At 66.9% G+C, this 57,671-nt stretch carries 37 protein-coding genes (1 of these 37 running past the window's edge); 23 read left to right on the forward strand and 14 right to left on the reverse strand.

What is annotated here, in order from left to right; translation table 11 throughout:
* Both VGQ44_15480 and VGQ44_15485 read left to right on the forward strand, forming a co-directional pair.
* The coding region (locus VGQ44_15480; protein HEV8448231.1) for a hypothetical protein at nt 1-792 on the forward strand (792 nt) is incomplete at its 5' end.
* A 229-nt stretch (nt 793-1,021) separates the two neighbouring features.
* Nucleotides 1,022-1,867 carry a L,D-transpeptidase gene (locus tag VGQ44_15485; GenBank protein ID HEV8448232.1) on the forward strand — a complete coding sequence of 282 codons (846 nt, stop codon included), beginning with the start codon at nt 1,022-1,024 and terminating at the stop codon, nt 1,865-1,867.
* A gap of 166 nt (nt 1,868-2,033) precedes the next feature.
* Here VGQ44_15485 and VGQ44_15490 read toward each other — a convergent pair whose 3' ends face one another.
* Both VGQ44_15490 and pal read right to left on the reverse strand, forming a co-directional pair.
* The gene (locus tag VGQ44_15490; GenBank protein ID HEV8448233.1) at nt 2,034-2,567 is read right to left on the reverse strand and encodes a CHRD domain-containing protein; all 534 of its coding nucleotides are present in this window, start codon (nt 2,565-2,567) and stop codon (nt 2,034-2,036) included.
* A 230-nt stretch (nt 2,568-2,797) separates the two neighbouring features.
* Nucleotides 2,798-3,889, reverse strand: a complete 1,092-nt coding sequence (pal, locus tag VGQ44_15495) for a peptidoglycan-associated lipoprotein Pal (protein HEV8448234.1) — start codon at nt 3,887-3,889, stop codon at nt 2,798-2,800.
* A gap of 291 nt (nt 3,890-4,180) precedes the next feature.
* On the opposite strand from pal, the gene VGQ44_15500 reads away from it, so the two are divergent.
* The 5 genes from VGQ44_15500 (at nt 4,181) to VGQ44_15520 (ending at nt 12,092) form a co-directional block, all read left to right on the forward strand.
* Nucleotides 4,181-5,932 (forward strand): amidohydrolase family protein, encoded by a 1,752-nt coding sequence (locus tag VGQ44_15500; GenBank protein ID HEV8448235.1) that lies wholly within the window; start codon nt 4,181-4,183, stop codon nt 5,930-5,932.
* Between the two features lie 68 nt (nt 5,933-6,000).
* Complete coding sequence (locus VGQ44_15505; GenBank protein ID HEV8448236.1) at nt 6,001-7,356, forward strand: amidohydrolase family protein; 1,356 nt, start codon at nt 6,001-6,003, stop codon at nt 7,354-7,356.
* 25 nt (nt 7,357-7,381) lie between these two features.
* Nucleotides 7,382-8,737, forward strand: a complete 1,356-nt coding sequence (locus tag VGQ44_15510) for an amidohydrolase family protein (GenBank protein HEV8448237.1) — start codon at nt 7,382-7,384, stop codon at nt 8,735-8,737.
* Nucleotides 8,738-9,066: 329 nt separating this feature from the next.
* Nucleotides 9,067-9,438 carry a PadR family transcriptional regulator gene (locus VGQ44_15515; GenBank protein HEV8448238.1) on the forward strand — a complete coding sequence of 124 codons (372 nt, stop codon included), beginning with the start codon at nt 9,067-9,069 and terminating at the stop codon, nt 9,436-9,438.
* Complete coding sequence (locus VGQ44_15520) at nt 9,435-12,092, forward strand: ABC transporter permease (protein ID HEV8448239.1); 2,658 nt, start codon at nt 9,435-9,437, stop codon at nt 12,090-12,092. Before VGQ44_15515 ends, VGQ44_15520 begins: the two co-directional genes overlap by 4 nt.
* A gap of 132 nt (nt 12,093-12,224) precedes the next feature.
* Here VGQ44_15520 and VGQ44_15525 read toward each other — a convergent pair whose 3' ends face one another.
* Both VGQ44_15525 and VGQ44_15530 read right to left on the reverse strand, forming a co-directional pair.
* Nucleotides 12,225-13,199 carry a DUF4440 domain-containing protein gene (locus tag VGQ44_15525; GenBank protein ID HEV8448240.1) on the reverse strand — a complete coding sequence of 325 codons (975 nt, stop codon included), beginning with the start codon at nt 13,197-13,199 and terminating at the stop codon, nt 12,225-12,227.
* Between the two features lie 60 nt (nt 13,200-13,259).
* Complete coding sequence (locus VGQ44_15530; GenBank protein ID HEV8448241.1) at nt 13,260-13,619, reverse strand: heavy metal-binding domain-containing protein; 360 nt, start codon at nt 13,617-13,619, stop codon at nt 13,260-13,262.
* A gap of 116 nt (nt 13,620-13,735) precedes the next feature.
* On the opposite strand from VGQ44_15530, the gene VGQ44_15535 reads away from it, so the two are divergent.
* Nucleotides 13,736-14,740 carry a serine/threonine-protein kinase gene (locus VGQ44_15535; protein HEV8448242.1) on the forward strand — a complete coding sequence of 335 codons (1,005 nt, stop codon included), beginning with the start codon at nt 13,736-13,738 and terminating at the stop codon, nt 14,738-14,740.
* Between the two features lie 34 nt (nt 14,741-14,774).
* Here VGQ44_15535 and VGQ44_15540 read toward each other — a convergent pair whose 3' ends face one another.
* Nucleotides 14,775-15,953 (reverse strand): aminotransferase class I/II-fold pyridoxal phosphate-dependent enzyme, encoded by a 1,179-nt coding sequence (locus VGQ44_15540; GenBank protein HEV8448243.1) that lies wholly within the window; start codon nt 15,951-15,953, stop codon nt 14,775-14,777.
* 255 nt (nt 15,954-16,208) lie between these two features.
* Here VGQ44_15540 and VGQ44_15545 point away from each other — a divergent pair, with 255 nt between their 5' ends.
* The 6 genes from VGQ44_15545 (at nt 16,209) to VGQ44_15570 (ending at nt 31,251) form a co-directional block, all read left to right on the forward strand.
* Nucleotides 16,209-16,901, forward strand: coding sequence for an FHA domain-containing protein (locus VGQ44_15545; protein HEV8448244.1), 693 nt, complete (start codon nt 16,209-16,211; stop codon nt 16,899-16,901).
* A 48-nt stretch (nt 16,902-16,949) separates the two neighbouring features.
* The gene (locus VGQ44_15550; protein HEV8448245.1) at nt 16,950-19,715 is read left to right on the forward strand and encodes a protein kinase; all 2,766 of its coding nucleotides are present in this window, start codon (nt 16,950-16,952) and stop codon (nt 19,713-19,715) included.
* A gap of 44 nt (nt 19,716-19,759) precedes the next feature.
* A complete protein-coding gene (locus tag VGQ44_15555) occupies nt 19,760-21,652 on the forward strand; it encodes an Ig-like domain-containing protein (GenBank protein HEV8448246.1) in 1,893 nt (630 codons plus the stop codon).
* 93 nt (nt 21,653-21,745) lie between these two features.
* The gene (locus VGQ44_15560) at nt 21,746-26,647 is read left to right on the forward strand and encodes an Ig-like domain-containing protein (protein ID HEV8448247.1); all 4,902 of its coding nucleotides are present in this window, start codon (nt 21,746-21,748) and stop codon (nt 26,645-26,647) included.
* Nucleotides 26,647-27,747 carry a hypothetical protein gene (locus VGQ44_15565; GenBank protein HEV8448248.1) on the forward strand — a complete coding sequence of 367 codons (1,101 nt, stop codon included), beginning with the start codon at nt 26,647-26,649 and terminating at the stop codon, nt 27,745-27,747. Before VGQ44_15560 ends, VGQ44_15565 begins: the two co-directional genes overlap by 1 nt.
* A gap of 543 nt (nt 27,748-28,290) precedes the next feature.
* Entirely contained in the window at nt 28,291-31,251 is a 2,961-nt protein-coding gene (locus tag VGQ44_15570) for an Ig-like domain-containing protein (GenBank protein HEV8448249.1), read from the forward strand.
* A 116-nt stretch (nt 31,252-31,367) separates the two neighbouring features.
* On the opposite strand, the gene VGQ44_15575 is transcribed toward VGQ44_15570, so the two are convergent.
* On the reverse strand, nt 31,368-32,510 hold the full coding sequence (locus VGQ44_15575; protein HEV8448250.1) for a peptidyl-alpha-hydroxyglycine alpha-amidating lyase family protein: 1,143 nt from the start codon (nt 32,508-32,510) through the stop codon (nt 31,368-31,370).
* A gap of 95 nt (nt 32,511-32,605) precedes the next feature.
* On the opposite strand from VGQ44_15575, the gene VGQ44_15580 reads away from it, so the two are divergent.
* On the forward strand, nt 32,606-33,259 hold the full coding sequence (locus tag VGQ44_15580) for an NAD-dependent epimerase/dehydratase family protein (GenBank protein ID HEV8448251.1): 654 nt from the start codon (nt 32,606-32,608) through the stop codon (nt 33,257-33,259).
* 22 nt (nt 33,260-33,281) lie between these two features.
* On the opposite strand, the gene VGQ44_15585 is transcribed toward VGQ44_15580, so the two are convergent.
* Entirely contained in the window at nt 33,282-33,803 is a 522-nt protein-coding gene (locus VGQ44_15585) for an MgtC/SapB family protein (GenBank protein ID HEV8448252.1), read from the reverse strand.
* 156 nt (nt 33,804-33,959) lie between these two features.
* Between VGQ44_15585 and VGQ44_15590 the strand changes: the two genes are divergently transcribed.
* The 3 genes from VGQ44_15590 (at nt 33,960) to VGQ44_15600 (ending at nt 38,056) form a co-directional block, all read left to right on the forward strand.
* Nucleotides 33,960-34,199 (forward strand): hypothetical protein, encoded by a 240-nt coding sequence (locus VGQ44_15590; protein HEV8448253.1) that lies wholly within the window; start codon nt 33,960-33,962, stop codon nt 34,197-34,199.
* An 8-nt stretch (nt 34,200-34,207) separates the two neighbouring features.
* Entirely contained in the window at nt 34,208-37,375 is a 3,168-nt protein-coding gene (locus tag VGQ44_15595; GenBank protein ID HEV8448254.1) for a hypothetical protein, read from the forward strand.
* A gap of 294 nt (nt 37,376-37,669) precedes the next feature.
* Nucleotides 37,670-38,056 carry a hypothetical protein gene (locus tag VGQ44_15600; protein HEV8448255.1) on the forward strand — a complete coding sequence of 129 codons (387 nt, stop codon included), beginning with the start codon at nt 37,670-37,672 and terminating at the stop codon, nt 38,054-38,056.
* A gap of 8 nt (nt 38,057-38,064) precedes the next feature.
* Here the strand turns inward: VGQ44_15600 and VGQ44_15605 are convergent, their stop codons facing one another.
* Genes VGQ44_15605 through VGQ44_15615 form a run of 3 tightly spaced genes read right to left on the reverse strand, consistent with a single transcriptional unit; the run spans nt 38,065 to nt 43,855 of the window.
* A complete protein-coding gene (locus tag VGQ44_15605) occupies nt 38,065-39,552 on the reverse strand; it encodes an efflux transporter outer membrane subunit (protein ID HEV8448256.1) in 1,488 nt (495 codons plus the stop codon).
* Nucleotides 39,549-42,713 (reverse strand): multidrug efflux RND transporter permease subunit, encoded by a 3,165-nt coding sequence (locus tag VGQ44_15610; GenBank protein HEV8448257.1) that lies wholly within the window; start codon nt 42,711-42,713, stop codon nt 39,549-39,551. Before VGQ44_15610 ends, VGQ44_15605 begins: the two co-directional genes overlap by 4 nt.
* A complete protein-coding gene (locus VGQ44_15615; protein ID HEV8448258.1) occupies nt 42,710-43,855 on the reverse strand; it encodes an efflux RND transporter periplasmic adaptor subunit in 1,146 nt (381 codons plus the stop codon). The genes VGQ44_15610 and VGQ44_15615 overlap by 4 nt, the downstream gene beginning before the upstream one ends.
* 250 nt (nt 43,856-44,105) lie before the next feature.
* Between VGQ44_15615 and VGQ44_15620 the strand changes: the two genes are divergently transcribed.
* Nucleotides 44,106-45,191 (forward strand): hypothetical protein, encoded by a 1,086-nt coding sequence (locus tag VGQ44_15620; GenBank protein HEV8448259.1) that lies wholly within the window; start codon nt 44,106-44,108, stop codon nt 45,189-45,191.
* A 55-nt stretch (nt 45,192-45,246) separates the two neighbouring features.
* Here VGQ44_15620 and VGQ44_15625 read toward each other — a convergent pair whose 3' ends face one another.
* On the reverse strand, nt 45,247-47,325 hold the full coding sequence (locus tag VGQ44_15625) for a M13 family metallopeptidase (protein HEV8448260.1): 2,079 nt from the start codon (nt 47,323-47,325) through the stop codon (nt 45,247-45,249).
* 307 nt (nt 47,326-47,632) lie between these two features.
* On the opposite strand from VGQ44_15625, the gene VGQ44_15630 reads away from it, so the two are divergent.
* Nucleotides 47,633-48,853: a DUF2252 family protein gene (locus VGQ44_15630; protein HEV8448261.1), complete on the forward strand. Its 1,221-nt coding sequence runs from the start codon at nt 47,633-47,635 to the stop codon at nt 48,851-48,853.
* Nucleotides 48,854-48,937: 84 nt separating this feature from the next.
* On the opposite strand, the gene VGQ44_15635 is transcribed toward VGQ44_15630, so the two are convergent.
* A complete protein-coding gene (locus VGQ44_15635) occupies nt 48,938-49,498 on the reverse strand; it encodes a hypothetical protein (protein HEV8448262.1) in 561 nt (186 codons plus the stop codon).
* A gap of 59 nt (nt 49,499-49,557) precedes the next feature.
* Entirely contained in the window at nt 49,558-52,494 is a 2,937-nt protein-coding gene (locus VGQ44_15640; protein HEV8448263.1) for a serine/threonine-protein kinase, read from the reverse strand.
* Between the two features lie 334 nt (nt 52,495-52,828).
* Here VGQ44_15640 and VGQ44_15645 point away from each other — a divergent pair, with 334 nt between their 5' ends.
* The 3 genes from VGQ44_15645 to VGQ44_15655 all read left to right on the forward strand — a co-directional run bounded on the left by VGQ44_15645 (nt 52,829) and on the right by VGQ44_15655 (nt 56,467).
* The gene (locus tag VGQ44_15645; protein HEV8448264.1) at nt 52,829-53,194 is read left to right on the forward strand and encodes a PadR family transcriptional regulator; all 366 of its coding nucleotides are present in this window, start codon (nt 52,829-52,831) and stop codon (nt 53,192-53,194) included.
* A gap of 2 nt (nt 53,195-53,196) precedes the next feature.
* Nucleotides 53,197-55,836, forward strand: a complete 2,640-nt coding sequence (locus tag VGQ44_15650; protein HEV8448265.1) for an ABC transporter permease — start codon at nt 53,197-53,199, stop codon at nt 55,834-55,836.
* A 295-nt stretch (nt 55,837-56,131) separates the two neighbouring features.
* Entirely contained in the window at nt 56,132-56,467 is a 336-nt protein-coding gene (locus VGQ44_15655; GenBank protein ID HEV8448266.1) for a YidB family protein, read from the forward strand.
* A 3-nt stretch (nt 56,468-56,470) separates the two neighbouring features.
* On the opposite strand, the gene VGQ44_15660 is transcribed toward VGQ44_15655, so the two are convergent.
* Nucleotides 56,471-57,671, reverse strand: the 3' portion of a protein-coding gene (locus VGQ44_15660; GenBank protein HEV8448267.1) for an ABC transporter permease. It continues 1,457 nt past the right edge of the window; 1,201 of the gene's 2,658 nt are visible here — the last part of the coding sequence; its start codon lies beyond the right edge, outside the window; the stop codon is at nt 56,471-56,473.

Genomic DNA, 57,671 nt, shown 5'->3' on the forward strand with positions numbered 1-57,671 from the left:
CCGATGCCGAGGGTCGACACGGTCACCATCTACCGTACCGACACGCTGCAGATGCCGCCTCGCGTCGATACGGTGACGACGACCAACACCGTCGTGCGCACGGACACGTTGGTGCAAACGATCACGCGGCCGATTCCCGCGATCGGGAGCTTCTACGGCGGTATCGCCGGCGGTGTGACCGTCCCAGCGGGTGGACTTCGCGACGTCAACGAGACCGGCGGAACCGGGCAACTGCAAGTCGGCTGGCAGCCGGTACGCTCCGTGCTCGGCGCTCGTCTGGACGCGTCGTACTCGCGGTTCCGTCGGCCGTTCGAGTTCGGGACGTTCAACGTCGTGAACCCGCTCGGCACGACCATCACGACGTTCGACGACCGAAATTCGAATCTCTGGAATTTCAACCTCAGCCTCAAGGTCGCGATCCCAGGCATCGAGACGGCGTTCGGTCGCGCCGTGACGTTCCACCCGTACCTCATCGGTGGCGGTGGATTCGTGACGTACGATCACCTGAACCAGCGTACGAACCACGGCTTCCTGATCGTGAACGGACAGGGCGTCCTCCAGACGGAAGACGGCATCATCCTCAACGACGTGACGGTCGAGAACTTCGACAGCGGCTGGCACACTGATTGGGGTTGGAACGCCGGCGGCGGTCTCGCCTGGCGGTTCGCCAACAAAGAACTGTTCGTCGAGTCGCGCGTGATGGGCTTCACCCGCCGGAACAGCGATTTCCCGAACATCAGCTGGTCCGCGGCGCGTCAGGTCCCGATCGTCTTCGGCATGAACTTCTATTGATCGATCGCGCCCCAAAGCGCGAAAGACAGCTCGGTAATTGCACGACGAACTGAACGGCTCGATTCTCGCGGCAGGCTGGGCAGCACGGTGGAGGCACCGGCGCATCAGCCTGCCGCGCTTCGCGCGACAGGGTACGTTTACATGGAACGGATTTGGCAATTTGAACGGTTACCAAAGTGAATTGCGGGCGCTGCGTTCCCGCGCCGGCTCACCGCCAACTTCGACTTCCATGAGCAGGACATTGCAGATACGATGGATCGCAACGCTCTCAGCGGCGATCCTCCTTGTCATTCCGTCCCTCGCCACGGCCCAAGGCGGCCGGCATCCACGTTCGGACGCCGCCAAGCGCATGTGGCATCCATCGAAAGACTCGGTCGCCTCGGTCGACGACGACGACGAGTCCGTAACCCTCCACTTCAACTCGCGCGAAGACAGCCTTTCCTGGCTGCGCGCCAGGAACCTCGCGCACAAGGCGAACGGACTGCGGCTCGTCGTTTCACTCCAGGAACGGCACCTCTGGGCGATCGCCGGACGCGACACGCTGCTCAGCGCCCCGGTCGCCGTGGCCAAGGGCACGACGCTCGAGTACGGCAGCAAATCGTGGCGCTTCACGACGCCCCGCGGCATGCGCACCGTGCTATCGAAGGACGCCGATCCGATCTGGCAGCCGCCGGAGTGGCTCTACGCCGAGACGGCGGTGGAGAACGGTCTCAGGCTGCGGCGCTTGAACTACGGCGAGAAAGTCCACCTCGACGACGGCCGCGTCCTGACGATCGTCAACGGCTCTGCTGGCCTCATTGACACCGACGGCGCGTTCGGCGAGCTCCCGACCGATGAGCACATCGTCTTCGGCGACTATCTCTACATCCCGCCGATGGGCTCGAAGAACCGCAAGGTCGAGGGCGAGCTCGGGAAGTACAAGCTGAGCCTCGGCGACGGCTACCTGCTGCACGGCACCCCGGACAAGCAGTCGATCGGCATGGCCGCGACCCACGGGTGCATTCGTCTCCGTGACGAAGACATCGAGTGGCTGTACGATAACGTCCCGGTGGGGACGAAGGTGTACATCTACTGAGGTGGGACAGGCGGACCGGTGGACAGGTGGACCGGTCAGACGGCGAGAAAAACAGAGAGCCCCGCGACCACGCGGGGCTCTTCGTTTGACCCGACTTCGTCCGTCGCTCGTTGCCGCTTCGCTGCGCGAACGATCGAGGACGGCCGTCAGGAAACCGTCATGCGAGTTATTGGGGAATCAGCTGCGCGCGAATTTCGCCGCCGGGGTTCGTGACCGTGTGGATGTTGACATAGGTTTTCCCGGCGAGCAGCAGCTTTTTCAAAGAATCGCCGTTGACTGTCGTCGAAATCTGTGTCGACGCGTTCAGCGTCGCGGTGCCTGACACCGAACCGCTGTTCGCCGTGCCGAAACCGACGAACGTCGCCCCGGGCAGCGTGTTGAAGTTGAGAATCACGTTGGCGGTCGTCGCGGTGCCGCCGGGCGTGAAGGGGCCGTGAATGTGGCCGTTGTTCACGTTCGACGTGAGGCCGCTGAAGCTCCCCGTGTAAGTGAACACGTTCGTCGCCGTGTCGAGCGTGGCGGTGAACGTACCGGTTCCTGTCGGATTGCCCAAAAGCCCAGGCGGCTCGCCCGACGGCGAGAGTGTTACCTGGAAATGAACTACCGTCGACTTCGGTGGTGTAGTCGTGTTGTCGCTCCCGCACGCGATGACAATCGCGAACGTCGAGAGCGTCAGAACTGCGAGAATTCGTTTTGGCACGATGATACTCCTCGCTGCTGGTGAATGCGCCTCCGCTCACGGTTCGTGGTGGCCGCGCCAGCGACGAATCCCAGGCGGCCAAGCTCGGTTCCGTTTCGGTGTATGCGTCCCCAAGAGCGAAAACGGGGCGGGGCGCGGCGGATTCATCCGCTGCGCCCCGCCCCGTATTCGTGTCTGAACTCCCGGTGACCGGAGACTGGTGACCGGTGACCGGTGACCGGCTTTCGATCTTACCTCGGTGCCACCAACGAGCTTCCGCCCGCCACGATCAGGAACTCGTCTCGCCGATTCTGTTTCCAGCAATCCTCGTCGTGTCCCTGACAGACGGGCTTTTCTTCGCCGTTGCTGGCGACGTCGATCCGTGCCGCGTCGATTCCGTTGTCGATCAGATATTTCCGCGTCGCCTGCGCGCGGCGCATACCGAGCGCGAGGTTGTATTCATCGGATCCGCGCTCGTCGGCGTTCCCTTCAATGCGAATGCGCACGCCCGGGTTCGCTTTCATGACGGGGAGCTTGGCATCGAGCACTGCTCGCTGATCCGGACGCAACTCCGAGTGGTCGAAGTCGAAATACACCGGCGCGAGCAGCGCTTCTCGAGCGCGGTTCACCGCGCTGATCGAGTCGGTGTTTGGACCCGGCGCCGGCGCGACGCGAGCGGGCGGAGCGACGGGTTCAGTCCGCGGCGGCGGGACCTCGCGCTGCGGCTGCGCCACCGGTGCCGGAGGTGGTGGTGGCGGGGCCTTGGAGCTGCCGAGCAAGAAACTCAGTCCGCCTCTCAGTTCCAGATTCGTCGAGCGAGCTGCCGCGGAGTTTCTGCCGAGAACAGGCGGAAATCCGAAGGTTGCCGCCGTCGGATTCTCGACATACTCGACGATGGCGTCGAGCCGAAGCGCGATCGCGTTGCTGAAGCGAATGCGAAGCCCGCCGCCATATGGCGCCGAGAAGTCGGTGTGGCTGGCGAACCGCTGGCCGCCGACGCCTCCCTCGAGAATGAGGTCGTGCGTCTGTCCGCCGAGCCCGAACGGGAGATTGAAGTTGAGCTGCCCGTTGAAGGTCTGAACGCTGCTCGTTCCGGTGCCGCGCGCCGCCTTGTTGTCGAACGTCGACGAGGAGAACGTCCCCTCGAGCTCCCACCGCCGGTTCAGGAAGACTCCGAGTCTTCCGCCCAGTCCAAATCCGTCGTCGGTCTGCCACGCTTCGTCGGCGCGCGTGAACTGCCCGAAGACGCCTACTTCGGTCGTGCCGAGCTTTTGCGCGGCGGCCTCGACCGAGCTCACGAGCGTGAGAACGATGCTCGCGACAGCCAAACGCTGTATGCGCATGCGAAGTCCTCTCTGGATTGATTTTGATCGCTGCCGACCTCGCCGGGCGAATGAAGGGACGTGCTGCGATGGCCAGGGGGGCGGCTCAAACCCGCGGCGGGTAATCTAACGACCGGACTCTGCCGGAGATCGTAGGGAGTTTCGACGCACTCGACACCCGATCGCACCGGGCGGATATTCCTGCGTCGCCGAGCCGCCGTTTGTCGGCGTCAGCCGTCCGAGTCTCCCAACGCCGAAGTCCCACTGGCCCCGGCCCCTTCGCGAACCACCCTGGCGAGGACCACGTTGCACATGCCGAATCGCATTTCGCCCTCTTCCTCTACCCGTCCGGTTTCGTTCGTCACGACCGCGCTGCTCGCCGCGTGCGCGATGGCAGCGCTGCCGGCCACGGTGCTGGCGCAGCGCGTCGCGAATCGTGAGCTGAGCGCTCCGAACGCGTACGCGATCACGAACGCGCGCATCGTCCCCGGAAACGGTCCGACGATCGACCGCGGAACGATCGTCCTGCGCAACGGCCTGATCGCGGCCGTCGGCCCGGCCGTGCAAGCGCCGGCCGACGCGCGGGTCATCGATGGCAGCGGCCTTACCGTCTACCCCGGCATCATCGACGCCAACAGCAGCCTCGGACTCGGCGGCGGCGCGGCCGTCGTCGCCGATGCCGGCCGCGGTGGTCGCGGCGGCGGAGGAGGCCGCGGAGCGGCGCCGGCGCAGCAGGGGGCGCCGGTTGGCGCCCCAAACTCGCTGCACCCGATCGGACTTCAGCCGGAACTCGCGGTGGTCGATCTTCTGCACGCCGACGAAGAGGCGCTCGCCGGTCCGCAGAGCGCCGGGATCACGGCCGCGCTCACCGCCCCGCCCACGGGAATCTTCCGCGGTGAATCGGCCGTGATCCTCCTCGCCGGCTCGACGGCGCAGGCGATGCTGATCAAAGCGCCCGTCGCGGAGCACATCGGCTTCACGCCGTCGCGCGGTGGCGGCTATCCAAATTCTCTCATGGGCGTGTTTTCGGCGCTGCGACAGACGCTGCTCGACGCGCAGCACTACGCCGCTGAACAGGCCGCGTACGCCAAGAATCCGCGTGGCATGCGCCGCCCCGAGCCCGACCCGTCGCTCGAGGCGCTGCAGCCCGTGTTGCAGCGGCAGATCCCCGTGGTGATGGAAGCGTCGTCGCAGCGCGAGATCGAACGCGCGCTGGACCTCGCGAAAGAGTTCAATCTCCGCCCGATCATCGCGGGCGGCGAAGAGGCCGATCTGGTCGCGGCGCGGCTCAAGGCGGAGAACGTGCCGGTGCTTCTGTCGCTCAACTTCCCGCGCCGCCCGCAGGCGTCGGCCGACGCCGACCCCGAGCCGCTGCGCACGCTGCGCGCGCGCGTCGAAGCGCCCAAGCTCGCCGCGAAGCTGCAGGCGGCCGGCGTGAAGTTCGCGTTCGAGGACGGCGGGCTGACGACGTGGTCCGACTACCTCGGCAACGCGGGCCGCGCGGTCGAGAACGGCCTCACCTCCGATCAGGCGGTTCGCGCGCTGACGCTGGCGCCCGCCGAAATTCTCGGCGTGACCGACCGGCTCGGCTCGATCGAAACCGGCAAGGTCGCGAACCTCACCGTGACGCGCGGCGACCTATTCACGGGCCGCGTGGCGCACGTCTTCATCGACGGCACGCCGCTCGAGCCGCGCGCGCCGGCCAACGCGGCCGCGTCGCTCGCCGCCGGCACGTGGACGATCACGATCACGACGGACGAGGGCGAGAAGCCGGTGACGCTCACGCTGCAGCAGGTCGGCGAGCAACTGCGCGGCACGATCCAGGGCTCGCTCGGCAGTTCACAGATTTCTAACGGGTCGATCGGGCCGGCGGGCGACGTGCAGTTCTCGGCATCGCTGACGATGGGCTCCGGGACGGAGGAAGGACGGTTCATCGGCACGATCGAGGGCAACCTGATGCGCGGCACCGTCGCCGTCGTCGGACATCCGCAGTCGACGTTCGTGGGCACCAAGCCCGACGCCGGCCAGGGCGGTGGCCGCCGCGGAAGGCCGCCGGTCGAATGAAGATGCGACATGAGCAGAACGTCTCCGCCCACCGGACTCCTTTTCCCTCGCCATTCACGGCCAGACCCATGTCCAGACTATCGATCGCCATACTCTTCGCCGCGGCGACGGGGGGGGCGGCCGGCGCGCAGCAGGCGCAGCCCGCGACCGTCGCCAAGCCGACACTCATCAAGAACGCGACGGTCCTCACCGTCACCAAAGGAAAGCTCGAGAACACCGACCTGTTGTTGCAGAACGGCAAGATCGCGCAGATCGGCAAGAATCTCTCGGCGCCGGCTGGCGCGACGGTCATCGACGCGACGGGCAAGTACGTGATGCCCGGCATCATCGACCCGCACTCGCACACGATGATCGACGCGGTGAACGAGGGCTCGCTCTCGGTGACGTCGATGGTGCGCGTTCGCGACGTCCTCAACCCGACGGACATCAACATCTACCGCCAGCTCGCCGGCGGCGTGACGACGATCAACGTGCTGCACGGCTCGGCGAACACGATCGGCGGACAGAACGCGGTCGTGAAGCTCAAGTGGGGCCGCGACGTCCCCGAGATGCTGTTCCCCGGCGCGATGCCCGGAATCAAGTTCGCGCTCGGCGAGAACGTGACGCAGAAGAACGGGCAGACGGCGGCGCAGGCGCAGGGGCGGGCGCTGCGATACCCGGCGACGCGCATGGGCCAGGAAGAAGTGCTGCGCGACGCGTTCACGCGCGCCCGCGACTACAAGGCGTCGTGGGACGACTACAACGCGAAGGTGAAGGCCGGCGACAAGACCGCGGTGGCGCCGGAGCGCGACCTGGAGCTCGAGCCGCTCGTCGAGGTGCTCGAGGGCAAGCGCTTCGTGCACGCGCACTCCTACCGCGCCGACGAAATGTTGATGCTGCTGAACGTCGCCAAGGAGTTCGGCTTCACGGTCAAGACACTTCAGCATGGGTTGGAAGGCTATAAAATCGCATCGGAGATCGCGCAGGCCGGAACGGGCCTGTCGACCTTCGCCGACGAGTGGTCGTACAAAGTCGAGGCGTACGACGCGATCCCGTACAACACGGCGATCCTCATGCACCACGGCGTCGTGGCGACGGTGAACTCCGACTCGGACGAGCGGGCGCGCCGGCTCAACATCGACGCGGCGAAGATGATGCGCTACGGCGGGCTGACCGAGGACGAAGCGCTCAAGACGATCACCTACAACGGCGCGGTGCAGCTGGGCGTCCAGAACCGCGTGGGGTCGATCGAAATCGGCAAGGACGCCGACGTCGTGATCTGGTCCGGCGATCCGCTGAGCGTGTACTCGTCCGCCGAAACGACGTTCATCGACGGCGAAGTGTTCTTCGACGTCAAGAAGGACGCCGCGATGCGCGATCAGATGGCGAAAGAGCGCGCGGCACTCGAGGCTGCCGATCGCGGCCGCCGTCCCGTGATTCCTTGAGGAGAATCGATTCGTGATCAACGCAATGACAGATAGAATCGGCGGTCGCGCGCGCTGCATGGCGCTCGCCGCTCTCGCGGCAGCGGCGCTGCCGGCCGCCGCCCACGCCCAGCTCGGATCGTTCAATCCGAATCCGGGGCCACAGGGCACGTTCGCGATTCGCGGTGGGACCGTCGTCACCGTGAGCGGCGCCGACATTCCGAACGGCACCGTCGTCATCAGCGGCGGCAAGATCACCGCGGTCGGGGCGAACGTGCAGGTGCCCGCCAACGCGCAGGTGATCAACGCGACGGGGTTGATGGTCTACCCCGGGATGATCGAGACCGGCTCGAGCATCGGCTTGTCCGAGATCGGCCAGGGCGCGGTCGCGACGGTCGACATCGCCGAGGTTGGGTCGTTCAACCCGAACGCGCAGGCGTTCTACGGCATCGATCCGCACAGCGCGCACATCGGCGTGGCGCGCGTCGTCGGCATCACGACGGTCGTGTCTCGTCCGACGGGCGGCATTCTGTCGGGGCAAGCGGCGCTGATGAATCTCGCCGGCGACACGCCGCCGAAGATGGCCGTCATCCCGAAGCTCGCGCTCGTCATCGAGCTTCCGCGCTCCGGATTCGGCGGACGAGGATTCGCCCGTGCCGCGGCATTGCAGCAGGGCACGCCGGCCGACGCGAACCGCGTTCGTCAGGCGCAGATGGACTCACTCCGCAAGCTCCTGCACGACGCCGACGCGTACGACAAGGCGCAGGCCGCGTACGCCAAGGACAAGTCGATTCCGCGTCCGGCGCACGACGTCGTGCTCGAGTCGATGGTGCCCGCGCTGCGCGGTCAGATGCCCGTGATCTTCCCCGCCGATCGCGCGAACGACATTCGCGACGCGGTGAACTTCGCCGAAGAGATGCACGTGAAGCCGATCATCATGGGCGGCGAGCAGGCGCCGGCCGTGGCGGCGTTCCTCAAGCAGCACAACGTCCCGGTCATCATCACGGCGGTGATGCACCTTCCGTCGCGCGAGGACGATCCGTACGACGTGAACTACAGCATCCCGGCGAAGCTCGCCGCCGCCGGCGTCACGTTCGCCATCTCGACCGGCGACAAGGGCTCCGAGGTTCGCACGCTGCCGTACAACGCCGGCATGGCCGCGGCGCACGGCCTGTCCAAGGCGGACGCGCTCAAGTCGGTGACGCTCTGGCCCGCGCAGATCTTCGGCGTCGGCGACCGCATGGGCTCGATCGAGGTCGGGAAGATGGCCAACATCGTGGTCACCACCGGCGACATGCTCGAGGCCAAGACCGACACGAAGTACCTGTTCATCGACGGCCGCAACGTGCCGCTGGACACGAAGCACACGCAGTTGAATGCGCAGTTCAAGGATCGGCCGTGAGGCCGGGTGACCGGTGGACCGCTGGACCGGTGGACCGGTGGACCGGTAGAGGCCGAAACCTCGGAAGCCCGAGATGTTCAGCATGGGCCCCGCGAGCCAAGCTCGCGGGGCTTTGAGTTTGGAGCCGACGGTCCACCTGTCCCCAGACCCCGCCGGCCCACCGGCACCCCGGCACCCCGGCACCCCGGCACCCCGGCACCCCGGCACCCCGGCGCCCGGCGCCCGGCACCCGGCCCCCCGGCAACCCTTTCCCCTCCCGCGGTGTCTACTATGCTCACATTGACCCTATTGCTGTCAAACTGAGCATAGTCGTTTCACCCGGAGGTCCGGTGAGTTCGTCGCGCCCGCGCGTCCGCGATCCGCAAGAGCTCCTGCCCCTCAAGCCGATCGAGTTGCTCGTGCTCACCATGTTGAGCGCCGGCGAACGGCACGGCTACGGACTTCGGCAGGACATCGTCGACCACACCGAGGGTCGCGTCGCGCTCGAGGCGGGCAACCTGTATCGGCACATCCGCAAGTTGCAGAGCGACGGTCTCGTCGACGAGACCGAGCCCCGTCCCGCGGGGCGCGGCGACGACGAGCGCCGGATCTACTACCGTCTCCTTCCGTTCGGCCGAGAGGTGCTGGCCGCCGAAGTCGAACGTCTGCGCGCGCTGATGCGCATCGTCGATTCCAAACGTGTGTCCCCGAGGCGGGCGTGACGCGCGGCGAGCGATTCTACGAGCGGTTGCTCACGCTGTACCCCGCCGAGTTTCGCGCGCGCTACGGCCGCGCGATGGGCGACTTTCACCGCGACCGTCTGGCCCTCGCGACGCAGAACCACGAATCCATCGCGGCGCTCTGGGCGCGAACCATCGCCGACGTCGTCGTGTCCGCCGCGGCCGAGCATCTACGCTCGTTCGTGTCCGGCGGCGGAACGCTCGACACGCTGCGTCAGGATCTCGCGTTCGCCCTTCGCGGGCTCGCCCGGCGGCCACGGTTCGCCGCGCTCCTGATCGGAACGGTCGCTCTCGGCGTCGGCGCCAACGCCGCGATCTTCAGCGTCGTGAGCGGCGTGCTGCTGCGGCCGCTGCCGTATCCGCACGACGAGCGGCTCTTCTCGTTCGGACACGAACCGCCGCAGTGGCTCACGTCGGCGCCGGACTTCATCGACTACAAGCGCGAGATGAAGTCGATCTCGGGCTTGGCCGCGTTCGACCAGCGCGTCGCGACGCTGGGCGCGAATCTCGACGCCGACTCGCGTCCGGAGCGCGTCGGCGTCGTTCGCGCGAGCGAAGGTTTCTTCGACGTGCTCGGCGCAAAACCGGCGCTCGGGCGCACGTTCGCCGCCGAAGATCACGATTCCAAGATCGCGCGCGTGGCGGTGCTTGGTTACGGACTCTGGCAGCGCGACTTCGCCGGCTCGCGATCGGTCATCGGGCGGACGATCAACATCGACGGCGCTCCGCGCGTGGTGATCGGCGTGATGCCCCCGCGCTTCGCGTACCCCAAGCCCGCGACAGCGGTCTGGATCCCGATGGCGCGGTTCAACCTCGACAGCCTTGGCGACCGGGACCAACACTATCTGTTCATGGTCGGCCGTCTCCGGCCGGGCTTCACGCTGGACCAGGCTCGTGCTGAAGCGGCGGGCGTCGCCCGCGCGATCATGCGCGCCGAGCCGTCCAAGTTCGATCCGAAGGCCCCGCTCACGCCGCGCCTCACCGGCGTGCGTGAAGAGCTGGTCGGACAAACGCGGCCCTATCTCCTCGCGCTGCTCGGCGCCGTCGGATTCATCCTGCTCATCGCCTGCGCGAACGTGGCAAATCTGCTGTTGGTGCGCGGCGCCGCGCGCGAGAAGGAGCTCGCCGTTCGCACCGCGCTGGGCGCGTCGCGCCGCCGGCTGGTGGTACAACTGTCGACCGAAGGCGCGATGCTGTCGGCGATCGGCGCCGCCCTGGGGCTCGCGCTGGCGGTGATCGTCGATCGCGTCTTTGTCGCGATGGCGCCGGCGAGCGTGCCTCGTCTCGACGACGTGGGCATGGATTGGCGGGCCCTCTCATTCACCGCGGTGACCTGCATCGTGACCGCTGTGTTGATCGGCGTCATCCCGTCGCTGCGCGCGTCGCGCGGCGACCTCGCCGGCGGGCTGCGACAGGGCGGCAGAACGACGGGGGCCGAAGGCGCGTCGAGAGCGCTGCGACGAACGCTCGTCGCGATGGAGATGGCGTTGGCCGTCACATCGCTGTCGGGGGCAGGACTGCTGCTTCGAAGCTTGCTGGCGCTCCAACACCAGCAGCTTGGATTCGATCCGCGCGGAGTTCTCACGGCGGAAGTCGCCGTTCTGCCGGGGGCGTACGACGACGCGCGCGCCGCGATCTTTTTCGAGCAGCTCATGGCGCGCGTGCACGCCATCCCGGGCGTACGGTCCGCCGGCGCGTCGGCGTGGCTCCCGGTCGTCGGCACCGGTGGCCTGTGGGGATTTCGCCCCGAAGGCGGCAGCTTTCCGGACGGACGGTGGCCGCTCGCGGTTCCGCAACACGTGACGCCCGACTACTTCGCCGCGGCGGGGATTCCGTTGCTGTCCGGCCGCGAGTTCACGAGCGGCGACCGGCTGAACAGCCAGCTCGTCGTCATCGTGAGCGACAAGCTCGCGCGAAGCGCGTGGCCCGGACAAAACGCGATCGGAAAGCGCCTGCGTCTTAGCACCGACTCGATTTACCTCTCCGTCGTCGGAGTCGTCGGCGACATACAGTCGCGCGGATTCGGCGATCCACCGGAGCCGACGATGTATTTCGCGTACGCGCAGTCGGCGCGCAGCGGGTACTATCAGCCGAAACAGATGTCGCTGCTCATCCGCACGGACGGCGATCCATTCGCGCTCGTCCCCGCGCTGCGACGCCAAGTCGCCGCCCTCGATCGCATGACGCCGGTCTCGGAGATTCGGAGTCTCGACGAGATCGCCGGCCTGTCGGTGGCCGTTCGAAAGTTCACCACTCTTCTGCTCGCCGGCTTCGCGGTGTTGGCGCTCTTGCTGGCGGGACTCGGTACGTACGGCGTGATCGCCTATGCGGTCACCCTTCGTCGCTACGAAATCGGTGTGCGAATGGCGCTGGGCGCGGCGAATCGATCGGTGCTGCTGCTGGTCATGTCCGAAGGATTCGTCATCTCGGCCGTCGGGCTCCTCGCCGGCCTCGTGGCTTCGGGCCTGGTCGGACGCGCGATCAGCACGATGTTGTTCGGCGTAGCGCCAAATGATCCGGCATCGCTGGTGGGAACGTCGCTGCTGCTCGCGGTCGTCGCGATCGCGGCGTCGGTGATTCCGGCGCGGCGCGCGCTGAGGGTGGATCCGCTGGAGGCGCTGCGCGCGGAGCAGTGAAAACGGATTGGCGGGAGACCGGGTTACCGTGCACCGGTTTCCGGTATGCCGGTTTTCGGTATGCCGGTTTCCGGTATGCCGGTTTCCGGTATCCCGGTTTCCGGTTTCCGGTTTCCGGTTTCCGGTTTCCGACTACCGCTCGTCGGCTCTCGGCGGACCGGGGTTGCCGCCGTCGACCACGAACTTCCACGTGCCGTCGCTCTGGCGTTTCCATACGGTGAGGTACTTCCCGATTCGCTGGACAGCGGCGCCGGACGCGCCGAGTCCCGTCGCGGTGGATTCGCCGATCGTGAAGCCGAGGTCTCTCGACGCGGCGACGTACGCGAACACGGGCTGCCAGACGAGCGACGACTGCCCCGCGCGCGCCTCGAGGTACTCCTGAATGGCGCGGGCGCCGATCACGAGCTGCGGATCTCCGAACACGACGCCGTCGGGCGCGACGGTATTAGCAAACGCGAAAGCGACGCCCATGCGGTAGGACAGATCGGAGAAGGAGCTGTCCGCCGCGCGAATGCGGGCTCGTTCTTCGGCGACGGCCGCTGAGCCAGCCGGCCCTCTTTCACTCGGCACGACGTCGCCGTCGCTGTGTCGCGCGGCCGGTTCGCCGGGCGCGGCCGTGGAGACGGGACCGTTCACCTCCGCGTACGCCGCGATGCGCCAGGGGCCGTTCTTGACGCGCTCCCAAAAAGCGATGTAGCGGCCGAACTGAGGTGAAACGGCCGGCGAGACTCGTATCGCGACGCCGAACGTGTAGGCCGCGAGAAGATCACCGGACACGCCGCCGCCGAGCGGCTGCCACAACGATCGCGCCGCCGGCGCATTGTCGCCGGCGGCGAGCAGCGTACGCGTCGCAGCCAGTCCGAACGCGGCGGGCGCCCCGGCGCGCAGATACACGACGTTGTCGCCCAGCAATGCAATGGTCCCGGCCAGAAGACCGCGAGCGGCGACGCTGTCGGTGCGCGATTGGTCGAAGTGGAACAAACTGTCGCGCGCCGGCCCGCGCGCTGGCTCGGGGACCGTCGTCGATCCGTGAAGGGCGCATCCGCATAGGAGGGCGGACACGATGACCGGTAGGACCTTCATCAGCAAGACGCTACGGCGACCCATGCCTAGCCGCCAGACCTGCAACGTCTCGTCACAGAAATGAGACAAGCCGAGCGGACGGCATCACGCGTCCCGACGCAGCCGCGGCGCGAGACGAACCGCCGTGCCATAGCAGAGTACTTCAGTCACGCCGTCCATGATCTCGGTCGCGTCGTAGCGGACGGCGAGCATCGCGTTGCCGCCCATCGCGACGCAATGCTGTGTCGCGGCGGCGAACGCGTCGGCGCGCGCTCGCTCACAGAGGTCGGTGAGGAGCGTGATGTCGCCGCCGAAGAACGTCTGGAATTTCACCCCGATCCGGCCGAGCGCCGACCGCGACCGAACGACGATTCCGCGGACGACGCCGAAGGTCTGCGTCACTTCGTATCCATCGACGGCGTTCGCGGTCGTCGTGATGAAGTCGACGCCTGGCAAGATTGGCATGGCGATCCTCTGTGTTGTGGGCGCGCACGAATCAGCACGGACGCCGCTCTGGGGACAAGACCCTATCCCGTGCGCGTACCGGGTCTTAGCTTCGTGAGACGGTTTTTCCCGCCCGCATGGATCTCCGCGAACGCCTCCAAATCGCGCTGGGTGACGCTTACCGAATCGAACGCGAGCTCGGTGGGGGAGCCATGTCGCGCGTGTTCGTCGCGACGGACACGACGCTGGGACGGACCGTCGTCATCAAGACGCTGCCGCCGGCGCTCGCGGCGGGGCTGAGCGCTGAGCGGTTCCGCCGCGAGATCCGCCTCTTGGCGGCGCTCACGCATCCCAACATCGTGCCGATTCTTTCGGCCGGCGAACGCGACGGGCTGCTCTACTACATCATGCCGTACATCACGGCGGAGTCGCTGCGCGCGCGTCTGGTTCGCGAGCCGACGTTGGCCCTGCCCGACGCGCTCAACGTCGCGATCGAGATCGCTGAAGCGCTCGACTACGCGCATCGGCAGGGCATCGTCCACCGCGACATCAAGCCGGAGAACATTCTCCTCGCCGACAACCACGCGATCATTTCCGACTTCGGGATCGCGCGCGCGCTCGCTCGCGCCGGCGAAGGCGAGCGGCTCACGGCGACCGGCATGTCGGTGGGAACGCCGGGCTACATGAGCCCCGAGCAGGCGGCCGGTGAGCTCGACGTCGACGGCCGCGCCGACACGTACGCGTTGGGTTGCGTGCTGTACGAGATGGTCGCCGGTTCGCCGCCGTTCACGGGAAAGACCGCCGCCGCGGTGATCGCCGCGCACATGGCGACGCCCGTGCCGTCGGTGCGAGCGCTTCGGTCGACAGCGCCGCAAAAACTCGACGAGCTCTTGAATCGCTCGATGGCGAAATCGCCCGACGAGCGCTATCCGACAGCCGCGGCGTTCGTTCAGGCGTTGCGGCAGGTCGAAGCACGAACGCGCCGTCCGGTGATCTCGCGGACGCCCGTTCCGGCGCCGACTCCGGTCGCGACGCCCGTCGTCGTGCCGGCGAAAGCCAGCCGCACACCGTGGTATTTCGTCGCGGGCGCGATGGTGGTGATCGCCGCGCTCGTCGCGGCGCTCGCGATGCGCGGCCACTGACGCCGCGCTTTCGCGCGGCGCCAGTTCAACCGACCTAGTGCTGCGACGCGGTGACCGGCGTCGCGAGCACCGTTCGGAATACCTCGACCGCTTTCTTCATCTGCGGCATCGTACCGACGGAGACGCGCGCGTAGTTCGCGAGTGACGGAAACGCGCGGCCGATCGCCACCTTGTGTTTCACGCACTCGAGCTTGAACGCGTGCGCGTCGCGGCGAACGTCGACCATCATGAAGTTCGCTTCGGCGGCATGCACCGTGTAACCGGCATTCTGAAAGAAGGCGCGAGTGAACGCGCGCGCTTCCTCGTTCTTGCGCTGCTCCGACGCCACGTGTGCCGCGTCGTTCACCGTCGCAGCCACCGCGGCGAGCGCGAGCTGATTCACGTTGGAGCCGAGGCACCAGCTCGACATGCGCTTGACGGTGTCCTGCTGCCCGATCGCGTAGCCGGCGCGGAGGCCGGCCATGCCGAACACCTTCGAGAACGTGCGCGTGACGACGACGCGCGGGTTCGCGAGCGCGATGGGGATGGCTGTCCGGTACGACTTGTCGGCGACGTACTCGTGATACGCCTCGTCGACGAGGATCACCGTGTCCGGCGACGCGCGGTTCACCGCTTCGACGAACGACGCGACGTCGTCGCCGCCGTGGACCGTGGCCGTCGGATTGTTCGGATTGCAGAAATACACCAGCCCCGCGCCCTTCGACGCGGCGACGATCGCGTCGAGGTCGAGCCTGAGCTTCGAGTCGACCGGCGGCGCGACCACGGGATGTTTGACGAACCGGGCGAAGTTCGCGGGCGCTTCGAACGTGGGCTCGGGAGCGACCAGCCCCTTGTCGGGCGCGGTGAACGCGAGGACCGCGGCTCGCAGCAGCTCGCCCGATCCACAGCCGAGGATGATGTTCGAGGGCGACACGCCGCGCGCCTTGGCGATCGTGACGAAAACGTCGTCCTCCTCTTTCACCGGATACCGATTCGCGTGCGTGAACGCGTTCGACACGGCTTCGAGCGCGCGCCGTCCGGGGCCGTTCGGGTTTTCGTTGCTGTCGATCCGGATCATTCCGGGGGCAGACGCCAGCAATCGATCCGCGCGCCGCTCAGGTTGGCCCTGCGCGAGAAGGGCTTCGTGCCCTTGCCACCGAATCAGCGGCGCCGTGAGAAGACCGGCGGTCCCTGCCCCAAGGCTGGCGACGAACGAACGACGCGAGACGGACATGGCGGCTCCCGATTGAGGAACGCCGCCGAGTATAGCGCGATTGATGCGCGGACACCACAGGCGGCTGTGACGCACGGCCGAATTGGACGGGTTTGGCAACGTTCTAGGCCTCGTAAATGTGTGTCCTGCATCACCTTGTTACAAGGCATGAGTCCTGCGCCGATGAGGTCGCGGCGAAGGGTGGACGGCGCCTTTCCCGACGTGTATTTCACTATGGTTGGCGTCGCCGTTTTTTCTCCGGAGCAGTCGGAAGTCATGTTCGGTGCAATCGTCGTCGGCCTGCTGCTTTCGGCTCTCGCGGCCGGAGCCATCTTCGTCGTGCGTGCCTGGCTGCAGAGCCGCGGCGCGCGCTCGCGCGAGGTTCCGCCGCTCTTCGTCATACCGCGGGCGGTCGCCGGGGTGGAGCCCATCATGGACGCCGCCGTGGTCTCCGCGGCGCCCGCGCACCCGACGCACGACGCGCGTTCGTCCAGGCCGCTTCGTGGTTCGGGACTTCCGAACTTCGGCGAGCGCGTGGTATTCGACGACAACCGATTCGACGATGACGACGAGATCCCGGTGCGCGGCGCCAACTCCGAGACAGTCCGATTCCTGCGACCGGGCGAAGAGCCGGTGCAGATTCTCCCCGGCCGCCTCGAGGTTCTCTCCGGCGAGCCAAAGCACCGCGAGATTCGTTTCGTTCGCGCCCCGGGCGAACCCCCCGAGCTGATCCTCGGACGCGAGGCCGGCCGTTCGCCGCAGACCGTCGCCCTCCATTCCGACACGGTGAGTCGCCGCCACGCGCGATTCGCATACTCGAATGGCCGGTGGGCGGTCAGGAACTTGTCGCGAACGAATCCCGTCGTCGTCAACGACGAGCGGATCATGGACGACTCGATCGAACGGCCGCTCGCCGATGGCGATCGCCTCGAGCTCGGCGAAGTGGTTCTCCGCTTCCGGTCGCGGTAGCGAAGCCGGTCCCATGGACGTCGTGGTCGTCTCCCTGCCTCGCATCCGATGAGCTCCGAGCGAGTTCCCCCGGGACTATCGGCGCTCGAACCGGCGTACGAAGTCATCCGCGAGATCGGGCACGGCGGAACGTCCGTCGTCTATCTCGCCCGCGAGCGTTCGTCCGACGCCGAAGTCGCGATCAAGCTCATTCGCTCGAAGTACCTCGGCGACGAAGAGGCGATGGGGCGCTTCGCGCGAGAAGCGCGATTCCTCGAGCGGCTCGTGCACCCGAACATCGTGCGCGTGCGCGACGTGCTGGAATTGGGCGACGCGGGTCTGGCGATCGTGATGGCGCACGTGCCGGGTCGCACGCTCAAAGAGCTGATTCGCGACGAACGGCGGCTCGAGCCGCAGCGGGTTGAGCGCTTCACGCGCGACATCGCGCGTGCGCTCGGTGCCGCGCACGCGATGGGAATCGTCCACCGCGACGTAAAGCCGGAAAACGTTTTCATCGACGCCGACGATCGGCCGCTCCTCGCGGACTTTGGTCTCGCGCGGTCGATGACGAACGACTCGCAGCTCACGATGGCCGGCGTCGCCATCGGCACGCCGGCGTACATGCCGCCGGAGCAGATCGAGGGCGCCGCTCTCGATGCTCGCGGCGACGTGTACAGCCTCGGGCTCGTCGCGTGGGAGATGTTGACCGGCCATCGTCCGTGGGAAGGCGAGAGCCTCTACGCGATTCTCTACCACCAGCGCTACGAGCAGCTCCCGGACGTCCGCGACCTGCGCGACGACGTTTCCGATACGCTGGGCGACACGATCGCCGTCGCCATCGAGAAGAATCCCGCGATGCGCTGGCAGAGCGCGCACGAGATGATCGAGGCGCTCGACGGGGCCGCGCCGCCTCGCCGTGCGATGCGCCGAGCGCCATTGAACGCGGACACCGTGCGATTCATGCGGCCGGCGGCCGGGGCCCCACGTTCGGACGCGCCCATCGTCGGCGGGGTGGAATCTTCGGCCTCGCATCCGCCGTTGCCGCTCCCCGCGGTTGCGCCCGCGCACGCGGCGGCGCCGCCGCAGCTCACGGGGGGGGCGCCGCGACAAGAGGTTCCGTTCGTCGAACTCGGCCCGGCGTCGTTGCCTCGGTCGACGGGGGGGGGCGAGAACGAGTCGCCGTTCATGAGCCCGGCCGCGTTTTCGACGCTCGCCGCGGAACTCGAGGCACAAGACGAAGAGCCGCGCGCCGGGACACCGCGGAGATACCTCATCGCGGTCGGCGGCATCGCCGCGGCCGCCACGCTCGTGCTGGTCGCGGCGAATCTGCAAGGGCGGTCGAACGACGCTCACCGCGAGCCTGTGCTCGTCTCGAGCGGATTCGCGGTGAACGACACGGCCGGCAAGACGCTGCCGGGGGGAAGGCCGCGTCCCAACGCCCCGCCGCCGACCGCTACGCCCGCGACCGACGCGGCGTCGCGACCGGTCACGCCCGCCGCGGGCGTCGCATCCTCGGCGGTGCCGCCGAGTTTGCCGGAATCGCGAAAGTCGCCGCCACCGACGCGTCTCCCCGTCGCGCAGCAATCGCTCGAGACGACGAACAACAACTCCAAGAGCGCCGCGAAGAAGGACGACAAGCCAAAGAACGCGTCCACCAAGAGCGCCGAGACCGGCAGGATCGTCGACAAACCGGGCGCCGACAAAACGACGTCGCCCGCCGACAAGGCCGCGCCGACACCGGTGCCGGCCGCGCCTCCTCCGCTTCCAGCTTTGGCCGCTTCGCGCGTCGTCGTGGCGGCGGGCGGACTGCATTCGTGCATGCTCAACGCCGAGGGACGCGCGTATTGCTGGGGCGGAAACGACCGCGGCCAACTCGGCGCGGGCGGCGCGAACTCCGTCGCGACGCCGCTGGCCGTCGCAGGCGACGTTCGCTTCACGACGATCGCGGCCGGCCTCTCGCACAGCTGCGCGATCGCGCGCGGCGGAGGCGCGTGGTGTTGGGGTGAGAACGAGCGCGGTCAGCTCGGCGACCGGTCCACGATGGCGCATCAGGCCCCGATGCGCGTGGCCGATTCTCGGATGTTCGTCGCGATCGACGTCGGCGCGGCGCACACGTGCGCCATCGACAGCCAAGGCGAGGCGCTCTGCTGGGGCTCGAATTCACACGGCCAGCTTGGCACCGAAACGATGACGACGGAGCTGAGCGCTCCGGCCGCGGTGGGCGGCGATCGCCGCTACTCGTCTATTTCCCTCGGCTGGAATTTCACGTGCGGGCTCGACAACGGCCGCGCGTTCTGCTGGGGTGAAAACGCGAACGGACAGCTCGGCGACGGCACGATCAGCGACCGGCGCGGCCCCGTCGCGGTGGCTGGGGGTTTGACGTTCCGCGCGATCTCGGCGGGTGCGACGCACGCCTGCGGCATCACGCCGCGCGGCGAGGCGTACTGCTGGGGCAACAACTACGGCGGGCAGCTGGGCGACGGAACTCGCGTGAGCCGCGAGCTTCCCACCCCCGTGAAGACGTCGCTGCGCTTCGTCGCCATCGCGACCGGCGCGCTGCACACCTGTGCGTTGACCGGCGACGGCGAAGCGTTCTGCTGGGGACGCGACAACTACGGGCAGCTTGGCAACGGCGGAAGCACTCAGGATTCGGCGGAGCCGGTCCGCGTCGTTGGCGACCACTCGTTCGCGACGATCCGCGCGTTCGGGTCGCACACCTGCGCGACGACGCCGTCGGGCGACGCGTTCTGCTGGGGCTACAACCTCGACGGCCAGTTGGGAGATGGCTCCCGCGTGAACCGCTCGCGGCCGATGTACGTGGAGCCGCCTGGATGACGGTGCGCCGACCGGTGGCATTTGAGAATTTTCGGAAGTTCGGAATGCGGCGAATGGCGGTTTGGTCATTGGCGGCCGCGGTCGCGGCGTGCGCGGGCACGACGCCGGACCAGGTATCGGGTCCGCAGATCGCGTCGGTATCGATCACGCCGCCGACGACGACTCTGTCGATTGGCTCACAGGCTCCGCTTCAGGCGTCCGTGCGAGACGCGTCGGGCAACTCGATCAGCGGCGCCGACGTCTTTTGGTCGGTGCAGGACGCGACCGTCGCGACCGTGTCGAGTGCCGGAGTCGTGACCGGACTCGCGATCGGGTCGACTCAAGTCGCGGCCAGCTCGAACGGCAAGTCAGGGATCGCGACGATCACCGTGCAGAAGATACCTGTCTCCAGCGTGGTGGTCACTCCGCCGCACGTCGACGCATCGCCCGGTGGAAAGGCGCCGCTCAGCGCCACGGCGTACGACGCGGCTCAGAATCCGCTCACCGACCGGTTCATCTCGTGGAGCACGAGCAACGCCGCCGTGGCGACGGTCGATGCGAACGGGATCATGACGGCCACCGGCCAGGGCACGGCGACCATCACAGCAACGTCCGAGGGCAAGAGCGGGGTCGCCACGGTTTCCGTGTCGCAAGCCGCGGTCTCTCTCGTGACGGTGGCTCCGTCGCCGCTCTCCATGTCGGTCGGGCAGACCACACAGCTCACGGCGACGCTCACGGACAGCGCCGGCAACCTGTTGAGCGGCCGCACGGTGACGTGGGCCAGCTCCAACACCGCGGTGGCCACGGTGTCGTCACAGGGCGTCGTGACGGCCGTCGCCGCGGGCAGCACGTCGATCACGGCGACGAGCGAAGGGAAGAACGGCAGCGCCGCGCTGACGATCTCGAACGTCGCGGTGGGTTCCGTCGCCGTGCAGCCGCAAGGGCCGGCGATCTTGGTCGGCGCAAACGTTCAGCTGAGCGCCACCGTCCGCGACGTGAACGGCGTGATCGTAACGAACCGAGTCGTCACTTGGTCGTCGAGCTCCGCCGCGGTGGCGGTCGTGTCGTCGTCGGGTGTCGTGACCGGCGTCGGCGGTGGAACGGCGACGATCACCGCCACGAGCGAAGGAAAGTCCGGCACCACGTCGGTGACGGTGACGGCGCTCCCCGTGGCGACCGTGACGATTCAGCCGCCCAGCCCCGACACGGTGTTCATCGGCTACACGACGCAATTGACGGCGGTCACCAAGGACTCTCTCGGGGGCGTGCTGACGGGTCGCGCGGTGACGTGGCATTCGACCAACACGGCGATCGCGACGGTCGACGCGAACGGTCTCGTGACCGGAGTGGCCGCCGGTTCGACGTCCATCACGGCGACGAGCGAAGGCAAGACCGGTACGGCGACCCTCGTCTCGATCAAGGCACCGGTGGGAAGCGTCGTCGTCGCTCCGGCGTCGGACTCGGTGAGCACCAGCGGAACGCTTCAGCTCAGAGCGACCGTCACCGACGTGAAGGGAACGGTTGTCACCGACCGCGCGATCGCATGGGCAAGCTTGCAGGGTCCGATCGCAACGATCTCGCCGAACAACGGCGCGACGACGAACGTCGACGGCAAGGCGAAGGGCACGGCGAGCATCGTGGCCACGTCGGAGACCAAGGCGGACACCGCGACAGTGAACGTCGTTGCCGCGGTGAAAACGGTCACGGTCTCGCCGCTGATCGGAAGCCTCAGCCTGGCCACCCATCCGACGATTCAACTGACCGCGACGTGCAAAGACGCGGGCAACACCACGGTCACAGGTCGCGTGGTCACGTGGACGTCGAGCAATCCCGCCGCCGCGACGGTTGACGCGAACGGATTGGTGACCGCGAAGGGAGCGGGCATCGCGAACATCACCGCGACAGCGGTGTTCGACGGCGTGACGTCCGTCGCGTCCGTCATCACCGTTACTCCGTAGATGACGCGCCGGCGGCCCTGGTCTGCGGGCCTTCTTGCGCCCACGTCGCGACGGCTGGCCTCGCTAGCCGCGGTCGCGGTCGCCGCGTGCACCATGTCCACCGAGGTCACTCCGACCGCCGACGTCGCGTCGGTGGCGGTCAATCCGCCCACGACATCGGTGTCCGTCGGCGCGCAGGTTCCCCTACAGGTCGTCGTTCAGGATTTCTCGGGCAAGCCGATCACCGGCAACAGCGTGTTCTGGTCCGTGCGCGATCCAAACATCGCCTCGATCTCCAGCGCGGGCGTCGTGACCGGAGTGTCGGCCGGGTCGACGGAGATTGCCGCGAGCGTGAACGGCAAGTCGGGCATCGCGACGATCACCGTGCAGCGAGAGCCGGTGTCGAGCGTCGTCGTGACGCCGCCACAACTCAACCTCGTCCCCGGCGCGCACTTTCAACTCACGGCAACCGCATACGACGCCGCGCAAAATCCGCTGTCCGGCCGCACGATCACCTGGAACACGAGTAGCGCGGCAATAGCCACCGTCGACGGAAACGGCATGATGACCGCCGTCGCTCCCGGCTCGGCGAGCATCACGGCCACGGCGGAGGGAAAGATCGGCGTCACGGCGATCACCGTGTCGCAGTCGCCGGTCGCGACGGTCACCGTGTCGCCCACACCGCTCTCGATGTCGGTCGGCCAGGTCACTCAACTCGCCGCGACGCTGACCGACAACCTCGGCAACGTGCTCAACGGACGCACGGTGGCCTGGACGAGCTCCAACACGGGCATCGCGACGGTGTCCGACCAAGGCGTCGTGACAGCGACGGCATCGGGGACCGCGACGATCACCGCGACGAGCGAAGGAAAGACCGGCACGGCGGAGGTCACGGTCACGAACGTCGCGGTGGGATCCGTCGCGGTGCTACCTCAGACTCCCACGATCGTCGTGGGCGCCAGCGTTCAACTGAGCGTCACCGTGCGCGACGTGAATGGCGCCGTCGTCACGAATCGCGTGGTGACATGGGCGTCGAGCAACGCGAACGTCGCGACGGTGTCCACGTCGGGCGTCGTCACGGCGCTGACCCCCGGAACGGCGATCATCACGGCGACGAGCGAGCAAAAGTCGGGAACGACCTCGGTGACCGTGACGCCGGTTCCCGTCGCCACCGTCACGCTGTCGCCGGCCACCGCGAACATCCGCGTGACGGCGACGACGACGCTCACGCCGACGGTCAAGGACGCCAATGGCGTCGTCGTCACGAACCGAATCATCGCCTGGACGACGAGTGATTCCACGCTGGCGACGGTGAGTTCATCCGGTGTCGTGACCGGCATCGCGCCGGGCACGGCGACCATCACCGCGACCAGCGAAGGCAAGAGCGGGTCGTCGTCGATCAACGTCTCGAAGATTCCCGTCAGCACGGTGACAGTGTCGCCGCCGACCAAAGCCTTGCTCGTCAGTCAAACGGTCGCTCTCGCGACGACGGTCAAGGACAGCGTCGGAAATACGGTCACGGATCGAGTCGTGACCTGGAGCTCGAACAATCCCGCGGCGGCGACGGTGTCGGCTACCGGCTTGGTGACCGCCGTCGCGGCGGGCGCCGCGACGATCACCGCCACCAGCGAGACGAAGACCGGCACGAGCACGATCACCGTGTCGCCCGTTCCGGTTGCCAGCGTCGCCATTCAACCGCCCACGGCGAGCGTCACGATCGGCACGACAGCCCAGCTCACCGCGCTCACCAAAGACTCCATCGGCGGCGTCTTGAACGGCCGCGTCGTGGCGTGGGGCTCGAGCGATCCCACCACCGTGAGCGTCTCGTCGACCGGCTTGGTCTCGGCGCTGAAACTCGGCAGCGCGACGATCACCGCGACAAGCGAGGGAAAGAACGGCACGTCGCTCGTGACCGTCGTCAAGGTTCCGGTCGCGAGCGTGACGGTGGCGCCCGCGAGCAAGGCGCTCCTGGTCACCGAGACCGTTACGCTCACGCCGACGGTCAAGGACAGCACCGGAACCGTCGTGACCGATCGCCCCGTGTCGTGGAGCTCGAACGCCACCGGCGTCGCGACGGTTTCACCGCTCGGCGTGGTCACAGCGGTCGCGCCGGGCACGGCGACGATTACGGCCACCAGCGAAACGAAGACCGGTACGAGCACGATCACCGTTTCGCCGATTCCGGTGGGCATCGTCGTCATGCAGCCGTCGCACGACAGCCTCACCATCAACACGTCGCGTCAATTTGCCGCCGTGACCGAAGATTCACTCGGCCGAGTGCTGACCGGTCGAGTCGTGGCGTGGAGCTCGAGCGATCCGACGACAGCGAGCGTGTCGGCGACTGGACTCGTCACCGCGCTCAAGCTCGGCACGGCGACGATCACCGCGACGAGCGAGGGAAAGAACGGCACGTCGCCGGTCTTGGTGGCGAAGGTGCCGGTCGGAAGCGTGACCGTGGCACCTCCGACGAAGGCGCTCTTCGTCACTCAGACCGCGACGCTCGCGCCGACCGTGAAGGACAGTCTCGGCACCGTCGTGACCGATCGCATCGTTACGTGGGGCACGAGCAACCCGGCGGTTGCCACCGTGTCGTCGAGCGGATTGGTGACGGCCGTCGCGCCTGGCACCGCGACCATCACGGCGACGAGTGAGACGAAGAGCGGGACCAGCACGATCACGGTCTCGCTCGTTCCGGTGAGCACCGTTACCGTTTCGCCGGCGAGCGTAGGAATTCGCGTGACCGCGGCGACTCAGCTGACGGCCGTCACCAGGGACTCGGTCGGCGGTGTGCTCAGCGGACGCGCGGTGACGTGGGGCTCGAGCGATCCGACGATCGCAACAGTGAGCTCGACCGGCTTGGTGGCGGGCGTCGTACCGGGCACGGTCACGATCACCGCCACGAGCGAAGGCAAGAGCGGCACATCGACCATCACCGTCACGAAGATCCCCGTCGGCAGCGTGACGGTGGCGCCGCCGGCCAAATCGCTCTTCGTCACCCAGTCGGTCGCTCTCACGGCCACGGTGAGGGACAGCGTGGGCACGATCGTCACGGACCGTGTCGTCACGTGGGGCTCGAGCAACCCCGCGGTCGCAACGGTGTCGACGGCCGGTCTCGTGACCGCGGTCGCGCCGGGGACGGCAACGATCACCGCGACGAGCGAGACGAAGAGCGGGACCAGCACGATCACCGTGTCGCTCGTCCCGGTCGCCTCAGTCGTCGTTTCTCCGCCGAGCGCCGGCATCCGTGTGTCGGCGACGACGCAGCTGGCCGCCGCCACGCTGGATTCCATCGGCGGCGTGTTGACCGGCCGCGTAGTGACGTGGGGCTCGAGTGACCCGACGATCGCGACGGTGAGCTCGAGCGGCTTGGTGACGGGGGTCGCGCCGGGCACGGCGACGGTTAGCGCGACGAGCGAAGGTAAGAGCGGGATCTCGACGATCACCGTGACGAAGATTCCGGTCGGCAGCGTGACGGTGGCGCCGCCGAGCAAGAACTTGCTCGTGACCCAGACCGTCGCGCTCACCGCGACCGTCCGCGATTCGACGGGCGCGATGGTGACGGATCGAGTCGTCACGTGGGGCTCGAACAACACCGCCGTCGCCACCGTGTCGACGGGCGGATTGGTGACGGCAGTCGGACCGGGCACGGCGACGATCACTGCGACGAGTGAGACGAAGAGCGGCACGAGCACCATCACGGTCTCGCTGGTGCCCGTGAGCACCGTCGTCGTACAGCCGCTTCAGGATACGCTCAACATCGGCGGAACCGCGCAGCTGACGGCCGTCACACTTGATTCGATCGGCGGCGTGTTGACCGGCCGCACCGTGACGTGGGGATCGAGCGATCCGACGACGGCGACCGTTTCGGCAACCGGCCTCGTGACGGCGATCAAAGCCGGTGGCGCGACGATCACGGCGACGAGCGAAGGAAAGAGCGGCCTTTCAACGATCACGGTGCTTCAGGTTCCCGTCGCGACGGTCACCGTGGCGCCGGTGTCGACGACGGTGACTGTCGGCAACACCACCGGCTTCACCGCCACCACTAAGGACGCGCAGGGGAACGTGCTCACCGGGCGCTCGGTCACGTGGGGCTCGAACAACACGGCCGCGGCCACCGTGAACTCGTCGGGCGTCGCGACCGGCGTCGCGCCGGGCGCGGCGACGATCACCGCAACGAGCGAAGGACAATCGGGCAGCGCGACTCTCACCGTCAATCCGGTCCCGGTCGCCACCGTCACGATCGCGCCGCCGAGCCCCGACACGGTGTTCATCGGCTATACGACGCAACTCTCGGCGGTCACCAAGGACGGGAACGGAACGGTCCTCACCGGCCGCGTCGTAACCTGGCAATCGGACAATACGTCCGCTGCGACCGTGGACGCGACAGGCCTCGTCACGGGCGTGGCGGCCGGTGTGGCAAACATCACGGCGACGAGTGAAGGGAAGACGAATTCTGTGACGATGGTTTCCATGGTCGCCCCGGTGGGCAGCGTTGTCGTCGCGCCGGCGTCGGATTCGGTGACCACGGCCGGCACAAAGCAGCTGGCCGCTACCGTCAGAGACGTGAAGGGGACAGTCGTGACCGATCGCGTCGTCAGTTGGGCGAGTCTTCAGCCTCTCCTTGCCTCGGTGAGCCCGAGTACCGGGCCCACGACGATCGTGACTGGCGTCGGCCCAGGGCCGGCGTCGATCACGGCGTCGGCGGAGACCAAATTCGGGTCCTCGACGATCAAAGTGATACAGGCCGTCGTCACGGTCCAGATTTCGCCACTATCTGCAACGCTGAGTCTGGCTACCACACCGACCGTACAGCTCTCGGCGACGTTGCTCGATGGATCGAGCGGGGCAATCGCCGGACGCACGGTCAGCTGGCAGTCGAGTGACCCTTCGATCGCGACGGTGAGTGCGAATGGTCTGGTGACTGCGAAGGCTGTTGGGACGGCGTCGATCACGGCGACGGCGGTCCTGGATGGCGTGGTTTCGTCCGTGGCCACAGTGATAACGGTGACTCCCTGATGACTCGCAAACTCTGGCTGCCCATTCTGGGCTCGTTCCTCGCGCCGCTGGCTCTTTCGGGCCAGAGTTCGGCGCCTCTGCGAGAGCAACTCAAGTTGCGACCCGTCGCAGTGCGCATGCGTCCGGCTTGTCCTCCCTCGGTGACCCAGGCGTCGTCGCCGACCGAAGCGCAGCGACGCGACGCGCGTGAGATGGCGCAACGCGCGCGACAGTCCGCGATTCTCGGCGACGCGACCGCGGCGCTCAGCCAGTTGCGAGGCGCAGCCGGACTCGATCCGACCGACCCGAACCTCGCGTACGAGCTCGCGCGGGCGTACGAAGGCGCCGGCGTTCTCGCAAACGCCGCGACCGAGTATTGCCGGTTCTTGTCGCTCGCGCCGAGCGCCGCCGAGGCAGCCGACGTGCGCGCGCACGTGTCGACTCTGGTTCCACCGAAGCAAGACACCGTCGTGACGATCGAGGGCACGGCATTCAGGCGCGGCGTGGATGCCTACGCCAAGGGACAGTGGAACGACGCGGAAGTCTTCTTCACGACCGTCGTCCGGATCGACTCGACGTCGGCCGACGCGTACTACGACCGCGGACTGGTGCGGGCGCTCCAGAATCGTCGCGACGGCGCGGCTGATGACTACGAGCGATATCTCCGCCTCCGCCCCGAAGCCACGGACCGTACGCTCGTCGTGGCTCGCATCAACGCCCTTCGGTCGCAGCGGCTGTCGGCGTCTCAGGCGTTCGGCCTGGGCGTGATCGTACCCGGTGGCGGGCAGTTTTACACGAAGCGACCTGTGCGCGGCTTCCTTTCGCTCGCCGCCGTGGGCGCGGCCGCCGGATTCGCCCTTACCCAGAAGGACAATCCCACCACGACGACCAAAACCGCGACCGATCCGTTCGGCAACAAGTACAGCTACTCCGAGACGACGACGCACAAGACACGGCCCTATCTCATCCCCGGCTTGGGCGTCGCCGGCGGCATCGCGCTCTACAGCGCGATCGAGGCGGCGTCGTATGCGCGTCGGCTTCGGAACGGGGCAACTCTCGCCCTGTCGGTCGCGCCAGCGGCGAACGGAGTGGGAGTCGTGGGGTCGTTCACGATTCCTTGAACCGGGAAGCGAAACTGCCGAGGCCCGAAACCTCCGAGAACCGAAACTGCCACGGGCCGAAACGGCCGAAACTCCGAGACGCCGAAACTGCCGAAGGCCGAAACCGCCAAGAGGCGAAGCTGCCGAGAGCCGAAAGGGCCAGAGGAAGCTCGCCTCTGACCTTCGCGCTCCCTTGCGGAACGGAGTGAGCGGCGAAGGACCTTTCACGATTGTTTGCCAACTCGAACGTGGGCGCGGGCCGAAGCGTTTGGCCGTTGGCAGTTTCGGCGTTCGGCCATTCTCGGCGTTCGACCGTTCCCGCCGTCTCGGATTTCGGCAGTTTCGGCGTTCGGCAGTTTCGGTCTTCGGCAGTTCTCGGCGCTCGGCCGTTTCGCCCCTCGTACCTAGTGCCGAGCCCGTCAGCCCGTGACTCCTCGGCGCCTTTCAGCGTCGTAGAAGCGGCGATCTCTAGCCAGGCTTTTGCAGAGTCTCAACGGCCAACCGCGACACGCCTCGCGGTTGAACCGCGCGTTGTTCGCGCATTTCGTCCCCGCCGCCGGAGAGATGAGAGTCCTTCGAAGACAGCGCCTGTCCGCCGTTCCCGCGTGGGGGCGGCGCCTGGGAATCTGGGCCGCGACCGTCTTGGTCGCGGCCTGCGTGAGCGTGGCGACCGACGTCGCGACGACGCTGAACGTGGGGTCCGTGTCGATCACACCGCCGACGACGACGTTGGCCGTCGGCACGCAGATCCCGCTCCAGGCGCTGGTGAAGGATCCGAACGGCAAGACGCTTTCTGGCGCTAGCGTCTTCTGGTCGGTTCAGAATCCGAACGTCGCGACGATTTCCAGCGCCGGCATCGTCACCGGCGTGGCGCTCGGCTCGACGCAGGTCGCGGCGAGCGTGAACGGAAAATCGGGCGTCGCGACGATCACGGTCGAGAAGACACCCGTGGCGAGTGTCGTCGTCACGCCTCCGCACATCGAGGCAGCCCCCGGCACCCACGCCGCGCTCTCAGCCGCGACATACGACGCGGGGCAGAATCCTCTCAGCGGGCGGGCCGTCATCTGGAGCACGAGCAACGCGGGCGTCGCGACAGTAGACGCCAACGGATTGATGACCGCGGTCGCCACCGGAACGGCGACGATCACCGCGACGTGCGAAGGAAAGAACGGCTCGATGACGGTCACGGTCTCGCAGGCCGCGGTCGCCTCCGTCAACGTCACACCGGGCGCGCTCACCATGTCGGTCGGTCAGACGACGCAGTACCTGGCGACTCTTCAGGACGCGGGCGGAAACGTCTTGAACGGACGCACGGTGACGTGGGCCAGCTCGAATACGAGCGTGGCGACGGTGTCGTCGTCAGGCCTAGTGACGGCCGTCGCTCAAGGCACGAGCACGATCACCGCGACGAGTGAAGGCAAGAACGGCACGGCCGCATTGACGGTGACGAACGTGGCCGTCGGGTCGGTCACGGTACAGCCGCAAGGGCCGACGATCTTGCAGAGCACGAGCGTGCAGCTGAACGCCGTCGTACGCGACGTGAACGGAAACGTCGTCACGGACCGCGCGGTGACGTGGTCGTCGAGCAACTCGAGCCAGGCGATCGTGTCGACCAGTGGGATCGTGACCGGCTTGGCGCCGGGCACGGTGACCATCACCGCGACGAGTGAAGGAAAATCCGGCACGTCGTCGGTGACGGTGAGAGCGGTACCGGTCGGCAGCGTGACCGTATCGCCGGCGTCCGCGAGCATCCGCACCGGAAAGACGGCGAACTTCGACGCGACCGTGAAAGACTCGCTCGGCAACGTCGTCACGAACCGGGCGATCACCTGGGCGTCGAGCAACACGTCGATCGCCACGGTGAACGGCGGCGTGGTAACGGGCGTGGCAGCGGGCACTGCGACGATCACGGCGACCAGCGAAGGCAAGAGCGGAACGGCGACGATCAACGTCACGCCGATTCCCGTCGCGAGCGTGGTTGTATCGCCGACGACGAAATCGATGTTGGCCACGCAAACGTTCTCGCTCGGCGTGACGGTGACCGATTCGGCCGGAAACATCGTAACCGACCGCGTCGTGACGTGGGCGTCGAACAACAGTGCCGCGGCGACCGTGTCGGCGTCGGGCGTCGTGACGGCCGTTGCCCCAGGAACGGCGACGATCACCGCCACCAGCGAAGGCAAGAGCGGCTCGAGCACGATTACGGTGACGCCGGTTCCTGTCGCACTCGTGGTGGTGCAACCGCCGAGGGACAGCATCGGCGTCGGCGTCACGGTGCAACTCGCGGCGGTCACCGAGGATTCGGCGGGCGGCGTCCTCACCGGGCGCGTGGTGAGTTGGGGCTCGAGCAACCCCGCGGTGGCGACGGTCTCGTCGTCCGGTCTCGTAACGGGAGTCGCCTTGGGCACGGCGACGATCACGGCGAGCAGCGAAGGCAAGGGCGGCACCTCGACGATCACCGTCTATGTCCCGGTTGCATCGGTCACGGTCGCGCCTCCGACCGCGACGGCTGTCGTGACGGAGACCAAGCAGTTCACGGCCACGGCCAAGGACGCGCAGGGAAACACGCTCGTCGGCCGAACCATCACGTGGACCTCGAGCAGTCCCGCGGTCGCGACGGTGAATGGTTCCGGCTTGGCCACAGCCATCGCCGTGGGCACGACGACGATCACCGCGAAGAGCGAAGGGAAATCGGGCGCGGCGACACTCTCGGTCACCGTGGTGCCGGTCGCCAGCGTGTTGATCACGCCGTTGAGTCCCGACACGGTTTTCCTCGGCTACACGACGCAGTTGACCGCGGTCACCAAAGACTCCACGGGTGCCGTTCTCACGGGGCGCGTCGTCACGTGGCAGTCGGGCAATCCGGCCGTCGCGACGGTGAGCGCCAGCGGTCTCGTGAGCGGACTGACGGCCGGAAATACGACTATTTCGGCGATCAGTGAGGGCAAGGGAGCCACGAACTCCCTCGTGTCGATGCGCGCGCCGGTCGGAAACGTGTCGGTCGCTCCGACCACCGACTCGATCACGACCTCCGGTGCGTTGAGCACCCGCACCGTCTCGGCCACGGTGACGGACGTGAAGGGAACCGTGGTGACCGACCGTCTCGTGACCTGGACGAGCAACCCCGGCTCCGTCGCGACGGTCGCGCCGAACAGCGGCGCGTCGACCACGGTCACGGGAAAGGCGGTCGGCTCGGCGCGCGTCATCGCGACGTCGGAAGCCAAGGCCGACACGTCGAACATCAAGGTGATTCTCGCCGTGACCAGCGTTCAGATCACCCCGGGCTCGGCGAACGTGAGTCTCACGACGAATCCGACGGTGCAGCTCACCGCGACGGCGAAGAACGGCGGGACGACCGTCACCGGACGAACGATCACCTGGACGTCGAGTGATCCGACCATTGCCACGGTGTCGGCTACCGGACTGGTGACGGGCGTGAAGACCGGCGTCGCGACCATCAGCGCGCGCGTCGTGTTCGACGGCGTGACCTCGGCGACTCCGGCGACCGTCACCGTGAAGCCTTGAGGGCGGTGGACGGGTGGACGGGTGGACGGGTGGACGGGTGGACAGGGAAATACCAGAAGTGTAATCGCCAAGACCATCCGTACCTTTCCGGTCTTCCGGTCTTCCGGTCTTCCGGTCTACCGGTCTACCGGTCCACCGGTCTTCCGCTTTCCCTCTGCCGGATGAAGCGTCAGCCTCTGCACGCGCCAATTGAGAAGCTCGGCGACGTACAGCTCGTTCTCTGATGGACAGGCGATCTCGTGGATCCAGCCGAACTGCTTCAGCCCCTTCCCTGCCTCGCCGAGCACGCCGAGCACCTTGCCGTCGAGTGAGAGTTTGTAGATGCGGCCGGGAACGGCATCGGCGCTGTAGAGCACCTGGTTGGGACCCGGCGTGATGCAGATCGCCCATGGGGCGCCGGAGACCGCGAGCGGGTTCGAGTTGGGCGACGGCATCCCTCCGAGCATCACGTTCGGCGCCTTGTCGAAGGGCACGTCAATCGTGAACTGGCGCTGGAAGTTTCCGTCGGAGTCGAAGACCTGGATGCGGCGGTTCGTGCGGTCGGCGACGTAGACGTTGCCGCGCTCGTCGCTGGCGATCGAGTGCAGGATATTGAACTGCCCCTGCCCCGAGCCGCGCTCGCCCCACGTTTTCACCCAGCGGCCGTTCTTGTCGATCTTCACGACGCGCGAATTGTTGTAGCCGTCGGCGACGAAGATGTCGCCGTTCGCGTTCCATGCGACGTCGGTCGGACGGTTGAACGATCCCCAGCCCGGTCTCGGAATCGTGCCCGGAGCCGTCTCCGCCGGCGCCTCGACGGCTTCGGCGCGACGGCCGAGGACCATCATCACGCGGCCGGCCGGGTTGAACTCCATGATCATGTTCGTGCCTTCGTCGGTCGCCCAGAGATTCCCGCTCTTGTCGATGCGGACCGTGTGGGCGAAGGCGAAGCCGTAGAGGTCCTTGCCGATCTCGCGAATGAACGCGCCGTCCGGCCCGAACTCGAAGAGTTGCGACGCCGCCTCGCCGTGCAGCGTGCTCCGGCTGCCCGTACGCGAGAACACGTAGAGGTGCTTTCGCGCGTCGATCGCGACGCCGGCTACCTCGCCGAGGTACATGTTGGGCGGCACCTTGAGAAAATCGACGCTCGCGTCGAACCGGATTTCCGGGGGGGCAACCGACTCCTGCGCGGATGCGACGGATCGAGTCGTGCAGATGCTGACAACGGCGCTGAGGCCGGCGACGACGATCCGCCGGATGTTGGATGGGGATTGTCTCATGGGGCAATCATGCGGGGCGCCGTCCTGGTGGGTCAAGCCGATGCGTAGTTAGTTGAGACTTGATTCGACCGCCCGCGGGAGGGGAGGCGCCTCAGATGAAGGTGATCGTGTTCGGCGCGACGGGGATGATTGGCCAGGGAGTGTTGCGCGAGTCTCTGCTCGACGGCGGGGTCGAGCAGGTGCTCACCATTGGCCGTGTGCCGACTGGCCGCCAACACAGGAAACTCCGCGATCTCGTCTGGACCAATCTCTACGACTTGTCCGGAATGGAGTCCGAGCTCCACGGATTCGACGCATGCTTTTTTTGCCTCGGCGTGTCGGCCGTCGGCATGACCGAGGAACAATACACACGCGTCACCTACGATCTCACGATGTCGGTTGCCGCGGCTCTGTCGCGCATCAACCCGGACATGACCTTCGTCTTCGTCTCGGCGGCCGGTGCCTCGTCGGAGGAGACGGGCGCGATGTGGGCGCGCGTGCGCGGGCGGACCGAGAACGCGCTGTTTCGGCTCCCGCTTCGCGCCTACGTCTTTCGACCCGGGCTCATCCGGCCGCTCCACGGCATCAAATCGAGGACGCGCCTCTACAACGCCGTGTACGTCACCATGGCGCCGGTCATGCCGCTCCTCGAGCGCTTGTTTCCCGGCCACGTCACGACGACCGAACAGATCGGCCGAGCGATGATGCGGGTCGCCCGAGACGGCTTCCCGCGAAAAGTCCTTCACACGATCGACATCAACGCGCTGTAGTGCCGCGCCGACGGGACGCCACTCAGACCTCCTCGTGGTCGCGCCGCGGCTTGGAGCCTTCGCCGCGCGCGGGCTCGGGGCCCCGCCATGCCTCCGGCGTCGGCGGAATCATGTGCTTCGCCTCCATCGCGCTCACGATCCAGAGGGTGAAGTAGGTGAACAGCGCAAGCACGACCGCGATCTCCGCGTGCCCCAATCCGACGCACGCACCGATGGCCGCGGTAGACCAGATGCTGGCGGCTGTCGCGGTTCCTCTCACGCGATCGTTCGCCTTGAGGATCGCTCCGCCGCCGATGAAGCCGACTCCCGTCACGAGTCCCTGAATCACGTACATCACCGGAACTGAACCCGGCGGAAACTCGGAACTCGCGAGCAGCACGAGGCCGCACGCGCCAAGTGCGACGATCGGGAACGTGCGGAGCCCAGCGCTCATGTCGTGCAGCTCACGTTCGCGCGCGATCGGCAGCGTCAACGCCAGCGCGAGCGCCATCCGCAGCGTGGCTGCAAGGAGCAGCGAGAAGTCGAAGCTCATTCCGATGTGCATTGGCCAGGAGGCTCGAGTGCGCCCTAACCTGCTGGTCGTTCGACGGAGGTGGAAGGGCCGCGTCGGGAGGGCCCGGCGGCATGACCAGATTCTTACGGTGGCGGCGCGGCCGGGGCGACTTGTCCCGGGAGCGTCGCGCACTCTATCGTATTTCACATGACCGGCACTCGCGGAGCCCTACGGCGTCAAATGAGCGGGCGAAACAAGCTCGGTGCCTGGCTCGCCATCCTGACCTGTCCGTGTCACGTGGTGATGCTCGGCTTCGTGCTCACGGGCACGGCGATCGGAACGTGGCTCCTGGCCGTTCGGGCCTACGTCATCCTCGTTTTCAGCTTGCTGTTCCTCTTTGGATTGTGGCTCATGATTCGCCCCGATCCGACCTGTCGAATCGACTAACCAACCCCATGACCAACCCGCTCGGCTTGTTGCGGCGCTCGGCGCCGACCATCGCTCTCGCCCTTTCGCTTGTCGCCTCCGCCCAGGCGCAGAGCGGCGGACCTATAGACTCGCGGGTCTATTCCGCGCTCTCGTGGCGCAACCTTGGCCCCTTCCGCGGCGGACGAATCGCAGCCGTGAGCGGCGCGGTCGGACAAGCAGGCGTCTTCTACATCGGACTTCCCGCGGGCGGCGTTTGGAAGACCACCAACGCCGGGCACACCTGGTTCCCGATCTTCGACAGCATCAAGGACGTCTCGTCGATCGGTTCAGTCGAAGTCGCGCCGTCGGATCCGAACATCGTCTACGCGGGCACGGGCGACATCATCACAGGCGGCGGGATCAACGAGGGAAATGGCGTCTACAAGTCGACCGACGCGGGCCGGACGTGGCGCCACCTCGGGCTCGACGCGACCAAGCAAATCCCGTCGATGTCGGTGGACCCCCACGACCCGAACATCGTGCTCCTCGCCGCACAGGGGAACGTGCACGCCAAAAGCAAGGAGCGCGGCGTGTACCGCAGCACCGACGGCGGCGCCACGTGGACGCAGACGCTGTTCGTCGATGACAGCACCGGTGCGCAGAAGGTCGCCCGCGCCTTCGACACGCCGATGATCGTCTTCGCGACGACCGTCGCGCACTACACGCCGCCGATTCCTCCCCCGGGTGGCTTCGGCGGCGGCAGAGGAGGCCAGCAGACGGGCCCGACGAGCACGAAGCTCTTCAAGTCGATCGATGGCGGCGTGACGTGGAAAGAGATCACCGGCAGCGGACTGCCCGCCCGCCTCAGCGGCAAGATTTGGGTCGCCGTCGCCAACAACACGCAGGGCCAGCGCGTGTTCGTGATCGGCGACGCGGGGCTCTACCGCTCCGACGATGGCGGCGCGACGTGGCACCAGATGGCGGCCGACGATCAGAGAATTCGTAACGGCCAGGGCGGCTACAACTGCGGCGTCTATGTCGACCCGCAGAACCCGGACGTCGTCTACACGCTCAACACGGCAAGCTACGTCTCGCGCGACGGCGGCAAGACCTTCACCGGATTCAAGGGCGCCCCCGGCGGCGACGATCCGCAGCAGATGTGGATCGATCCCACGAACGGGCAGCGCATTCTCTTCGGCTACGATCAGGGCGCGATCGTCTCGCTCGACGGCGGCGCAACATGGAGTTCGTGGTATAACCAATCGACGGAGCAGATATACCATCTCTCGGTCGACAACTCGGTTCCGTACTGGGTGTACGGCACGCAGCAGGACGCCGGCGCCATCCGCACGCGCATCCGCGGCAACCTCGGCGCGATCACGCCGTTGGACTGGAATCCGGTTTCTGGTTGGGAGTGGGGCACGATCATCGCCGACCCGCTGGATCCGAATACCGTGTACGCCAGCGGCTCGGGGATCTTGAAGATCTCGTATCCGAGCGAGCAGTGGATCAACGTGAGCCCGGCGATCGACGCGTCGCGGCAGCTCCGCACGACGAGCGACCAGCCGATCGTGTTCGCGCCATGGAACAAGCACATGCTGATCGCCGCGTTCCAGTCGGTCTGGACGACGATCGACGGCGGCGCGCACTGGACGTCGATCAGCCCCGACCTCGGGGCACGTCCGGAGCTGCCGCCCCCGGCCAGGAACGGCGCAATTCAGTCGATGCGCGCTTCCACCATCGGTGCGGGCACGATCTGGGTCGGCACGAACAACGGCTTGATCAAAGTCACGCACGACGGTGGAAAGACGTGGTCTGGTGGCACTGTCCCTGGAATCCCGGCGATCGCCTCCGAGGTGCTGTCGGTCGAGCCGTCGCATTTCGACGTCAACGAAGCGTACGCGGTGGTCGCGGGATTCCGCAGCGGCGACTACGAGCCTTACATCCTGCGCACTCGCGACTCGGGCAAGACGTGGACGCGAATCACCGAAGGACTCGCGACGAATCAGCCGAGCGGCAGCTTCGCGCGCGTCGTCCGCAACGACCCGGTGCGGCGCGGGCTTCTGTTCGCCGGCACCGAGAGCAACATGTACGTGTCGTTCGACGACGGCGATCATTGGCAATCGCTGCAACTCAACTTGCCCACGACTTCATTTCGCGACATCGCGCTCAAGGACAATGACGCCGTCGTGTCGACGTACGGACGCGGCTTCTGGGCGCTCGACGACTACTCGATGCTGCGACAGGTCTCGCCCGCCATCGTGAGCGAGGCCGCACATTTGTTCAAGCCGGGCGACGTCGTGCGCACGCGCCGCAACGTCGGCGCTGACACGCCCTTCCCGCCCGAGGTCCCGCACGCGCTCAACCCCGCGCAGGGCGTACAGCTCGACTATTGGCTCGGCCAAGCTCCGCACGGCGACATCACGCTCGACGTGCTCGACGCGTCGGGCGGCGTCGTTCGGCACATGTCGAGCGCGGCGATCGCGCCTGTTCCCGAAGCCGCGCGTCCGCCCGAGCCGAACTTCTGGATCGAGACCCCGAAGCCGCTGCCGACGAACGTCGGCGGCAACCGGACGAACTGGGATCTGCGCTACGACTCACCCAATTCGTTCTCGCACTCGTTCGAGATCAACGCGAATCCCGGTCTCACGCCGGCGTCGCCGGAAGGACCGGTCGCGATTCCGGGCACGTACACGCTCAAGCTCACCGTCGACGGCAAGAGCTACACGCAGACGGTGGCGATCAGGCCCGACCCGCATTCCCCCGCGACGGTCGCCGCGATCACGGCGCAGCACGCGCTGCAGATGAAGTTGTTGCAGGGCATCAACAGCGCGTACGAAGGACACCGCATGGCGCAGGCTTTGCGCGACGCGCTGCGCGCGTCTGCCAACGCAGGATCGGGCGACGCCGCCAAGGCCAACTCGCTCGCCGCCCAACTCGACACGCTCGCCGGAATGGGCGGCGGTGGACGCGGCCGCGGTCGCGGCGGTCAGGGCGGGACGCCGAACTTCCAGGGCCTGAACGGCGCGATGGTCGGACAGCTCAACGCGCAGGATCTGGGCGATCAAGCTCCGACGGCCGCGATGCTGACCGCATTCGGTGCCAGCTGTCGCGACCTGACGAAGACCGTAGCCACGTGGCAGAAGCTGGCGGCTGAGGCGGGCACTTTGAAAGTGCAGGCTCCGAGTGGCGCACTCAAGCCGCCGGTGTGCTGAGGCCTCGGGTCTGAGTTCTGAGAACTGAGATTCGTTCGGGCTTCGGCCCGCCGGAATGGAAATCTCGAAAGTCGGAGCGAGCCTAGCCTCGAGCAATAGCGATAAGCACGAGCGGTGAGCCGGTAACGTCGTTAGGCCGGAGGCTCTTGCTCCCAGCCGCCGCTCGAGGCTGGGCTCGCTCTCCTAACGAGTTGCCCGCGCCAAACCCGAAGCTCGACAGGAGCAGTTGCGCCTTCAGCATTTGACTCGGCGCGCGGGAAAATGGTACCGTTCGGCGACGCCGCCGAGAGTATGATGTCGGACGAGATGGGAACGTTTCGCACGACGATCGAGATCGAGAATCCGTCCCGCCGCGGCTTGCGGCGGGCGCTCGACGACGTGCTCGTGGATACGGGTGCCGAACTGTCGTGGGTGCCGGCGCCCGTGCTCGAGTCATTGCGTATCGCGCGCGACAAGCCGCTTCGCTTTCGCCAGGCCAACGGCGAGATCCTCGATCGTTGGACAGGCGTCGCGCTCGTCTACGCCGGCGGAACGTGGACGGTGGATCACGTCGTTTTCGGCGAGCCGGACGATCTCACGCTGCTCGGAGCTCGAACGCTCGAAGGACTCAATCTTCGCGTCGATCCCGTTCTCAAGCGACTGGTTGATGCCGGGCCCGCGCCGGCGGCGGCGGTCGCATAGCGCCGCGCCTATCTACTGGTCGTCCAAGTTCCGCCCAGCGCTTTGTAGAGCTGCACTGCCGCAGTCAGCTCGCCGAGCTGCGCCTGACTCAACGCCAGCTCCGCGCTGAACAAGCTCCGCTGCGCGTCGAGCAGATCGAGGTACGATGACAACCCCGCGTCGTACCTCGATTCGGCGAGACTGAGCGCCTGCCGCAGCGCCCGAGCCTGCGTGGCTTGCGCGGCCACCTCGTCACGCGCAGCGCGCACTCCGGCGAGGGCATCGTTCGCTTCGCGGATCGCGTTGAGCGCCGTCGACTCGTACGACGCTTTCGCCTGGTCCGCGCGAGCACGCGCTTCCGCGGACAAGTTCGCGAGGCGACGGTTGTCGAACACCGGAAACGAGACACCGGCGAACAGCTGGTACACGTGCGTGTTGTCTCCGAACACGTTGTTCGGCACGCCGGCCTGCGATCCCAGCGACCCCACGATGCTCACCGTCGGCAACCGAGCCGCATCGGCGACTCCGATGCGCGCGTGGGCGGCGGCGTAGTTGCGCTCCGCCTGCTGCACGTCGGGGCGCCGCGCGAGAAGGCCGGCCGGAATCGAATCGGGGATCGAGAGAGCCTCCACCGCCGCGGCGAGCGTTCCGCGTCGCGGGATCGCCGTCGGACCTTCGCCGAGCAAGACGTTCAGGTTGTGCTCCGTCACGGCGGTCGCGCGCTCGGTCTGCGCCAGCGTCACCGCCGGCGCGGCCACCTGCGCCTCGAACTGTCGCACGTCGAGCTCCGACGTGAGTCCCTCCGAGTATCGCGCGCGCGCGACGTCGAGCGTCGCTTGGCGGGAGCTCAACGTCTGCTGCGCCACGAGCCGCTCTTGATCGAGCTCGAGCAGTTGGAGATAGCTCGTCGCGACGTTGCTCACCAGCGAAAGAACGGTCGCGCGCTCCGCCGCCTCCTGCGCGCCGAGGTCGGCCGACGCCGCTTGAACGCCGCGACGCAGCCGGCCCCAGAAGTCGAGCTCCCACGTGAGATCGGCCGTGACGCGCGCCGCGCGATAGGCGCTCGGCGGAAACGACCCGAGCACGACCTGGTTCGAGCTCTCCGATCCATTGAGCGCCACGGACGGAACGAGCGGCGCCTTCGACACGCCGACCGCCGCGCGAAATTCTCGGATTCGTGCCTCGGCGACACGGAGATCCCGGTTTTGTTGAAGCGCGACGTCGACCAGCCGAGTGAGCGTCGTGTCGCGCAGGAGATCCAGCCAGGCGAACGACGTGAGGGAGTCGATCGCCGCCAAGCGACGAACGGCAGGCACGGCCGCGATGCGAGCCGTGTCCGCTCGTCGCGCCGCGGCGAGCGAATCGAAGAACGCGTTTGCCGAGTCGCCCGTTCGCGTGACGCCGATGCGTTCGCGCGAGCTGGCGACCGTCTCGGGCACGTACCGCGGGCCGGCGAGACACGCCGACGCCAACACGACGGGAGCCGCGGCGACGAGTAGTCCGCGAGAGCGCATCATGCGTGCTCCGTCGTCGGCGCGACCACCGCTTCGGGCGCCGCGGGCTCCGTTTTGCTTTTTCCCTCGGCGACACCGCGAATGATGCGGAAGAAGAGGGGAATGAAGAAGATTCCGACTGTCGTCGCGAACAGCATTCCCGCGAACACGCCGGTGCCGATCGAGTGCCGGCTCACCGCGCCGGCGCCGCTCGCCAACATCAGCGGCAGTACGCCGAGGATGAACGCGAACGAGGTCATGAGGATCGGCCGCAATCGCTCTCGCGCCGCTTCGACCGCCGCTTGGCGAATGCTCATGCCGTGCATGCGCAGCTCGTTCGCGAACTCCACGATCAGAATCGCGTTCTTCGCCGCGAGTCCGACGACGGTGATCAGTCCCACCTGGAAGTAGATGTCGTTCGGCTGGCGGCGAATCCAAATGCCGAGTAGCGCGCCCAGCACACCAAAGGGCACGCCGAACAAGACCGCGAACGGCACCGACCAGCTCTCGTACTGCGCCGCAAGCACCAAGAACACGAGCACGAGTCCGAGCGCGAAGACCACGGCCGCGTCACCGCTCGACGCGCGCTCCTGGAACGACTGGCCGGAGTAGGACACGCCAAGTCCCGCCGAGGCGAACTGGTTGGCGATCAGGTCGTCGACTTGATGCAGCAATTCGCCCGTGCTGTGTCCCGGCTTCGGCGTTCCGGTGAACTGCGCCGACGTGAATCCATTGAACCTGGGTACGACCGTCGGCGCGCTGCGGAAGCTGATCGTCGTCACGGCGGAAACGGGCACCATCGTGTTGTTCGCGCCGCGCACGTAGAGCTTGCCGATGTCGGCCGGAGTCTGCCGGAACTGCGGCTGGGCCTGCGCCTGCACCCGGTAGGTCTTGCCCTGAAGATTGAAGTCGTTGATGTAGAGCGACGAGAGATTCGCCTGCAGGGTCGCGAACAGGTCGGTGAGGTTGATCCCGCGCGCCTTGGCGGCCGTGCGATCCACCGTGACGTACACCTGCGGCACCGCGGCACGGAACGTCGTATTGAGTCCGCCCGCCGCCGGCAGTTGATTCACCGCCGCCCGGAACTCGGCCACGTGCTGGGCGAAGGTGCGGATGTCCTGGCCGTTGCGGTTCTGCAAGTTGATCTCGACGCCCGCCGTGATGCCGAGTCCCGGCACTTCGGGCAGGTTGAACCCGAACGCCTGCGCGTCGGGGAGCGCGAACAGCTTGCGGTTCACGCGCGACGCGATCGAATCGAGCGCGTCGTGCGACGAGCGCTCGTCCCACGGTTTCACGTTGAGGAACACGGTGGCGCCGTTCGTCGCGCTCGACTGAGTGAGAAGATCGAGACCGACGAGCGCGACGATGTTTCGTACGGCCGGCTCGGCGCGCAGAATCTTTTCGATCGAGGCAACGGTCGCTTCGGTGCGCTGGAGCGACGCGGCGTCGGGAAGCTGCACCGACAGCGCCATGTACCCTTTGTCTTCCGTCGGAATGAACGCCGTCGGAATCTTGCGCCAGAAGAATCCCGCCAGCGCCACGATCACCACGAACATGCCGACCCACATCGGCGGGCGGCGGATCACGGAGTCAACCGCGCCGACGTAGCCATTCGTGGCTTTCGTGAAGAGGCGATTGAACCAGCCGAAGAAGCCCGTCGTGTGCGTCGCTTCGGATTCGGTGAGCAAGAGCGCGCAGAGCGCCGGCGTCAACGTCAACGCGACCAGCCCCGACAGCACGACGGCGATGACGATCGTCATCGCAAACTGCTTGAACAACTCGCCCGTCACGCCGCCGATGAACGCGACCGGCACGAACACGGAACACAGCACGAGCACGATCGCGACCAGGGCACTCCCCACCTGGCGAATCGCCTTGTCCGCGGCGAGACGCGGCTCGAGCCCCTCGCTCGCCATGATGCGCTCGACGTTCTCGATCACGACGATCGCGTCGTCGACGACGATGCCGATCGCCAACACGAGGCCGAACAACGTCAGCACGTTGATCGACATGCCGAACGCCAAGAGACCGAGGAACGTGCCGATGACGCTCACCGGCACGGCGAGCATCGGTATCAGCGTCGCGCGCCAGCTCTGCAAGAAGAGGAACACGACCAGCGTCACGAGAATCATCGCTTCGACGAGCGTGATCGTGACTTCGTGGATCGACGCGCTCACGAACGGCGTCGTGTCGAACGGCAGCGCCCACTTCACCCCTTGCGGGAAGCCGGACTGCATCTCGCCCAGCCGATCGACGACCGCCTGCTTCACGGCGAGCGCGTTGGCGCCCGGCCGCATGTAGAGCAGCACGAACGCGGTCGGCACGCCGTTGAGACGTCCTTCGAGATCATAGCTTCGCGCGCCGAGCGTAGCGCGCCCGATGTCCCGTAACCGTATCACCGAGCCGTCGGGGCGCGCCCGGATCACGATGTCGTTGAACTCTTCCGGGTTTTGAAGCCGGCCGATCGTCGTGATCGGCAGCGTGAGTTGCGTGCCCGGCGGCGACGGCTCGGCACCCAGGCGCCCCGCCGGATTCGTCGCGTTCTGCTCTCGCACCGCCGCGGCGATGTCGCTCACCGTGAGGCTGAGTTGCGCCATCTTGTCGGGGTCGAGCTGGAGCAGCATCGAGAAGTCGCGCGCCGGGAACGGCGTCGCGTCGCCGACGCCCGGCACGCGCTTCAGCTCGTCCACGACGAACAGCTTCATGTAGTTCGCGAGATACGTCGCGTCGTAGCGCGGATCGCTCGACTGGAGCGCGACCACCGCGAGGATGTCGGTGTTCGCCTTGAGGATCGTGATGCCGTTCGTGCGCACCGCGTCCGGCAGCTGAGGCTCCGCCAACTTCTCGGCGTTCTGAACGTCGACCGCCGCGAGGTCCTGGTTGCGCGATACGTCGAATGTCACGTTGATCGTCGTCGACCCGTCGCTCGAGTTCGACGACGCGTAGTAGAGCATGCCCTGCAGTCCCGCCAGTTGCTCCTCGATCGGCGCCGCGACGGCCTGTGCCGCGTCCTCCGACGACGCTCCCGGATAGTTCGTCTGAATGCGCACCGCGGGCGGCGTGATCTGCGGATACCGCGTCACCGGCAGCAGGTGAATCGCGAACAGACCGAGCAGCGTGATGACGATCGAGATCACGGCGCCGAAGATCGGGCGCCGGATGAAGAAGTAGCGCGGCTCGCTCATTTTGCCGCCGAGGATTTCGTGCTGTCGGCGAGCGCCACCGGCTTCACCACGCGCCCCGGACCGACCTTCTGAGTTCCCTCGACGATCACGCGATCACCGGGCGACAACCCGGAGTCGATGATCCAGAGCTGGCCGCTCCACGGCCCGGGCTTCACGTCGCGCGCCGTGACGGTGTCGCCGCTGCCGACGACGTAGACGAACTGCCGACCCATTCCCTGCATCACCGCGCGCTGGGGAACGGCGAGCGCCGCTGCCCGAGTGAATCCTTCGAGCCGAACGCGCACGAACTGTCCCGGCAGCAAGCGCCGGTCGCCGTTCGAGAACGTGGCACGGAATTCCTCCGTGCCGCTCGCCGAGTCGAGCGACGGCGCGATGAAGTCGAGCCGCCCGGCCCGCGGCAACAGCGAGCTGTCGGGAAGCACGACGCGCACGGCGAGGCTGCTCCCACGACGAATCAGAGCACCGGCCCGCGGGTCCCGTTCCCACGTCGCGAGCTGCTGCGACGACGGATGAAACGTGACGTACACCGGATCCAGCTCATCGATTGTGGTGAGCAAGTCGCCGGGCCCGGTGACGCGTGCCCCCAACTCGAGCCGCGCGCGTCCCACCTGTCCGTTGATCTCGGCGCGAATCACGCAGTCGTCGAGATCTTTTTTTGCCGCGTCTACCGCGGCCTGGGAGGACTCGAGCTCCGAGTGCGCGTTGTCGACGTCCTGCTGCGCGACCGCGTGCTTCGGAATCAGCGGCTCGAGCCTCGCGACAGTGCGCTTCGCGTTGTCGAGACGCGCGACGGCGCTTCTGTATGCCGCGTCGTATTTGACGGGATCGAGCTTGTAGAGGACTTGTCCCTTCGAGACGACCGAGCCTTCGGTGAACGGCCGCTCGACGATGATGCCTTCGACACGCGCGCGAACCTCGACGCGGCGGTACGGCTGCACCTGCGCGCCAAGCTCGTACGGCTCGGCGATCGTCGTCGGAGAAACGGTCACGATGCCGACTTGCGGCGGCGGCGGACCGCCCCCGCCCGATTGGCCTTGCTGCTGTACGCCTGTTCCTGAGGCCTTGCTGCAACCGCTTGCCGCGAGGAGACCGAAGAACGTCGAGGCGAGCACGCGGGCTCGCCGATGATACGCGATGATCACTGCACGTGGGGCTGGGGGACCTGGCGTCGGACGAGTACGGGGAGGTCTGTGTAAGATGAACCCCGACGCCAGCCCAAGGGAGCTTCCTCGGGGTGCGACGCGCCTGCCCGATTCCGGGCCGTGGCGATGCCGGCGCAAGATGCGGTCATATTCCTTACAATTGTCACGGCCGACCCGATGGTTCTCTTCCAGCGGGCTCACCGTTGTGCTTGGGGGGGGGAAACGCGTGCCGAAACCGAAAGGAGCCGCGATGAAGGCATCCCGCGCACTGGTCTTCGCTCTTCTCTGCGCGTCGTCGACTGCCGCCGCGCAGACGTCGTGGGACGCGCGCGCCGCCGCGGCCTACCTCGACGCCCGCCAAACATGGTGGTCGAGTTGGCAGACCGCGGCACGCGATCATCAGACGGCGTGTGTCTCGTGTCACACCGCGCTTCCCTTTGCGCTCGCGCGCCCCGCGCTCCGTGGAGCGCTGCACGAAGACGAGCCGTCGACCGCCGAGCGCAAGATGCTCGACGACGTGATCAAGCGCGTCGCTCTCTGGAAAGACGTCGAGCCATTCTATCCCGACCAGACGCGCGGACTCCCCAAGACGAGCGAGTCGCGCGGCACCGAGTCGGTGTTGAACGCGATCGTCCTCGCGACACGCGACGCACACGCCGGCCGACCGAGCGACGAAGCGGGTGCCGCCTTCGACAACATGTGGGCGCTCCAATTCCGCAATGGCGATCTGGCCGGTGGTTGGGCGTGGCTCAACTTCCACAACGAGCCGTGGGAGGCGAACGACAGCCCGTACTTCGGCGCGGCACTCGCCGCAATCGCCATCGGTCGAGAGCCCGGCGTTGCATCGGCGGCCGAAAACCAGGAGCGGATCAAACGCCTCCGCGAATACTTGAGAAAAGGAATGGCGACGCAGCCGCTCGTCAATCGCGCGATGCTGCTCTGGGCCTCGGGTGGCCTGGCCGACCTGCTCGCGGCCGATGAGCGCCAAGCGATCGTCGACGCGTTGTGCGCCAAGCAGAACGCCGACGGCGGCTGGAGCCTCTCGTCGCTCGGCCAATACAAGCGCGGCGACAACACGCCGCTGGACACGGCGAGCGATGGCTACGCCACGGGTCTCGTCGCGTACGCGCTGCAACGCGGCGGCAGCGACGCCGCTGACGCGCGTGTCTCACACGCGATCGTGTGGCTCGAGCAACACCAGGATCGCACGACGGGCAATTGGTCGGCTTCGTCGCTCAACAAACAGCGCGACCCAACGACCGACATCGGGAAGTTCATGAGCGACGCCGCCACGGCCTACGCGGTGCTCGCCCTTACCAGCGCGGCAAAGCGCTGAGCATGGAGGGGGGGACGGCGAGCGCGGAGAATCCGCGCTCGCCGACCTCACTCCGTTACCAGATCCTCGCGCGGAGATTGTCGGCGCGCACCATCGGGTCGCCGTCTTTGCAACCCCACGCCGCCTTGAACTCCGGCATGTTCGACAACGGCCCGTCGACGCGCCACTTGCCCGGCGAGTGCGCATCTGTCTTGATCTGATTCAGCTGCGCCTGCTGCGTCGACAGCCCGCGCCAGATCTGCGCCCACGCGAGAAAGAACCGCTGTTCCGGCGTGAAGCCGTCGATCTTGGGATGCGGCTTGCCCGCGATCGCCTTTTGCATCGCGTAGTACGCGACCGTCAGTCCGCCGAGATCGGCGATGTTCTCGCCGAGCGTCTGTCGGCCGTTCACGTGCGAAGCGCTGTCCACGACGGTGTAGGCGTTGAACTGGTCGACGACGAGCTGCGCGGCGGCTTTGTACTTCGCCGCGTCTTCCGGCGTCCACCAATCGCGAAGATTGCCGTCCGCGTCGAATTGGCGACCCGAGTCGTCGAAGCCGTGCGTCATCTCGTGTCCGATCACCGCGCCGAGCGCGCCGTAGTTCACGGCGTCGTCCGCGTTCGGATCGAAGAACGGCGGTTGAAGAATGCCCGCCGGGAACTGGATCTGGTTGAGCGTCGAGCTGTACGACGCGTTCACGGTCGGCGGCGTCATGCTCCACTCCGTGCGATCCGGCGCCTTGCCGAGCCGCGCCCACGTCCGCGCGGCGTTCCACTCGGCGACGGCTTGCTGGTTGGTATAGTACGAGCCGGATTTGACCGACAGCGTCGTGTAGTCGCGCCACGTGTCGGGATACGCCACTTTGCGCAGGAACGCGTTCAGCTTGGCGACCGCCTGCGTCTTGGTTTCGCTGCTCATCCAATCGAGCCCGTTGATCCGGTCGCGCAGCGCGGAAACGAGGTTGTCCACCATCTTCGTCGCGCGCGCCTTTGCCTCGGGCGAGAAGTTGCGTTTGATCCAGTCCTGACCGACGGCCTCGCCGAGCGCGCCATTCGTTCCCGCCGCGCATTGCTTCATGCGTGCCTGCTGGACCTTCACGCCGGTCGAGAACTGCTGCCAGCGGAACGCCTCGCGCCGGAATGGCGCGCTGAGCGACGTCATCGCCCCGTTCGTGACGTGCCACCGCAGAAACGCCTTCCAGTCGTCCACCGGCGTCGCCGCGACGAGCGAGTCGAGCGCCTTGAAGAAGCTCGGCGCCCGCACGTTGACGTCGCCGGCGTAGGTCGTGTGGTGCTGCTGGAGATACCGCGTCCAGTTCAAGTGCGGCGTGGTCTTCTGGAAATCGGCGACCGTCATCTTGTGATACGTCGCCACCGGATCGCGCATGTCCGCCTGCGGGATCGTGATGTTGGCGATCGTCGTCTCGAGCGCGAAAATCTTCTTCGCGTCGGCCAACGCCTGGGCGTTGCTCTCGCCGAGCAACTCGAGCGTGCGTGTGACGTGCGCGACGTACTCGGTCCTCGTGGAATCGGCGCGCGGGCGCTGGCTCACGTAGTCGTCGCGATTGAGCGTCAACCCGCCCTGGTTCGCCGAGAGGATGACCATTTTGCTGTTGCGCGGATCGGTGCCCGGCCCGAGTGAGAACGGCGCGACTCCTCCGCCGCCTCGGCCGCCGCCGCCACCACCGCCGCCCCGCCCGCCGGCGGTCCCAAAGAGCTTCACGATGTCGTCGGTCGTCTTCGCGGCCGCGATCGCGTCGAGCGTCGGCTTGATCGGCGTGAAGCCGGCCTTGTCGAGCGCCACGGTGTCCATGCAGGCGAGGTAGAAGCTACCGATCTTGGCGTCGTTCGTGCCTGCCTTGGCCTCCCCGTCGCGCACCAGATTCGCGTCGTCGATGACGATCTTCTGGACGACCTCCTGGTTCTGATCGCCGAGCATGCCGAAGCTGCCGAGGTTCGTCTTGTCGGGCGGAATCGTGTGCTTTTTTAGCCACGTCCCGTTGGCGAATTCATAGAAGTCGGTGCATGGCGCGCAGGTCGTGTCGAGATTCGCGCGATCGAGCACGCGCGACGCCCCCCGTTGGGCTGTCGCGACCGACGAAATGACCGCCACCATCAGCGGCGCGGCCAGGGCAAAACGCAGACGAAAGACCATGGAGTCCTCAGAGAGAGAGTTCCTTTCGTCCAACCTACGCGCCTGCACTGGCTCCCGCTGACTGCCGCTTCTCGGGAACCGCAACTGCTCAACGCAGAGACGCAGAGAGACGCAGAGGTAACGGCGGAATAGCCTTTGGAAACGGCCTCGGGGTGGCATCACGTGGCCCGCTCGAGGCGGTTCCCAAAGAATCTCTTCGCCGTTCCCTCTGTGCTCCTCTGCGCGCTCTGCGTCTCTGCGGTGAGTTAGTTGTTTTTTTGTGGAGCCGGCCTCGACAGGACAGCGCTTGTTGCGTCAACGTATCCGCGTGCCGAGATCGAAAACCACTGTCGCCGACCGAATCGCGGCATTCAACGCGGGACGCGATGCGCGGCGGCTCGAACGGAAGTACCGAGCGATGCGGCTCGATGCGTTTGTGTTCTTTCGAGGCGCGGCTCATTTGTACTGGGAGGATTGGGAGCCGCGCGCGGCTCGTTTGCCGAAGAGTCCCAGGGTCTGGGCGTGCGGCGACCTTCACCTCGAGAACTTCGGCAGCTATCGTGGCGACAATCGCCTCGTCTACTTCGACCTCAACGATTTTGACGAGGCCGCCATGGCGCCGGCGACAGCCGACGTCTGTCGGTTGCTCACAAGCCTTCGATTGGCGGCGGGCGCCCTCCATCTCGATGATCCGGAGACCGCGGAGCTGAGCGAGGGGCTGCTCGTTGCCTATTGCGAGGCACTCGGTTCGGGTAAGGCGCGTTGGGTCGAGCGGCCGACGGCGCGCGGGATGGTCCGCGACCTCCTGAACGGCGCGCGGGAGCGAACCCACGCGGCGCTCCTCGCGCGCCGCACCGTCGTCGAAGACGGCCGGCGACGGCTTCGGCTCGACGGGATCCGGATGGAAGCCTTGTCGCCGCGCGAGCGCGCGTCCGTGACGCAGCATCTGGCGGAATTCGTGGAGTCGGTGGCCAAGACGGAGGATCAAGCGAAGTTCTACCGCTTGATCGACGTCGCGGCGCGCATCGCGGGGACCGGGAGCTTGGGCGTGCGGCGATACGTGGCTCTCGTTCGCGGACACGGCGGCGAGGACGGCCGTGTGCTGCTCGACATCAAGCAGGCACGACCCTCGTCGATGGCGAAGCACATCGGCGTCCCGCAGCCGGCGTGGAAGTCCGAAGCGCATCGGGTGGTCGAAATCCAGTGGCGGATGCAAGCGATCTCCCCCGCTCTGCTCGCGCCGGTGAGTTTCGGCCGGAGCTCGTTCGTGTTGCGCGAGCTTCAGCCAGTCGAGGATCGACTCGCGCTGGCGCACTGGGACGGCAAGCTGTCGCGCCTGCGGAAAGTGGTCGTGACGATGGGCGAGACGTTGGCCTGGGCGCAACTCCGATCGGCGTCGCGCGAGGGGTCGGCGACCCTCGACGATCTCATCGCGTTCGGTCGCTCGCACGCTTGGCGCGAGAGCGTCTTGGAGTACGCACGACTCTACGCCAACAAGACCGTGCGATACTGGGGCGAGTTCAAGCGGTCGTCGCTCAGCGCCGTGTAGAAGGCGCTGCGAAAACCAGAGGGCCGAGGCAATCGCCTCGGCCCTTCGTTAACCTCGCTCGAACGATTCGGTTCTTACTTCCGCTCAGCCAGGCGTGGGTATCGGGTTGAACGTACCGGTGAGGTTGGCCGACGACTGACACGCGTCTCCGGTCGTGAGGTCGGTCAACGTGCCGGTGACCTGAGCGTCGAATCCTTCCTGAGTCAGATCGAGGAAGTCGGTTCCCTGGATCGTGAACGAGAACAAGGCATCGGACACGGTTCCATGAGTGACGACCTTGCCGTTCTGAATGTCGTGCAGGTCGATGCTGCCGGTCGAGCTGCTGGTCAAGGTTGGGGTCACGGTCAGGTGAACGACCTGGTTGGTGGTGCCGGTGGCTTGGAGGTAGCTCCATGAAAAATGCAGGGGAAAATCGTGTCTGCACACCAGAATGATGGGCTGCGCATCCGGCCCGACACTGGCGTCGCTGAAACCAACAGCCAGGTCTCCCGAGCCATTGTCGCCGGCCAGCGGCGGCGGTGGCGGGTCACCGGGAGAATGCAATGAGGAACCGGGCGCCGCACGCGAAACCGGCGAAATCATGTTCGAGTCGGTGCACGCGGCGATGAATGCCACGAGGCCGACGGCCGCGAAGAATCGCTTCATGAGTGAATCCTCTTTTTGCGGTACCGGCACCCCGCGCCGGCGGCGGCGAACGGAAACGATCAACGATCCGAGTTGCCCACTCGTACTGGCAGCGGCTGATCGCCGCCCAGTTGTCCAGCTTTCGTTGCGGCCTGCATGGCAACCGCTCGTTGAGGCCCGTCCCCCCGCGACCACGCCCGGGCCACCAACGCGTACGCGCGCGACGCGGCCGGGTAGTGCTGCAGTTTTTCTGCCACTAGGGCTCGCTCGAGTGCCCACGGGATCTCGAGTGGCGTGAGCAACGAGTAGAGACGTTCGCCAAGCGCGGTCTCTGCCTCGACATGGAAGCCCAGACTATCGAGCAATCGTGCCTTCGTGTATCGATCGAGATAGCAAGCTGGACAGAGCGAATCAGGAAGCGCGCGGAATTGCGCGAGTGCATCGGTGCTGTGGCGCGCGAGCGACAGATACGCGCGCGTCGCCGCCACTCGATAGCCGGCGTTTCGGCGACTCACCGGCGTCGCTGCTTTTGCGACCTGGCTGTCGGCGCGCGCCACTGCGCCCACGAGCGATGCCGTGTCACCATGCGCGGCCCACCAGGGGAGAGCGGCCGCGACCCACACGCTTCGATCGTGCAGCATGCGCGCGAAAACCGCTCTCGCCGTGTCAGTCGGCACACCACCCATCAGTGCGAGAAAGCCGAACGGCTCCGCCTCGATACCACCGATGTTCGTCCCCAACGTGTCGAACGCCTCGCGCAGCCTGCCGCGCAAAGCAAGCTCGTCGACGAGGTACCTGCGCCGATATCCCGGGTTGAAGATGAACGCCGACGTCGGCTCTCGCGCGCGGTTGGGAAGCTGAAGAAGTCTCGTGCCGATTTCCGTCGTATCCGGCCAACGACGCACGATCAACCACGCCGTCTGAATCGCTTTGCTCGACAACGTGTCGAGGACGCGAACGGTCTTGCCGTTGATGCCACCGTCGCGCAGCAGCAGCGTGAGGACGCGAATGCCATCGGCCTCTTCGTCAGTCGGGCTGAGGGCCAGATAGCGATCGGCGTACGCCAGCCCAGCGTCGCGCCCGTCGCGCGTGACCGAGAGCTCGATCGCGTGGATGTAGGCCGGCGTGAAACCCGAGTCGAGCGCAATCGACCGATCGAATGCCGCGCGGATCGTATCTTCGGAAACGCTGAGGCCTGGGCCGAATCCGTAGTGGAAGTACGCGTCGGCCAGAGCGAACCACACCTCCGGATCGTTCGGAAAGCTGTCGCGGGCGGCGCGTAACGTCCTGAACAGTGAAACGACAGTCGCGCGGTAACTCGTATCGGTCTCGAACGCCGCGAGCGATGCGCGCATGGCGTCAGCGGCGACGAGGATGCTATCTCGTTCGGGCAATCCCCTGTTGTGCCGCCCGGCCGCCGCCAGGTACGCGCGCGCGAGCGAATCGTTCGTGCCTCGGAGCCAACCAAAGGCGAGTCCCGCGTGCCGGCTCGCCAAAGCAAGTGCCGAATCGGAACCGATCGCTCGCAGGTAATAGGCGGCGGCGGAATCCCACGCCGATTGGCGGTAGAACTGTTCGCCGATGAGAAATGCTTCGAGCGCGGGGGCCGTCGTTTCCTCGAGCCACGTCGCGCGAAAGGCGGCCAAGGGCTTGAGCGTGCTGAGCTCGCTCCGCAGATCCTTGACCAACTCACTGACGATGTGCCTGGGATCGTCGCCAGGACCCATACGTTGGTGCGTGACGCCGACTTTCTTTCCGCTGACCACATTGAAGACCGTCGCCGTGACCGAGAGTGAGTCGTGGGGCAAGCCCGCGACGGTGCCGTAGATCGCGAGCCCCGCGCCCATTTGGCGCCCGAGTTGGGCGGCACTCGCCTCATCGGCGTGCGACGACGCCTTCCACTTACGAAGGTACCGCGTCGCCGGGACTGTCTTCACCCAGCCCACCGCGATCGGTCCGAGTAGGTCGACCATGCTCTCCCTGAACTTCGGATCCGCGCTGCCTTGCACGTTGAACGGAACCACGACGACGTAGTTGGGATCGAGCTTCGGCGGGCGCGTCGCGAAGAAGGCCGCGGCGGCAATCGCCAACCCCGCGACCGTGGAACCACCGACAATCGCCCAGCGCGGCACCTTCGGTTTCGTCGGAACCACCTGGAACGCTGCGGTCATCTGAAGATCGAGCGCGTCGCGGAAATCGGCGGCCGTGCGATAGCGATCGTCCGGCGCTTTGGCGAGCGCTCTCTCGATGATCGTGCTGATGACCGGCGGCACGTCCGGCGCGACTTCCGAGAGCGACGGCGGCGGCTCCGTCAAATGCGCCGCGACCAGGGCCTGCGCGGTCGGGCGCGAGAATGGTGGTTTCCCAGCGAGCATCTCGTAACCGACGACCGCCAGCGCGTAGACGTCGGCTCGGGCGTCGAGCCCCTTCTCACCCGCCAGCTGTTCCGGCGCCATGTAGCCGAGCGTGCCGATGCCAATGCCCGTCGCGGTAAGCCGCTCGGCGGTCGTCTCGAGGCGCGCTTCCTCGACCGCGCGCGCGATGCCGAAGTCAGTGAGCACCGCGTGCCCTTCTTGCAGCAGGATGTTCGCCGGCTTGATGTCGCGGTGCACGATGCCGCGGCTGTGGGCCAGCGCGAGCGCATCGGCGATCTCGCGCAACACACGCAGCGCTTCGTGAATCGGGAAGCGGTTGCCGCTCTCGAGGCGGTGACGCAGTGACTCGCCGGCCACGTACGGCATGACGTAGTAGAACCCGTCGCCGCTCGTTCCCGTCGAGAGAACCGGAAGGATGTTCGGGTGCTGCAGGCGCGCGGCGAGCTGCACCTCTCGCTGAAAACGCGCCGCGCTCACTTCGCTCGCCGTCTCGGGCGGGAGCATCTTGATCACGACCTTGCGGCCGAGCGACGACTCGGTCGCCAGGAACAGCCGGCTCATACCGCCCGGGGCAAGCTCGCGCTCGATGACGTAGAAATCACCGAGGGTCTGTTGAAGTTGTTCGAGGAGTTCCGTCGTCACTACCTCGTGACCGTCGCTGACGGCGTCTCGAGTCAGTCCCGAAGCGAACATAGACAAACGCGAGCGTGAGGGCCAGCGCGTCGTCCGCTCGGATGGATCGGTCGCCGCGCAGTCCTCGGCGTTCCTCATCGCCCTCCACCGTCAAACACGCAGACGGATCGAGCGAGCCGACGCGGCCGCGCCGGCGAGCCCGACCGCTAGTCTAGCGCGCGCTCTCATCGCGTCATGTGCGGTGGCTCACATCCGGCGCTTCGCGGCCCCGCGCGCGAACGGAGCCGCGGCGACCTGCCCTCTTGTCCCTCACATCTTGACAGTCAAGATGTAGCGACGCATCGTGAACGCGTCACGCAATCGGACGCGACGCATGGACCAGCCGAACACCGACGTCATTCAGGGCACGCTCGACCTGCTCATCCTCAAGACGCTCAGCCTTCAGCCAATGCACGGCTTCGGGATCGCGCGCCGCGTCGAGGACATCTCGCGCGGCGTCTTCAAGGTGAATCCCGGCTCGCTGCTCGTCGCGCTGCAGCGCCTCGAGCGTCAGGGCTGGCTCGACGCGGAATGGCGGCAGACCGAGAACGCACGCCGCGCGAAGTTCTACACGCTCACGCGCGCCGGACGAAAGCAGCTCGACTTCGAGACAGCCGACTGGAGGCGCCGCGCCAACGCGGTCGCGCGCCTGCTCAGCGCGGAGGGATGACCATGTCCATTTGGCGGCAACTGACGCGCGGGCTCCGGACGCTGGCGCGACGCGGCGAGACCGACGCCGAGCTGAACGACGAGGTACGCGACTATCTCGACCGCACGACCGCCGCGAACGTCGCGCGCGGGATGTCGCGCAGCGCGGCGCATCGAGCGGCGCGGCTCGAGCTCGGGAATCCGACCGTCACGCAGGAGCGCGTGCGAAATTCCGGATGGGAGCACGGCGTCGAGACGCTGATCGTCGACGTCCGCTACGGACTTCGTCGACTGCGATCGAACCTGGGTTTCACCGCGGTCAGCGCGATCACGCTCGCCCTCGGGGTCGGCGCGACCACCGTGATCTTCAGCGCGATCAATCCGATTCTCTTCAAGTCGCTTCCCTACCCTCGCGCCGACCACATCCTCGCCGTGTCCGACGTCTCGAGCGGACCCGTGACGTTCGGTACCTATCGAGAGATCCTCCAGCGTAGCCGATCGTTCGACGCGCTCGCTCCGTTCAAGCCGTGGCAGCCGACGCTCGAAGGCGGGTCGGAGCCGGAACGGCTGAACGGCCAGGCCGTCGGTTCCGACTTCTTCCGCGTTCTCGGCGTGATGCCGGCGCGAGGCCGCGCGTTCACCGCCGCCGAGGATCGCAGCGGCGGCCCTCGCGTCATTGTCATCAGCGACGCGCTCTGGCATCGCCGGTTCGGCGGCGACCAAGCGATCGTCGGGCACACCATCACTCTCGACGACGATCCATGGCTCGTGGTCGGCATCATGCCGCCGTCGTTCGAGGACGTGACCGACGCGGGCGCGGATCTCTGGATGCCGCTCCAGTACAAGACCGTGTTCACGCCCGACGATCGCGAGTGGGGCCACCACCTGCGCCTCATCGGTCGAGAGCGAGCCGGCGTCACGCTGGCCGCGGCGCGTGCGGACTTGAACCAGATCGCGCGCGCCCCGCGTCCTGATCTGCCGCGGGTCCCCTGGGCGTCCCTCGCGAACGGCCTGCGGGTCGAGTCGCTCCAGGACCAAGTCGCGGGCGACGTTCGGCCGGCGCTGCTGGCCGTGTTCAGCGCGGTGCTCGTCCTGCTCGTCATCGCCTGCGTCAACGTGACCAACCTGTTGCTGGCCCGCGGCGCGCAGCGGCGCGGCGAGTTCGCGTTGCGCGCCGCCCTCGGCGCCGAGCGCGGACGGCTCGTGCGACAGCTGATCACCGAGAGCATGCTGCTCTCGCTGTTCGGTGGGCTCCTCGGCATCCTCGTCGCGGTCGCGGGGCTGCGCGCGTTCGTCGCGGTCAGTCCCGCGGGTTTGCCGCACGTGGCATCCATGCACCTGGACGGGAGCGCGCTCACGTTTGGTCTTTTGTTGACGACCGTCATCGGGCTCGCGGTCGGCGTACTCCCGGCACTTCACGCCTCGCGCGACGATCTGCAAGCCGGACTGCAGGAGACGTCGCGCCGCTCGGTCGGCGAGCACCATGTGACGCGGCGAGTGCTCGTCGTCGCCGAGGTCGCGCTTTCTCTCATGCTGCTCGTGAGCGCGGGATTGCTTCTCCGCAGCCTGCAGCGGGTGTTCGCGGTGGACGTCGGATTCGATTCGTCGAATCTGCTGACCATGCAGGTCCAGCTCACGGGCCCGCGCTATCGGCAGGACGACGCGAAGGCGCGGTTTCTCGACGAAGCACTCGACGCCGTGCGCCGGGTGCCCGGTGTCACCGAGGCCGCATTCACGCAGCAGTTGCCGTTGAGCGGCGAGTTCGACGTCTACGGCGTACATCTGGAACGAAACTCGGACCCCAAAGACGATGGGGCCGCGCTTCGCTACGCCGTAACGCCGGATTACTTCACCGCGATGCGCATTCCGTTGGTCCGCGGCCGGTTGCTGAACGCGCACGACGTCGCGGGCCAGCCGCGCGCGGCGTTGATCAATCAGAGTTTCGCGAGGTCGGAATTCGGCGCCGACGATCCGATCGGACAACGTTTCCGCTTCGGCCCCGACGACGGCCAGTGGTACACGGTGGTCGGCGTGGTGGGCGACGTGAAGCAGGCGATCGATGCCCTCGATAGCCGCAAAGCGGTCTACATCACGCCGTCGCAATGGCATTGGGTGGACAACCTCGTGTCGCTCGTCGTTCGGACGCGAAGCGCGAGCGACGCGTCGTCGATGGCACCGACGGTACGGGGCGCGATCTGGTCGGTCGATCGCAACCAGCCCGTCGTGCGCGTCGCGACGATGTCGACGCTCGTCTCCACGGCGACCGCCGGGCGACGCTTCGCCCTCGTACTGTTCGAGGTGTTCGGCGTCGCGGCGCTCGTGTTGGCGGCCGTCGGGATCTACGGCGTTCTCTCGGGCAGCGTGACCGAGCGGATTCGGGAGATCGGCGTACGCGCGGCGATGGGCGCGGCGCCAACCGACATCCTCGCGCTCATTCTGCGGCAGGGCATGATGCTGACGGCCGTCGGAGTCGCGCTCGGGCTCATCGGTGCGGCGGCAGCGACGCGCGGACTCGTGACGATGCTCTTCGGCGTCACCCGCCTCGATCCACCAACGTACGTCGGCGTAGTCGTCTTGCTCTTCGGAGTCTCCGCGGTCGCCTGCTGGATGCCTGCCTGGCGCGCCGCGCGCATCGATCCGTCGGTCACGCTGCGCGCCGAGTAGTGTTCTCCGGGCGACTCAGAACCGCAACTACCTGACGCAGAGAACGCAGAGGGACCGAGAGACACAGAGGGACGGCGAAGAGGGATTTTATGAACGACCTCGGGGAGCCACTCAGTGGCCTCCCGAGGTTGTTCCCCCAAATTCTTTTCGTTGTTTGTTGGCTCCGCGAAATCCGTGGTTCTCCGCGAAATCCGCTAGCATTATCGTTTGGTACAGCTTCCCTGCGCAGGACGAGCTAGCTTCCTACGACACAGCTCATTCAATGCAGGCGTGAAGGATTCGCGCGGAGAGAACGATGGGACTCTTTGACGGTCTTTTGGGCGGCATCGTCGGCGCAGGCATGGTGTCGGTCGTCAGTGACATCATCGACAAGCACGGCGGATTGAACGGAGTGGTGAATCAGTTTCAGAGGCAGGGATTCGGCGACACGGTCAAGTCGTGGGTCGGCACGGGGCGGAACATGCCGATCTCGCCGGACGAGCTTCACAAAGTCCTCGGGACCGACACGATGAATCAGCTCGCGGCCAAGCTCGGGATGACGCCCGACGAGCTGGCGCAGAAGCTATCCACCGCGCTGCCGCAAGCGATCGACAAGCTCACGCCGCACGGCGTCGTTCCGGCCGGCCAGTAGATCTCAGCCGCTGCGCAGCGCTTCGACGGGGTCCGCGCGCATCGCGCGCCGGGCCGGGACGAGACTGGCGATGAGCGCGACGCCGATCAACGAGAGCGTCGCGACCGCGAAGGTGACTGGGTCCGTCGTCGACACGCCGTAGAGCAACGACCGAATGCTGCGCGTCGCGAGGAGCGCCAAGCCACATCCCGCGAGTGCCCCCGCTCCGGCAACGGCGGCCGCGCGACGCAGCACGTCTCGCGCGATGTCGCCGGCGGTCGCGCCGAGTGCCATGCGCACGCCGATCTCGTGCGTGCGCTGGCTCACGACGTAACTCGTGACGCCGAAGATGCCGATTGCGCCGAGAAGCAGCGTCACGAGCGCGAACCCTCCGACGATGACCGTGGTGAAGCGCGGCTTCGCGACCGACCGGGAAACCACCTCGTCCATCGTTTGCTCGGCGCTCACCGGCACGGTGTGATCGATCGACTCGGTGATCGCGCGCAATTCGCGGCCCACTGCCGCCGGATCGCCATTCGAGCGAACGACGACCGACATCTCCGGCGACCCGATGGCGGGGCGCTGCGCAAATGGGATGTAGAGCGCGATCGCCGATGTGTCGCGAAGACTGTCGAGACGAACGTCGGGCACGACGCCGACGATGGTGATCCAGGGACTCGCGTATGGGTAGCCGATGCGCTTCCCGATGGCGTCGTCGTTCGGCCAGAATCGCCGTGCCAGCGCGCGTGACACGATCGCGACCGGCGGCGCACCGGCCCGGTCCTCATCAGTGAACATCCGCCCTTTCACGAGCGGGATTCGGAGCGTCGAGAAATACCCGGCCGTCACGACCTGCATGTGGTTGGCGGAGGGAAGCGTGTGAGTCATGTCCTCGAACTGCCCCTGCACGCGCATCCCGCCCAATCCATAGATAGGCGCGGCGATCGGCAGACGATTGACGAGCCCGACGCTCGACACGCCGGGCGTTGCGGCGAGTCGTTCGACGAGCGTCGTGTAGAATCCCGAGGTGCGCGATTCGTCGCGGTAGCTTGCCGCGGGTGGGCTGACCAGGGCCGTGACCACCTGCTCCGAAGAAAAGCCCGGCGAAAGCTCGGTGAGGTATCTGAAGGAACGCGTGAGCAACCCGGCGGTGATCGCGAGCAGTACGGCGAGCGCGATCTCGCCGATTACGAGCGAGGATGCCAAGCGGTGCTGCGCGGCGCCT

The organism is Gemmatimonadaceae bacterium, assembly GCA_036003045.1.
In the GTDB taxonomy this organism is placed as follows: Bacteria; Gemmatimonadota; Gemmatimonadetes; order Gemmatimonadales; family Gemmatimonadaceae; genus JAQBQB01.

Bases quoted from the DNA above. Each gene is read 5' to 3' on its own strand.
- VGQ44_15505 (HEV8448236.1), top strand. From the start codon at position 6,001: ATGTCCAGACTATCGATCGCCATACTCTTCGCCGCGGCGACGGGGGGG.
- VGQ44_15500 (HEV8448235.1), top strand. From the start codon at position 4,181: ATGCCGAATCGCATTTCGCCCTCTTCCTCTACCCGTCCGGTTTCGTTC.
- VGQ44_15530 (HEV8448241.1), bottom strand. From the start codon at position 13,619: ATGCCAATCTTGCCAGGCGTCGACTTCATCACGACGACCGCGAACGCC.
- VGQ44_15510 (HEV8448237.1), top strand. From the start codon at position 7,382: ATGACAGATAGAATCGGCGGTCGCGCGCGCTGCATGGCGCTCGCCGCT.
- VGQ44_15565 (HEV8448248.1), top strand. From the start codon at position 26,647: ATGACTCGCAAACTCTGGCTGCCCATTCTGGGCTCGTTCCTCGCGCCG.
- VGQ44_15540 (HEV8448243.1), bottom strand. From the start codon at position 15,953: ATGTCCGTCTCGCGTCGTTCGTTCGTCGCCAGCCTTGGGGCAGGGACC.
- VGQ44_15525 (HEV8448240.1), bottom strand. From the start codon at position 13,199: ATGGGTCGCCGTAGCGTCTTGCTGATGAAGGTCCTACCGGTCATCGTG.
- VGQ44_15550 (HEV8448245.1), top strand. From the start codon at position 16,950: ATGAGCTCCGAGCGAGTTCCCCCGGGACTATCGGCGCTCGAACCGGCG.
- VGQ44_15485 (HEV8448232.1), top strand. From the start codon at position 1,022: ATGAGCAGGACATTGCAGATACGATGGATCGCAACGCTCTCAGCGGCG.
- VGQ44_15610 (HEV8448257.1), bottom strand. From the start codon at position 42,713: ATGAGCGAGCCGCGCTACTTCTTCATCCGGCGCCCGATCTTCGGCGCC.
- VGQ44_15555 (HEV8448246.1), top strand. From the start codon at position 19,760: ATGCGGCGAATGGCGGTTTGGTCATTGGCGGCCGCGGTCGCGGCGTGC.
- VGQ44_15635 (HEV8448262.1), bottom strand. From the start codon at position 49,498: ATGAAGCGATTCTTCGCGGCCGTCGGCCTCGTGGCATTCATCGCCGCG.
- VGQ44_15625 (HEV8448260.1), bottom strand. From the start codon at position 47,325: ATGGTCTTTCGTCTGCGTTTTGCCCTGGCCGCGCCGCTGATGGTGGCG.
- pal (HEV8448234.1), bottom strand. From the start codon at position 3,889: ATGCGCATACAGCGTTTGGCTGTCGCGAGCATCGTTCTCACGCTCGTG.
- VGQ44_15600 (HEV8448255.1), top strand. From the start codon at position 37,670: ATGTCGGACGAGATGGGAACGTTTCGCACGACGATCGAGATCGAGAAT.
- VGQ44_15620 (HEV8448259.1), top strand. From the start codon at position 44,106: ATGAAGGCATCCCGCGCACTGGTCTTCGCTCTTCTCTGCGCGTCGTCG.
- VGQ44_15650 (HEV8448265.1), top strand. From the start codon at position 53,197: ATGTCCATTTGGCGGCAACTGACGCGCGGGCTCCGGACGCTGGCGCGA.
- VGQ44_15590 (HEV8448253.1), top strand. From the start codon at position 33,960: ATGACCGGCACTCGCGGAGCCCTACGGCGTCAAATGAGCGGGCGAAAC.
- VGQ44_15605 (HEV8448256.1), bottom strand. From the start codon at position 39,552: ATGATGCGCTCTCGCGGACTACTCGTCGCCGCGGCTCCCGTCGTGTTG.
- VGQ44_15585 (HEV8448252.1), bottom strand. From the start codon at position 33,803: ATGCACATCGGAATGAGCTTCGACTTCTCGCTGCTCCTTGCAGCCACG.
- VGQ44_15570 (HEV8448249.1), top strand. From the start codon at position 28,291: ATGAGAGTCCTTCGAAGACAGCGCCTGTCCGCCGTTCCCGCGTGGGGG.
- VGQ44_15535 (HEV8448242.1), top strand. From the start codon at position 13,736: ATGGATCTCCGCGAACGCCTCCAAATCGCGCTGGGTGACGCTTACCGA.
- VGQ44_15595 (HEV8448254.1), top strand. From the start codon at position 34,208: ATGACCAACCCGCTCGGCTTGTTGCGGCGCTCGGCGCCGACCATCGCT.
- VGQ44_15545 (HEV8448244.1), top strand. From the start codon at position 16,209: ATGTTCGGTGCAATCGTCGTCGGCCTGCTGCTTTCGGCTCTCGCGGCC.
- VGQ44_15560 (HEV8448247.1), top strand. From the start codon at position 21,746: ATGTCCACCGAGGTCACTCCGACCGCCGACGTCGCGTCGGTGGCGGTC.
- VGQ44_15575 (HEV8448250.1), bottom strand. From the start codon at position 32,510: ATGAGACAATCCCCATCCAACATCCGGCGGATCGTCGTCGCCGGCCTC.
- VGQ44_15655 (HEV8448266.1), top strand. From the start codon at position 56,132: ATGGGACTCTTTGACGGTCTTTTGGGCGGCATCGTCGGCGCAGGCATG.
- VGQ44_15580 (HEV8448251.1), top strand. From the start codon at position 32,606: ATGAAGGTGATCGTGTTCGGCGCGACGGGGATGATTGGCCAGGGAGTG.